45 protein-coding genes (2 of these 45 cut by a window edge) are annotated in these 57,671 nt (G+C 67.7%); 27 read left to right on the top strand and 18 right to left on the bottom strand.

Annotated elements, in window-relative coordinates; genetic code table 11:
* The 10 genes from uvrA to PGB34_RS15400 all read left to right on the top strand — a co-directional run.
* Window positions 1-4,857, top strand: the 3' portion of a protein-coding gene (gene uvrA / locus PGB34_RS15355) for an excinuclease ABC subunit UvrA (RefSeq protein WP_271428977.1). It extends 915 nt beyond the left edge of the window; only the last 4,857 of its 5,772 coding nucleotides appear in the window; its start codon lies off the left edge, out of view; it ends in the stop codon at window positions 4,855-4,857.
* 47 nt (window positions 4,858-4,904) lie between these two features.
* A complete protein-coding gene (locus PGB34_RS15360; RefSeq protein WP_271428978.1) occupies window positions 4,905-6,464 on the top strand; it encodes a type I restriction-modification system subunit M in 1,560 nt (519 codons plus the stop codon).
* The gene (locus PGB34_RS15365; RefSeq protein WP_271428979.1) at window positions 6,454-7,722 is read left to right on the top strand and encodes a restriction endonuclease subunit S; all 1,269 of its coding nucleotides are present in this window, start codon (window positions 6,454-6,456) and stop codon (window positions 7,720-7,722) included. The genes PGB34_RS15360 and PGB34_RS15365 overlap by 11 nt, the downstream gene beginning before the upstream one ends.
* Before the next feature lie 22 nt (window positions 7,723-7,744).
* A complete protein-coding gene (locus PGB34_RS15370; RefSeq protein ID WP_271428980.1) occupies window positions 7,745-8,680 on the top strand; it encodes a GIY-YIG nuclease family protein in 936 nt (311 codons plus the stop codon).
* The gene (locus tag PGB34_RS15375; RefSeq protein WP_271428981.1) at window positions 8,677-9,810 is read left to right on the top strand and encodes a Fic family protein; all 1,134 of its coding nucleotides are present in this window, start codon (window positions 8,677-8,679) and stop codon (window positions 9,808-9,810) included. Before PGB34_RS15370 ends, PGB34_RS15375 begins: the two co-directional genes overlap by 4 nt.
* A 176-nt stretch (window positions 9,811-9,986) precedes the next feature.
* Complete coding sequence (locus tag PGB34_RS15380) at window positions 9,987-13,196, top strand: type I restriction endonuclease subunit R (protein ID WP_271428982.1); 3,210 nt, start codon at window positions 9,987-9,989, stop codon at window positions 13,194-13,196.
* A 188-nt stretch (window positions 13,197-13,384) separates the two neighbouring features.
* Window positions 13,385-15,313, top strand: coding sequence for a choice-of-anchor I family protein (locus PGB34_RS15385; RefSeq protein WP_271428983.1), 1,929 nt, complete (start codon window positions 13,385-13,387; stop codon window positions 15,311-15,313).
* A 174-nt stretch (window positions 15,314-15,487) separates the two neighbouring features.
* Window positions 15,488-16,462 carry a Bug family tripartite tricarboxylate transporter substrate binding protein gene (locus PGB34_RS15390; protein ID WP_271428984.1) on the top strand — a complete coding sequence of 325 codons (975 nt, stop codon included), beginning with the start codon at window positions 15,488-15,490 and terminating at the stop codon, window positions 16,460-16,462.
* Window positions 16,463-16,565: 103 nt separating this feature from the next.
* Window positions 16,566-17,351, top strand: a complete 786-nt coding sequence (locus PGB34_RS15395; RefSeq protein ID WP_271428985.1) for a TetR/AcrR family transcriptional regulator — start codon at window positions 16,566-16,568, stop codon at window positions 17,349-17,351.
* A 56-nt stretch (window positions 17,352-17,407) separates the two neighbouring features.
* Entirely contained in the window at window positions 17,408-18,370 is a 963-nt protein-coding gene (locus PGB34_RS15400; protein WP_271428986.1) for a GSU2403 family nucleotidyltransferase fold protein, read from the top strand.
* 57 nt (window positions 18,371-18,427) lie between these two features.
* On the opposite strand, the gene PGB34_RS15405 is transcribed toward PGB34_RS15400, so the two are convergent.
* The 9 genes from PGB34_RS15405 to PGB34_RS15445 form a co-directional block, all read right to left on the bottom strand.
* The gene (locus PGB34_RS15405) at window positions 18,428-19,501 is read right to left on the bottom strand and encodes a sugar phosphate isomerase/epimerase family protein (protein WP_271428987.1); all 1,074 of its coding nucleotides are present in this window, start codon (window positions 19,499-19,501) and stop codon (window positions 18,428-18,430) included.
* Complete coding sequence (locus PGB34_RS15410; protein WP_271428988.1) at window positions 19,498-20,706, bottom strand: ABC transporter substrate-binding protein; 1,209 nt, start codon at window positions 20,704-20,706, stop codon at window positions 19,498-19,500. The genes PGB34_RS15405 and PGB34_RS15410 overlap by 4 nt, the downstream gene beginning before the upstream one ends.
* 48 nt (window positions 20,707-20,754) lie before the next feature.
* Window positions 20,755-21,783, bottom strand: coding sequence for an aromatic ring-hydroxylating dioxygenase subunit alpha (locus PGB34_RS15415; RefSeq protein ID WP_271428989.1), 1,029 nt, complete (start codon window positions 21,781-21,783; stop codon window positions 20,755-20,757).
* Window positions 21,784-22,001: 218 nt separating this feature from the next.
* Entirely contained in the window at window positions 22,002-23,216 is a 1,215-nt protein-coding gene (locus PGB34_RS15420; RefSeq protein ID WP_271428990.1) for an MFS transporter, read from the bottom strand.
* A complete protein-coding gene (locus PGB34_RS15425; protein ID WP_271428991.1) occupies window positions 23,203-23,721 on the bottom strand; it encodes a Chromate resistance protein ChrB in 519 nt (172 codons plus the stop codon). Before PGB34_RS15425 ends, PGB34_RS15420 begins: the two co-directional genes overlap by 14 nt.
* 189 nt (window positions 23,722-23,910) lie before the next feature.
* Complete coding sequence (locus PGB34_RS15430; protein WP_271428992.1) at window positions 23,911-25,353, bottom strand: NAD-dependent succinate-semialdehyde dehydrogenase; 1,443 nt, start codon at window positions 25,351-25,353, stop codon at window positions 23,911-23,913.
* 156 nt (window positions 25,354-25,509) lie between these two features.
* The gene (locus tag PGB34_RS15435; protein WP_271428993.1) at window positions 25,510-26,298 is read right to left on the bottom strand and encodes an HAD-IIB family hydrolase; all 789 of its coding nucleotides are present in this window, start codon (window positions 26,296-26,298) and stop codon (window positions 25,510-25,512) included.
* A 6-nt stretch (window positions 26,299-26,304) separates the two neighbouring features.
* The gene (locus PGB34_RS15440; RefSeq protein WP_271428994.1) at window positions 26,305-27,939 is read right to left on the bottom strand and encodes a peptide chain release factor 3; all 1,635 of its coding nucleotides are present in this window, start codon (window positions 27,937-27,939) and stop codon (window positions 26,305-26,307) included.
* Between the two features lie 68 nt (window positions 27,940-28,007).
* Window positions 28,008-28,991, bottom strand: coding sequence for a LysR substrate-binding domain-containing protein (locus PGB34_RS15445; RefSeq protein WP_271428995.1), 984 nt, complete (start codon window positions 28,989-28,991; stop codon window positions 28,008-28,010).
* A gap of 165 nt (window positions 28,992-29,156) precedes the next feature.
* Between PGB34_RS15445 and PGB34_RS15450 the strand changes: the two genes are divergently transcribed.
* Window positions 29,157-29,489 carry a DUF2917 domain-containing protein gene (locus PGB34_RS15450; RefSeq protein ID WP_271428996.1) on the top strand — a complete coding sequence of 111 codons (333 nt, stop codon included), beginning with the start codon at window positions 29,157-29,159 and terminating at the stop codon, window positions 29,487-29,489.
* Window positions 29,490-29,615: 126 nt separating this feature from the next.
* Window positions 29,616-30,401, top strand: a complete 786-nt coding sequence (locus PGB34_RS15455; protein ID WP_271428997.1) for a Crp/Fnr family transcriptional regulator — start codon at window positions 29,616-29,618, stop codon at window positions 30,399-30,401.
* Between the two features lie 16 nt (window positions 30,402-30,417).
* On the opposite strand, the gene PGB34_RS15460 is transcribed toward PGB34_RS15455, so the two are convergent.
* The gene (locus PGB34_RS15460; RefSeq protein ID WP_271428998.1) at window positions 30,418-31,275 is read right to left on the bottom strand and encodes a DUF6279 family lipoprotein; all 858 of its coding nucleotides are present in this window, start codon (window positions 31,273-31,275) and stop codon (window positions 30,418-30,420) included.
* Window positions 31,276-31,403: 128 nt separating this feature from the next.
* Here PGB34_RS15460 and glmU point away from each other — a divergent pair, with 128 nt between their 5' ends.
* On the top strand, window positions 31,404-32,834 hold the full coding sequence (gene glmU, locus PGB34_RS15465) for a bifunctional UDP-N-acetylglucosamine diphosphorylase/glucosamine-1-phosphate N-acetyltransferase GlmU (protein WP_271428999.1): 1,431 nt from the start codon (window positions 31,404-31,406) through the stop codon (window positions 32,832-32,834).
* Between the two features lie 27 nt (window positions 32,835-32,861).
* Here the strand turns inward: glmU and PGB34_RS15470 are convergent, their stop codons facing one another.
* Window positions 32,862-33,776 carry an EamA family transporter gene (locus tag PGB34_RS15470; RefSeq protein WP_271429000.1) on the bottom strand — a complete coding sequence of 305 codons (915 nt, stop codon included), beginning with the start codon at window positions 33,774-33,776 and terminating at the stop codon, window positions 32,862-32,864.
* Window positions 33,777-33,849: 73 nt separating this feature from the next.
* Window positions 33,850-34,338: an Lrp/AsnC family transcriptional regulator gene (locus PGB34_RS15475; protein ID WP_271429001.1), complete on the bottom strand. Its 489-nt coding sequence runs from the start codon at window positions 34,336-34,338 to the stop codon at window positions 33,850-33,852.
* A gap of 143 nt (window positions 34,339-34,481) precedes the next feature.
* Here PGB34_RS15475 and glmS point away from each other — a divergent pair, with 143 nt between their 5' ends.
* Window positions 34,482-36,368, top strand: a complete 1,887-nt coding sequence (gene glmS, locus PGB34_RS15480) for a glutamine--fructose-6-phosphate transaminase (isomerizing) (RefSeq protein WP_271429002.1) — start codon at window positions 34,482-34,484, stop codon at window positions 36,366-36,368.
* Window positions 36,369-36,426: 58 nt separating this feature from the next.
* On the opposite strand, the gene PGB34_RS15485 is transcribed toward glmS, so the two are convergent.
* The 3 genes from PGB34_RS15485 to PGB34_RS15495 all read right to left on the bottom strand — a co-directional run bounded on the left by PGB34_RS15485 (window position 36,427) and on the right by PGB34_RS15495 (window position 38,339).
* On the bottom strand, window positions 36,427-36,690 hold the full coding sequence (locus PGB34_RS15485) for an acyl-CoA-binding protein (protein WP_271429003.1): 264 nt from the start codon (window positions 36,688-36,690) through the stop codon (window positions 36,427-36,429).
* 85 nt (window positions 36,691-36,775) lie between these two features.
* On the bottom strand, window positions 36,776-37,618 hold the full coding sequence (locus PGB34_RS15490) for a tetratricopeptide repeat protein (RefSeq protein ID WP_271429004.1): 843 nt from the start codon (window positions 37,616-37,618) through the stop codon (window positions 36,776-36,778).
* Window positions 37,619-37,664: 46 nt separating this feature from the next.
* Window positions 37,665-38,339, bottom strand: a complete 675-nt coding sequence (locus tag PGB34_RS15495; protein WP_271429005.1) for a TetR/AcrR family transcriptional regulator — start codon at window positions 38,337-38,339, stop codon at window positions 37,665-37,667.
* Window positions 38,340-38,561: 222 nt separating this feature from the next.
* Here PGB34_RS15495 and rfbB point away from each other — a divergent pair, with 222 nt between their 5' ends.
* The 10 genes from rfbB to PGB34_RS15545 all read left to right on the top strand — a co-directional run bounded on the left by rfbB (window position 38,562) and on the right by PGB34_RS15545 (window position 50,238).
* A complete protein-coding gene (gene rfbB / locus PGB34_RS15500; protein ID WP_271429006.1) occupies window positions 38,562-39,638 on the top strand; it encodes a dTDP-glucose 4,6-dehydratase in 1,077 nt (358 codons plus the stop codon).
* Window positions 39,635-40,525, top strand: coding sequence for a dTDP-4-dehydrorhamnose reductase (rfbD, locus tag PGB34_RS15505; protein ID WP_271429007.1), 891 nt, complete (start codon window positions 39,635-39,637; stop codon window positions 40,523-40,525). Before rfbB ends, rfbD begins: the two co-directional genes overlap by 4 nt.
* Window positions 40,526-40,587: 62 nt before the next feature.
* Complete coding sequence (gene rfbA / locus PGB34_RS15510; protein WP_271429008.1) at window positions 40,588-41,475, top strand: glucose-1-phosphate thymidylyltransferase RfbA; 888 nt, start codon at window positions 40,588-40,590, stop codon at window positions 41,473-41,475.
* Window positions 41,472-42,020: a dTDP-4-dehydrorhamnose 3,5-epimerase gene (gene rfbC / locus PGB34_RS15515; protein WP_271429009.1), complete on the top strand. Its 549-nt coding sequence runs from the start codon at window positions 41,472-41,474 to the stop codon at window positions 42,018-42,020. Before rfbA ends, rfbC begins: the two co-directional genes overlap by 4 nt.
* Window positions 42,021-42,073: 53 nt before the next feature.
* Window positions 42,074-45,289: a methyltransferase domain-containing protein gene (locus tag PGB34_RS15520; RefSeq protein WP_271429010.1), complete on the top strand. Its 3,216-nt coding sequence runs from the start codon at window positions 42,074-42,076 to the stop codon at window positions 45,287-45,289.
* 1 nt (window position 45,290) lies between these two features.
* Window positions 45,291-46,343, top strand: a complete 1,053-nt coding sequence (locus PGB34_RS15525) for a GHMP family kinase ATP-binding protein (protein WP_271429011.1) — start codon at window positions 45,291-45,293, stop codon at window positions 46,341-46,343.
* A gap of 8 nt (window positions 46,344-46,351) precedes the next feature.
* Window positions 46,352-46,924, top strand: coding sequence for a D-sedoheptulose-7-phosphate isomerase (locus PGB34_RS15530; RefSeq protein WP_408647909.1), 573 nt, complete (start codon window positions 46,352-46,354; stop codon window positions 46,922-46,924).
* Complete coding sequence (locus tag PGB34_RS15535; RefSeq protein WP_271429012.1) at window positions 46,921-47,634, top strand: nucleotidyltransferase family protein; 714 nt, start codon at window positions 46,921-46,923, stop codon at window positions 47,632-47,634. The genes PGB34_RS15530 and PGB34_RS15535 overlap by 4 nt, the downstream gene beginning before the upstream one ends.
* Entirely contained in the window at window positions 47,631-48,176 is a 546-nt protein-coding gene (gene gmhB / locus PGB34_RS15540; protein WP_271429013.1) for a D-glycero-beta-D-manno-heptose 1,7-bisphosphate 7-phosphatase, read from the top strand. The genes PGB34_RS15535 and gmhB overlap by 4 nt, the downstream gene beginning before the upstream one ends.
* A gap of 205 nt (window positions 48,177-48,381) precedes the next feature.
* Window positions 48,382-50,238 (top strand): hypothetical protein, encoded by a 1,857-nt coding sequence (locus PGB34_RS15545; protein WP_271429014.1) that lies wholly within the window; start codon window positions 48,382-48,384, stop codon window positions 50,236-50,238.
* Window positions 50,239-50,386: 148 nt separating this feature from the next.
* Here the strand turns inward: PGB34_RS15545 and PGB34_RS15550 are convergent, their stop codons facing one another.
* Window positions 50,387-51,115 (bottom strand): ABC transporter ATP-binding protein, encoded by a 729-nt coding sequence (locus PGB34_RS15550; RefSeq protein WP_271429015.1) that lies wholly within the window; start codon window positions 51,113-51,115, stop codon window positions 50,387-50,389.
* Between the two features lie 15 nt (window positions 51,116-51,130).
* Window positions 51,131-51,937: an ABC transporter permease gene (locus tag PGB34_RS15555; protein WP_271429016.1), complete on the bottom strand. Its 807-nt coding sequence runs from the start codon at window positions 51,935-51,937 to the stop codon at window positions 51,131-51,133.
* 155 nt (window positions 51,938-52,092) lie between these two features.
* Here PGB34_RS15555 and PGB34_RS15560 point away from each other — a divergent pair, with 155 nt between their 5' ends.
* Genes PGB34_RS15560 through PGB34_RS15570 form a run of 3 tightly spaced genes read left to right on the top strand, consistent with a single transcriptional unit; the run spans window position 52,093 to window position 57,006 of the window.
* Window positions 52,093-54,132: an acyltransferase family protein gene (locus PGB34_RS15560; RefSeq protein WP_271429017.1), complete on the top strand. Its 2,040-nt coding sequence runs from the start codon at window positions 52,093-52,095 to the stop codon at window positions 54,130-54,132.
* Window positions 54,133-54,157: 25 nt separating this feature from the next.
* On the top strand, window positions 54,158-56,002 hold the full coding sequence (locus PGB34_RS15565) for a glycosyltransferase family 2 protein (protein WP_271429018.1): 1,845 nt from the start codon (window positions 54,158-54,160) through the stop codon (window positions 56,000-56,002).
* Window positions 55,999-57,006: a glycosyltransferase family 2 protein gene (locus PGB34_RS15570; protein ID WP_271429019.1), complete on the top strand. Its 1,008-nt coding sequence runs from the start codon at window positions 55,999-56,001 to the stop codon at window positions 57,004-57,006. The genes PGB34_RS15565 and PGB34_RS15570 overlap by 4 nt, the downstream gene beginning before the upstream one ends.
* Window positions 57,007-57,010: 4 nt before the next feature.
* Here the strand turns inward: PGB34_RS15570 and PGB34_RS15575 are convergent, their stop codons facing one another.
* Window positions 57,011-57,671 carry the 3' portion of a glycosyltransferase family 2 protein gene (locus PGB34_RS15575; protein WP_271429020.1) on the bottom strand. Its footprint extends 107 nt past the window's final position, so only the last 661 of its 768 coding nucleotides appear in the window; its start codon lies beyond the right edge, outside the window — the gene reads right to left on this strand; the stop codon is at window positions 57,011-57,013.

The raw sequence follows: 57,671 nt of genomic DNA on the forward strand, positions 1-57,671 counted from the left end.
GGCGCGATCAAGCCGATCCAGACGCCGGCGTGGAAGGAGATCCAGGACGATCTGATGCGCCATGCCGAAACGGCCGGCATCCCGCGCGACACACCCTGGGCCAAGCTCACTGAGGCGCAGAAGCAATGGGTGATCGAAGGCACGCCCAACTACAAGGAAGGCAACTGGAACAAGCAGTGGTACGGCATCCGCCGCTACTTCGCCTACCTGGAAAGCAAGGCCTACAAGATGCACATCCGCGTGCTCTTGTCCAAGTACCGCAGCTACACGCCGTGCCCCGCCTGCGGCGGCGCGCGCCTGAAGCTCGAAAGCCTGCTGTGGCGCCTGGGCAGCAAGGCCGATGCGGATGCGGTGATCGCGCCCGGGAAGCGCTTCATGCCGGTGGGCGTGCCCTGGTCGCGCGCGCAGCTCGAAGCCCTGCCGGGCCTGAGCCTGCACGACCTGATGCTGCTGCCCATCGAGCGGCTGCGTCAGTTGTTCGACCGTCTCTCCGCTCCCTCCCCTGCTGCCGACGCCGCGAGCCCCCATCCCCACCTTCCCCCAGAGGCGGAAGGGGCGAAGAGCGGCGAAGCCCAGGCGCTCAAGCTGCTCTTCGAGGAAATCACCACCCGCCTGCGCTACCTGCATGACGTGGGCATCGGCTACCTCACGCTGGACCGGCAGAGCCGCACCCTGTCGGGCGGCGAGGTGCAGCGCATCAACCTGACCACCGCCTTGGGCACCTCGCTGGTCAACACGCTGTTCGTGCTCGACGAGCCCAGCATCGGCCTGCACCCGCGCGACATGGACCGCATCACCGAAGCCATGCAGCGCCTGCGCGACGCCGGCAACACGCTGGTGGTGGTGGAGCACGACCCGGCCGTGATGGTGGCGGCCGACCGCGTGATCGACATGGGCCCGGGCCCCGGCGCACGCGGCGGCCAGATCGTGTTCGACGGCACAGTCGATGCGCTGCGCGGCGCCGCCACGCTCACGGGCGACTACCTGGGCGGGCGCAAGCAGATCGGCATGGGCTTCAAGCGGCCGGTGGGCGAGGGCACGCCGCGCCTGATCCTCGAAGGCGCGCGCGAGCACAACCTCAAGGACGTGAGCGTCGAGATCCCGCTGCAGCGGCTGGTGGCCGTCACCGGCGTCAGCGGCTCGGGCAAGTCCACGCTGATCCAGGACGTGCTGGCGCCGGCCCTGATGCGCCACTTCGGCAAGCCCACCGACAGCGCGGGCGCGCACGACCGCCTGCTGGGCGCCGATCACCTGAGCGACGTGGTCTATGTGGACCAGTCGCCCATCGGCAAGACCGCGCGCTCCAACCCGGCCAGCTATGTGGGCGCCTGGGACGCCGTGCGCGAGATTTTTGCCACCGCGCCGCTGGCCAGGCAGCGCGGCTACACGGCCGCCAAGTTCAGCTTCAACTCGGGCGATGGCCGCTGCCCCACCTGCGGCGGCTCGGGCTTCGAGCATGTGGAGATGCAGTTCCTGTCGGACGTGTACCTGCGCTGCCCCGACTGCGACGGCAAGCGCTACCGGCCCGAGATTCTGGAAGTCACCATCGAGCGCAAGGGCCGCGTGCTGAACGTGTCGGACGTGCTGGAGCTGACGGTGGCCGAGGCCGTCGAGGCCTTCGTGCACGACCGCGAGGTGCAGCGCGTGCTGCAGCCCATCGTGGACGTGGGGCTGGACTACGTGAAGCTGGGCCAGCCCGTGCCCACCTTGTCGGGCGGTGAGGCGCAGCGCCTGAAGCTCGCAGGCTTTCTGGCCGAAGCGGCCAATGGCGCGAGCAAATCGCGCCAGCCACTGGCCAGGAAGGGCCAGCTCTTCCTCTTCGACGAGCCCACCACGGGCCTGCACTTCGACGACATTGCGCGCCTGATGCGCGCGCTGCGCAAGCTGCTCGATGCCGGCCATTCGCTGGTGGTCATCGAACACAACCTCGACGTGATCCGCGCCAGCGACTGGGTGATCGACCTGGGTCCGGAGGGTGGCGAGGGCGGCGGCCAGATCGTGGCCGTGGGCACGCCCGAGCAGGTGCGCGCGATGAAGGGCACGCACACGGGTGCGGCGCTGGCCGCGTATGAATCCACGCTCGGCCCTGCGGCCCTGGCCGTGCGCGAGAAGGCGCCTCGGTATGAAGTGGCAGCCGCGCCTGGGCGCGACGCCATTGAGATCGTGAATGCGCGCGAGCACAACCTCAAGCACCTGTCGGTGAACATTCCGCGCGGCAAGTTCAGCGTGGTCACGGGCGTTAGCGGCTCGGGCAAGTCCACCCTGGCCTTCGACATCCTCTTCAACGAAGGCCAGCGCCGTTATCTCGAATCGCTCAACGCCTATGCGCGCAGCATCGTGCAACCCGCGGGCCGGCCCGAGGTCGATGCGGTGTACGGCATTCCGCCCACGGTGGCCATCGAGCAGCGGCTGTCGCGCGGCGGCCGCAAGTCCACGGTGGGCACCACCACCGAGGTCTGGCACTTCCTGCGCCTGCTGTACGTGAAGCTGGGGGTGCAGCACTGCACGCGCGACGGCGCGGCCGTGCAGCCGCAAACGCCCGACAGCATCGCGGCCCAGCTGTTGCGCCACTACAAGGGCCAGCACATCGGCCTGCTGGCGCCGCTGGTGGTCAACCGCAAGGGCGTCTACACCGAGCTGGCCGACTGGGCGCGCCCGCGCGGCTACACGCACCTGCGCGTCGACGGCGAGTTCCTGCCCACCACGGGCTTCCCGCGCATCGACCGCTTCAAGGAACACACGCTCGAGCTGCCCGTGGCCAGCCTCGATGTGACCCCTGCGAACGAAGCCGAGCTGCGCCAGGCGCTGGCCAGGGCGCTGGAACATGGCAAGGGCGTGGTGCACGTGCTGACCGACATCGGCGCGCTCAAGGGCGCGATGGAATCGGGCAGCTCCACCGCGGGCATCGGCCGCGTGCAGGTCTTTTCCACCCTGCGCGCCTGCCCGGTGTGCGCCACCTCCTATGCCGAACTGGACCCGCGCCTGTTCAGCTACAACAGCAAGCACGGCTGGTGCCCCGACTGCGTGGGCACCGGCGTGAAGCTGACCAAGGAGCAGCGCAAGGCGCTGGACGACTCCACCATGGCCGAGGACAACCGCGGCCGCGAGCAGACCTTTGCCGAGCCCGAGGTGGAAGACGTGGCCGACGTGGTCTGCCCCTGCTGCGATGGCACGCGATTGAATGCGACGGCGCGCGCGGTGCAGTTCGCGGGCGTGGGCATCGCCGAGATCGCGCGGCTGTCGGTGACCGACATCCGCCAGTGGGTCCAGGCCCTGGCCATGAGCGGGCGCGAGGCCGAGATTGCGCGCGACCTGATTCCCGAGATCAGGAGCCGCCTCGAGTTTCTTGAAGAAGTGGGCCTGGGCTACCTCACGCTGGACCGCGGCGCGCCCACGCTCTCGGGCGGCGAGGCGCAGCGCATCCGGCTGGCGGCGCAGCTGGGCAGCAACCTGCAGGGCGTGTGCTACGTGCTGGACGAGCCCACCATCGGCCTGCATGCGCGCGACAACCAGATCCTGCTCGATGCGCTGCACAAGCTGGGCGACAAGGGCAACACGCTGGTGGTGGTGGAGCATGACGAAGACACCATCCGCCGCGCCGACCATGTGATCGACATCGGCCCCAGTGCCGGCAAGCGCGGCGGCCGCGTGGTGGCGCAGGGCACGGTGGCGCAGCTGCAGCAGTCCGAAGAGTCGCTGACCGGCCGCTACCTGCGCGATGCGATCCGGCATCCGCTGCATCCGCGCCGCCCGGTGCTGCCCGATGCCGAGGAGGGCGCAGGCGCGGTGGACTGGCTGTCGGTGGCGGGCGCGAAGCTGCACAACCTGCAGGCCGTCAACGTCTCGGTGCCGCTCAACCGGCTGGTGGTGGTTACGGGTGTCAGCGGCTCGGGCAAGTCCACCCTGGCGCGCGATGTGCTGCTGGCCAATGTGCAGGCCATCGTGCAGCAGCGAACGACCAAGGCCGGCCGCGAGGCCGACGCCGCAGGCAAGCGCCCCGCCTGGGCCGGCTGCACGGGCGTGGCCGGCTACGAGGGCATCGACCGCGTGCTCGAGGTGGACCAGACGCCCATCGGCAAGACGCCGCGCAGCTGCCCGGCCACCTACATCGGCTTTTGGGACACCATCCGCAAGCTCTTTGCCGACACGCTGGAAGCCAAGGCCCGCGGCTATGCGCCGGGGCGCTTTTCCTTCAACACCGGTGAAGGCCGCTGCCCCACCTGCGAAGGCGCGGGCGTGCGCACCATCGAGATGAGCTTCCTGCCCGATGTGAAGGTGCCCTGCGAAAGCTGCCACGGCGCGCGCTTCAACCCCGAGACCCTGGCCGTCACCTGGCGCGGCAAGAGCATCGGCGACGTGCTGCAGATGGAGGTGGACGAGGCCGTCGAGTTCTTCGCCAGCATGCCGGTCATCAGCCACCCGCTGCAGCTGCTCAAGGACGTGGGCCTGGGCTACCTCACGCTGGGCCAGCCTTCACCCACCCTGAGTGGCGGCGAGGCACAGCGCATCAAGCTGGTGACCGAGCTGAGCAAGGTGCGCGACGACGTCACGCGCCGCGGCAACAAGGCGCCGCACACCCTCTACGTGCTGGACGAACCCACGGTGGGCCTGCACATGGCCGACGTCGAAAAGCTGATCCATGTGCTGCACCGCCTGGTCAACGGCGGCCACAGCGTGGTAGTGATCGAGCACGACCTGGACCTGATCGCCGAGGCCGACTGGATCGTGGACCTGGGCCCCGAAGGCGGCAAGAACGGCGGCCGCGTGGTGGCCAGCGCGCCGCCTGAAGAGGTGGTGCGGCTGGGTACGCACACGGGGGTGGCGCTGGGGCCGGTGCTGGCGCGGGGGGCTGCGTAAACAGCGCGGGAGCGGGGCCTCGCAAGCGCGCGAGAATCCGCCCCCAAATGATCGAGTCCTTCAAGAAAACCCTCTGGGCGACCGCAGACAAACTGCGCGCCAACATGGATGCGGCCGAGTACAAGCACCTCGTGCTCGGCCTCATCTTCGTCAAGTACATCTCCGACACCTTTGCCGCGCACCAGGCTGAACTGGTGAGACGCTTCACCGACGAGGCTGATGAGTACCACTTCGCGGACGCGACGCCCGAGGATCTGGACGCCGAACTGGAGGACCGCGACTACTACCGCGCCGCCAACGTCTTCTGGGTGCCCGAAGCCGCGCGCTGGGAAGCGTTGCGCGCCGCCGCCAAGCAGCCAGACATCGGCAAGCGCATCGACGACGCGCTCACGCTCATCGAGGCCGAGAACCCGAGACTCAAAAACATCCTCGACAAGCGCTACGCCCGCGCCCAGTTGCCCGACGGCAAGCTCGGCGAGCTGATCGACTTGGTTTCCACCATCGGCTTCGGCGTCGATGCCGCGCAGGCGCGCGATGTGCTCGGGCAGGTCTACGAATACTTCCTGGGCATGTTCGCCAACGCCGAAGGCAAGCGCGGCGGCCAGTTCTACACGCCGCGCAGCATCGTCAAGACGCTGGTCGCCGTGCTCGCGCCGCACCATGGCAAGGTGTACGACCCGTGCTGCGGCAGTGGCGGCATGTTTGTGCAGAGCGAGGAATTCATCGAGGCGCACGGAGGCAAGCGCGGCGACGTGTCCATCTACGGGCAAGAGGCCAACCCCACCACCTGGCGCCTGGCCGCGATGAACCTGGCCATCCGCGGCCTGGACTTCGACCTGGGCAAGGAGCCGGCCGACAGCTTCGTGCGCGACCAGCACAAGGACCTGCGCGCCGACTTCGTGTTGGCCAACCCGCCCTTCAACATCAGCGACTGGTGGCACGGCAGCCTGGAAGGCGACGCACGCTGGGTGTACGGAGACCCGCCTCAAGGCAACGCCAACTACGCCTGGCTGCAGCACATGCTGCACCACCTGAAACCCGGCACCGGCCGCGCCGGCATCGTGCTGGCCAACGGCAGCATGAGCAGCAGCCAGAACGGCGAGGCGCAGATTCGCGCAGCGATGGTGGAAGACGACGTGGTCGAAGTCATGGTCGCGCTGCCTGGCCAGTTGTTCTTCAACACGCAGATTCCGGCATGCCTGTGGTTCCTGACGAAGAAGAAAGCACCTGCGCGCAAGGGCGAAGTGCTGTTCATCGACGCCCGCAAACTCGCCACCATGATCAGCCGCGTGCAGGCCGAGCTAACCGACCCGGTAATCGACCACATCGCGAACACCGTCGCCGCCTGGCGTGGCGATGCATCAGCGCCCGCGTATGAAGACGTGGCCGGCTTTTGCCGCAGCGTGAAGCTGGCAGAGATTGCGCAGCACGGCCATGTGCTGACCCCCGGCCGCTACGTCGGCGCTGAAGAGGTCGAGGACGACGACGAAGCCTTCGCCGAGAAGATGCAGAAGCTCACCGAGACGCTGGGCGAGCAGATGGCGAAGGGCGCGGAACTGGATGCGCTGATCCGGAAGAAGCTGGGGGGGCTGGGGTATGAGTTTTGAGTGGATGTTCCCTACTGCGCAACTTGCTGAAGCCGCAACGTTCATAAATGGAGATCGCAGTTCGAACTACCCGAGCCAAGACGACTACATCCCGGGCGGGGTGCCCTTTATTAGTGCGGCTGACTTGAGGGACGGGCGACTGCAATTGGAGTCTGTGAGGCGGATCACGCCGGCGGCGTTTGCGCGCCTTCGCGCGGGCAAGATTGAACACAACGACATTCTTTTTTGCCTTCGCGGGTCGATTGGGAAGATGGCACTTGTCTATCCTGGCGAAAGCGGCGCTATCGCTTCGTCGCTGGTTGTGATTAGGGCGCGCCCAACGGTTGACCCGAGGTACCTCTACTTCTTCCTTTGCAGCGCTGCCGGACAACAGAGTGCAGTGAGCCTCAACAATGGGTCTGCTCAGCCAAACCTTTCGGTCGGTCAACTGCAACGCATTTCCCTTCCATTGCCGTCGCTACAAGTTCAGCGTGAAGTTGCAGCGCTACTCGGCTCCCTCGACGACCGCATCACCCTCCTGCGCGAAACCAACGCCACGCTCGAAGCCATCGCCCAGGCGCTGTTCAAGTCGTGGTTTGTCGATTTCGACCCCGTGCGCGCCAAGATGGAAGGCCGCGCCCCCGAAGGCATGGACGAGGCAACGGCGGCGCTGTTTCCGGATCGATTCGAGGAATCGGAGTTGGGGTTGGTGCCGAAGGGGTGGTCGGTTGGTACTCTGCAAGACTTGCTCGTACTGCAACGAGGTTTCGATCTCCCGAGTCATGATCGCGTGGCTGGCGCATTTCCGATCATTGCGGCAAGCGGCCCCAGTGGAACGCACAAGGTAGCGATGGCGAAGGGGCCTGGCGTCGTGACTGGCCGGTCAGGCGTGCTTGGGCGAGTCTTTATAGAACTTGGCGACTATTGGCCATTGAACACCACGCTATGGGTCAAGGAGTTCAAGGCAGCCAGCCCCTGCTATGCCTATGAGTTGCTGCGCGGCTTGGACTTCGGTTCTTTCAATGCCGGTTCGGCTGTTCCTACTCTCAACCGAAACCACCTCCATGGGCTGAATTACCTGATCCCATCCCGGCTGTGCGTGGACGCATACGAGGCAACTGCGATACGCGTGCATGAGCGCGTGAAGTCAAATGCTTTGCAATCCCAAACCCTCGCCACCCTCCGCGACACCCTGCTCCCGCGCCTGATCTCCGGACACTTGCGCCTGCCCGAAGCGATGGAGATGGTGGACGATGCTGCTCGCAACGTCACCTCGTAGTTGATATAGCCACGCGCCCGTCATGAACGCACGTCCCCGAACCATCCAGATATTTCTGCCCACCGGCGATCCGCGCGGCATTCAGGTCGCCGCCCTGACCACGAGCATCGTTCAGGTCATCGAAGTGCCGCGGCCGCTGCTGCCAGCGTTCATGCAGATGCCCGAGTCGCGACAGGTGGGCGTTTACTACCTGATCGGGGATGATGAGGAAAGGGACCGGCCGGCCGTGTACATCGGGCAGACCGGCACTTTGGGCAAGCGCCTGGGCGAGCACGATGTCGACCCCAAACGCAAGTTCTGGAACCGGGCCTTGGTGGCCATTTCGCTGACGCACAGCCTCACGCAAACCCATGCGATGTACCTGGAGTGGCGTAGCATTCAGCAGGCCAACGCCGCGCAGCGCTACACGGTGGAAAACGGCACGGCAGGCAGCAAGCCGCACACGCCGGCCTGGCTGGAAGCCGATTGCCAGGACATCTTCGACACCATTCGAACGCTGGTGTCGACCTTGGGTCAGCAATTTCTTGAACCGCTTCTCCCGCGCGCCGAGCCTCGCCTGGGCGATGCACCTGCGTTGCCCGGCGAACTGATTGGCGCTGCCGCAGCCGCTGAGGTGTTCCGTTGCAGCGGCCCGCAGGGCGCTGAGGCGACGGGCCAGTACACCGAAGAAGGCATGGTGGTGCTCAAGGGGTCGCGTGCCCGCCCGGAGATCGTGGCCAGCATGGTCAGCATGTCTGCGGGCAAGCACCGCCAGCGTCTGATCGATGCCGGGGACCTGGTGCTGGACAACGGCACCTATCTTTTCCAGCGCGATGTGCTGTTCCGCTCGCCCAGCGGCGCGTCGGACGTGGTGCTGGGTCGCAGCTCTAACGGCTGGCTGGAATGGCGCGATTCGGCGGGCCGCACCCTGGACGAGTTGAAGCGCAAGAAGGCAGAGGAGGCGGCAGGCAGCTCATGAAGTTCGAAGGCTTTTCCCCCGGCGTCTGGCGCCAGCAGTACCAGTACAAGAGCTTTGCGCCGGTGCTGGTCAACCAGCCCTGGGTATGGGAGGACCCGCGCATCAACACCTTGCTGGAGCAAGCCACGCGCGCGCTGGGAGAGTTGAACGCCTTTTCGCTGATCGTGCCTGATGTGGACCTGTTCATCGAGATGCACATCGCCAAGGAGGCGAACCAGTCCAGCCGAATTGAAGGCACGCAGACGGCGATGGACGAGGCAGTGATGAGCGAAGAGCTGATCGCGCCCGAGAAGCGCGATGACTGGCATGAAGTGCGCAACTACATCGACTCGATCAACACGGCCGTGGCGGAGCTGCAGAATCTACCGCTGTCCAATCGCTTGCTGCGCGACACGCATGCCATCCTGATGCGCGGTGTGCGCGGTGAACACAAGATGCCTGGCGAGTTCCGCACCTCGCAGAACTGGATTGGCGGCTCCGGTCTGAAGGATGCAGCCTTTGTCCCGCCTCATCCGTCCGAGGTGCCGGAGTTGATGAGCGATCTGGAGAAGTTCTGGCACAACGAGGCTGTCGAGGTGCCTGATCTGGTACGCATCGCGATCAGCCACTACCAGTTTGAGACCATCCATCCGTTCTGTGATGGCAACGGGCGGATCGGCCGCCTGCTGATCACGCTGTACCTCGTCAGCAAGGGGCTTCTGTACAAACCGGCGCTGTACCTGTCGGATTTCTTCGAGCGCAACCGGGCCAGTTACTACGATGCATTGATGGCAGTGCGCACGTCGGGCGACATGAACCATTGGGTGCGCTTCTTCCTGACCGGTGTGGCTGAAACGGCGACCAACGGCAGAAACACCTTCCAGAAGGTCTTGGGCCTTCGCACGGAGTCGGAGGCGCGGATGCACGAGCTGGGACGCCGCGGCAAGAAGGGGCTTGAACTGCTGCGGCTGTTGTATCGCCGCCCCGTTGTGACGGTGGCGGACGTCGTGGCCGCCCTGAGCATCAGCGCGCCTTCTGCCAATGCCTTGGTGGCTGAGTTTGTGCGCTTTGGCTTGTTGCGGGAGCAGACCGGCTATGCGCGCAACCGCGTGTTCGCCTTCGAATCTTACTTAAAGCTCTTTCTTGTTTAAGTTTTTTCAATGAAACTTAAACAAGAAATCTTCAATTAAAGGTTGCTTTCACCGATGGTGCCCAAGACTGCTCTTAAAAACATAGCTTCTGAGCCCGTCTTCATTGGGGCCCAGGCTTGCTTTCAAGAGGAGCCCTGGCGCGGTATGCTGGATGGAATGACAGTGGTGGGCGGGCAATGACCGAAGACCAGCTAGAACAGGAAGCTCTCGCGTGGTTGGTCGACGTTGGCTACACGTCCCGGCACGGCCCCGACATTGCGCATGACGGCGCGTCGCCGGAGCGGGCCAGCTATCGGCAGGTGGTGCTCGAAGGCCGCTTACGTGATGCCATCGAACGACTGAACCCAGGCGTGCCGGCCGCAGCGCGCAGTGACGCGCTCAAGCAGGTGCTGGAGCTTGGCACGCCGGTGCTCCTGGCGGCCAACCGGCAGTTCCACCGGATGCTGGTGGCGGGTGTGCCGGTGCAGTACCAGAAGGAGGGCGACACGCGCGGCGACTTTGTACGGCTGATCGATTGGGCGCAGGCGTCGAAGAACGAATGGTGGGCGGTCAACCAGTTCACCGTGCGCGGGCCGCACCACACGCGGCGTGCCGACATCGTTCTGTTCGTCAACGGCCTGCCGTTGGCGCTGCTGGAGATCAAGAACCCGGCTGACCTGAACGCCAACATCTGGAAAGCGTACGACCAATTGCAGACGTACAAGGCTCAGATCGCCGACGTCTTTCAATACAACGAGCTGCTGGTCATTTCTGACGGCACCGAGGCCCTCATGGGATCGCTTTCGGCAGATGCCGAGCGCTACATGGCCTGGCGCACCATCGACGGCGTCGCGCTCGACCCTTTGGGCAAGTTCAACGAGCTTCAGACCCTGGTGCGCGGCGTACTGGCACCTGCCTATCTGCTCGACTACCTGCGCTATTTCGTGTTGTTCGAGGATGATGGCGCGCTGGTCAAGAAGATCGCGGGCTACCACCAGTTTCACGCGGTGCGTGCGGCGATCGGTCAGGTGATCAGCGCATCGCGGCCCGGCGCGGCGAGCGGCGCGCAGGGCAAGGGCGGCGTGGTGTGGCACACGCAGGGCAGCGGCAAGAGCATCACCATGACTTGCTTTGCGGCGCGTGTGATGCAGGAGCCCGTCATGGCGAATCCGACCATCGTGGTGATCACCGACCGCAACGACCTCGACGGGCAGTTGTTTGGCGTGTTCAGTCTGGCGCAGGACCTCTTGCGAGAGCAGCCGGTGCAGGCGCGCACGCGGCAGGAACTGCGCGCGCTGCTGGCCAACCGGCCTTCGGGCGGCATTGTGTTTGCCACCATCCAGAAGTTCATGCCAGGCGAGGACGAAGACAGTTTTCCGATGCTGTCTGACCGGCAGAACATCGTGGTGATCGCGGATGAAGCGCACCGAACGCAATACGGGTTCGAGGCGAAGCTGAGGGTTCGCAAGGCGCCGAGCGCGGTGGTGCTCGCCACAGGCGATGGCGTGGTCACGCCACATTACGTTGCTTTTGATCCACCGGCTCATGGCGCGGGTGACGCAAGCACCGTCGCGCGCTACCAGGTCGGGTATGCGCAGCATCTGCGTGACGCGCTGCCGAACGCCACTTTCGTCGCCTTCACCGGCACGCCGGTGAGCAGCGAAGACCGCGACACGCGCGCGGTGTTTGGCGATTACATCCACATCTACGACATGCAGCAGGCGCGCGAAGACGGCGCCACGGTGGCCATCTTCTACGAGTCTCGCTTGGCCAAGCTGAGACTGAATGAGACCGATCTGGGCGTGCTTGACGCCGAAGTCGATGAGCTCGCCGAAGACGAGGAAGAAAGCGATCAAAGCCGGCTGAAAACCAAATGGGCTGCGCTCGAAAAGGTGGTGGGCGCTCAGCCACGCGTGGCCAGTGTGGCGGCCGACTTGGTTGCGCATCTCGAGGAGCGCAACAAGGCGCAGAGCGGCAAAGCCATGGTCGTCGCGATGAGCCGGGAGATCTGCGTGCACCTTTACGACGAGATCGTGCGGCTGCGCCCAGAGTGGCATCACATTGACCCCGAGAAGGGTGCGATCAAGATCGTGATGACCGGTTCGGCCAGCGACAAGGCGCTGCTGCGGCCGCACATTCACAACGGGCAAGTGAAAAAGCGGCTCGAAAAGCGCTTCAAGGATCCCGCTGACCCTCTTCGTCTGGTGATCGTGCGGGACATGTGGCTCACCGGCTTCGACGCGCCCTGCGTGCACACGCTTTACGTCGACAAGCCCATGAAGGGGCACAACCTCATGCAGGCAATTGCGCGCGTGAACCGCGTGTTTCGCGACAAGCAGGGCGGCCTGGTGGTGGACTACATCGGCATCGGCAACGAGTTGAAGGCCGCGATGAAGGAGTACACGGCGAGCCACGGCCGAGGCAGGCCGACGGTGGACGCGCATGAGGCGTACAGCTTGCTGGCCGAGAAAATCGACGTGCTGCGCGCGATGCTGCATGGCTATGACTACAGCGGCTTTCTGACGGGTGGCCACAAAACGCTGGCCGGTGCGGCCAACCATATCTTGGGTCTGCACAACGGCAAGGAGAAAGACGGCAAGAAGCGCTTTGCCGACGCCGCACTGGCCATGAGCAAGGCGTTCACGCTGTGCTGCACGCTGGACGAAGCGAAGGCGGTGCGCGAAGAGGTGGCTTTCTTCCAGGGCGTGAAGGTGATTCGGACGAAGAAGGAGATCACGGCGAAAAAGCGCACCGATGAGCAACGCGAGCTGGCGATCCGGCAGATCATTGGCTCGGCCGTCGTGTCCGAGAGCGTGGTCGACATCTTCAGCGCCGTGGGGCTCGACAAGCCCAATATCGGCCTGTTGGACGATGAGTTTCTGGCACAGGTGCAGACGCTGCCTGAACGCAATCTGGCGGTGGAGCTGCTGGAGCGCCTGCTCGAAGGAGAGATCAAGAGCCGCTTCGCGACCAACGTGGTGCAGGACCGCAAGTTCTCTGAGCTATTGGCCGATGTGATCAAGCGCTACCAGAACCGCTCGATCGAGACCGCGCAGGTCATGGAAGAACTGGTGGCGATGGCGAAGAAGTTTCGTGAGGCGGCGTCGCGTGGCGACTCATTGGGCCTGAGTGACGATGAGGTGCGCTTCTATGACGCACTGGTCAACAACGAGTCGGCTGTGCGCGAGCTGAGCGACGAGACACTCAAGATCATTGCGCATGAACTGACCGAAAGTCTGCGCCAGAACCTGAGCGTGGATTGGTCCAGGCGCGAGAGTGTGAGAGCCAAGCTGCGGTTGCTGGTCAAGCGAATCCTGCGCAAGTACAAGTACCCACCGGATCAACAGGACGTCGCGGTCGAGTTGGTTTTGAAGCAGGCCGAAGCATTGGCTGACGAGGTGTTTTGAACGGGGTGCGTGCGAGCACCGCACGCACGTGCGCCAGTCTTGTCACACGTCCGTCAAATTGCATGGCGACCATGCGCGGCGCGCCGGGTGACATTTTGTCACTTGGTCATGCCTGCACCGGTCGTGCCCTTGCGCGGGGCCGGACTCCCTTCTGATCCGCTTGCGGCGTCCTGCGCGCCCCTCCATCCATGCATCAACTTCGCGCCCTGCGTGCGGCTTTTTCTGGCCGCTGGACCTCTCATGCCCTGAGCGCCGTGGCGCTGGCCACGCTGGCGGCTTGCGGCGGTGGCGGCAACAACAACAGCATTCCCTTCATTCCGGCACCTGCCCCGGCGCCCGCCCCTGCGCCCGCCCCGGCACCGGCACCCGCTCCGGCCCCCGCGCCCGAACCCACGCCCACCACCATTTCGCTGAGCCTGCTGGGCCGCCACGAGACGGGCATCTTCGAGCAGAGCGCCGCCGAGATCCCGGCCTATGACCCCGAGAGCAAGCGCGCCTTCGTGGTCAATGCACAGAAGGGCATGCTCGACGTGATCGACCTGAGCAACCCGGCCGCGCCGCGCCATGTGGGCGAGATCCGCACGCAGGACCTGCGCGCCAGCGCCGAGGCCAACAGCGTGGCCGTGGCCAACGGCATCGTGGCCGTGGCCGTTCAGGACGCCGTGAAGACCAACCTGGGCTTCGTGGCGCTGTACCGCGCCTCCGACATGGGCCTGCTGGGCCAGGTCCCCGTGGGCGCGCTGCCCGATATGCTGACCTTCACGCCCGACGGCAAGACCCTGCTGGTGGCCAACGAAGCCGAGCCCAGCGACGACTATTCGATCGACCCCGAAGGCTCGATCAGCATCATCGACGTGACCGACCCCAAGGCGCCGACCGTGCGCACGGCCGACTTCAAGGCCTGGAACGGCAAGGAAGCCGAGCTGCGCGCCCAGGGCGTGCGCGTGTTCGGCCCCCGTGCCACGGCGGCGCAGGACTTCGAGCCCGAGTACATCACCGTCTCGGCCGACGGCAAGACCGCCTGGGCGGCGCTGCAGGAAAACAATGCGCTGGCGAAGATCGACATCGCCAGCGCCAAGGTCACGGCCATCACGCCGCTGGGTTTCAAGGACCACGGCCTGGCAGGCAATGGCCTGGACGTGACGGACACCGACGGCAAGGCCGAGATCAAGACCTGGGCCGGCCTGCGCGGCGTGTACATGCCCGACGCCATCGCCTCGTACAGCGCGGGCGGCAAGACCTACATCGTGTCGGCCAACGAGGGCGATTCGCGCGCCTGGGGCGAAGGCAATGACGCCTACTGGGCCGGCGACGCCAGCAAGGGCTTCGTCGAGGAGTTCCGCGTCAAGCACTTGGTGCACAACAGCGGCTTCGACCGCCGCCTGACCGAAGGCGACCTGCCGCCGCAACTGCGCGCGCTGGCCGCCGGCGCGGTGCTCAACCCCGACGTGTTCGGCTACTGCGGCGCGACCTGGGACCTGACGGCCGGCACGGCCTCGTCGGGTGCCTGCCGCGACGACAACAACCTGGGCCGCCTGACCGTGACCTGGACGCTGGGCTATCAGCAGAACGCCGACGGAACGCCCAAGCTCAAGCGCCTCAATGGCCGCGACGTGCTGGTCTACGACGCGCTCTATGCCTTTGGTGGCCGCTCCTTCTCGATCTGGGACGAAGAGGGCAAGCTGGTGTGGGACTCGGGTGACCAGCTGGAGAAGAAGCTGGCCGAACTGCTGCCCGACTTCTTCAACTCGGACCACGCCGAAACCGCGTTTGACAACCGCAGCGACAACAAGGGTCCCGAGCCCGAGGGCGTCGCGCTGGGCAGGATGGGCGACAAGACCTTCGCCTTCATCGGCCTGGAGCGCATCGGTGGCGTGATGGTCTACGACATCACCAACCCCGCCGCGCCGGTGTACGTCACCTACGTCAACAGCCGCGACTTCACCGTCACCGAGCCCGGCGCGAGCGCCGAGGCGCTGAAGAAGGCCGGCGACCTCGGCCCCGAAGGCCTGGCCTTCGTGCCGGCCGCCAAGTCGCCCAACGGCAAGCCGCTGCTGATCGTGGGCAATGAAGTCAGCGGCACCACGGCTGTCTACCAGATCGACGCAACGTACTGATCTCAGGCCGGGCCAAGGCTTCGGTGCCTTGGCCCGTCGCCTGCGCGACAGCGCGAATGCGGCGCCCCCAGTGCACGGCACTGCGGGCGTCGTTGTGCATGGGGACAGCCCCGATTGCCGGTCAAGGAGGCTGGCGGCCCAATGGCCCTTTACTCCACGATTCGGAAGCTGTTCATGATTCGTCGTTCCTTGCTGGGTGTGGCCGCGCTCTCGCTGGCTGCCACGATGGTGTCTCCGGTCCAGGCGCAGGCCTGGAGAACCTTCCCCGAAAAGCCCATCAAGCTGATCATTGCCTTCCCGGCAGGCGGGCCCACCGACATCACCATGCGCGCGCTGGCCGACAACGCCTCCAAGGTGCTGGGCCGGCCGGTGATCGTGGAGAACAAGCCCGGCGCCGGCGGCACCCTGCCGGCCCAGGCGCTGCAGGGCGCGCCGGCCGACGGCTACACCGTCGCGCAGATCCCGCTGGGTGTGTTCCGCCTGGGCTACACCACCAAGATCAACTGGGACCCGGTGCAGGACATCAGCTACGTGATCAACGTCACGGGCTACGCCTTCGGCATCGTGGTGCCCACCGACAGCCCGATCAAGAACTGGGCCGACTTCGTCGCCTATGCCAAGGACAACCCGGGCAAGCTCACCTACGGCTCCACGGGCACCTTGACCAGCCCGCACCTGACCACCGAGCTGGTGGCGCAGCAGGCCGGCATCACGCTGCAGCATGTGCCCTACAAGGGCAACGCCGACCTGATGCAGGCCATCATGGGCGGGCATGTGATGGCCGCGGCCGACAGCACGGGCTGGGCGCCTTTCGTCGAAGCCGGCAAGCTGCGCGTGCTCAACACCTGGGGCGCCAAGCGGCTGGGCAAGTTCCCCGATGCGCCCACGCTCAAGGAACTGGGCTACGACGTCGTGCAGAACTCGCCCTTCGGCATCGGCGCGCCCAAGGGCACGCCGCCCGAGGTGGTGCAGCGCCTGCACGATGCCTTCAAGAAGGCCATGGAAGACCCGAGCTACCTGCTGGCACTGGCCAAGTACGACATGCTGCCCGACTACAAGAGTTCGGCCGACTACACGCAGTTCGCCAAAGACACCGTCTCGCGCGAGAAGGTGCTGATCGAGAAGCTGGGGCTGGCCAAGGCCCCCTGAGAAGGTGCGCACGGCCGGGGCGAGTGCGCGCGGGGCCGCATCGCGGACAATGCCGCCTTCCCTCCCATCCTCCGGACCGGCTTGCCCCGCAGGCTGCGCAACAGTGGCAGAACGACCGACCGCGGGCACGCGCCGAGCCCTTTCCCAGAGCGCCCCGGCCGCTGCGGCCGCAGACCCGAGCGGCCCCACGCGCCGGCGCAGCGCGCGAGCGCGCGGCGAGCCCGGCCTGGAGTCGCGCATCCTCGAGGCGGCGCTGGAAGAGTTCGCCGAGCATGGCTTTGCCGGCGCGCGCATCGAGCGCATCAGCGCCGGCGCCGGCACGGTCGACCGCATGCTGTACTACTACTACGGCAACAAGGAGCGGCTGTACCAGGCGGTGCTCGAACAGGCCTACGCGCAGATGATCAGTGCGCAGCGCAGCTTCGTGACGCCCGAGGACCCGGTGGCCGCCATGCGCCAGCTGGTCGAGCATTCATGGGACCACTACGCCAGCCACCCGCACCTGGTGCGCCTGCTGATGAACGAGAACCTGCTGCGCGGGCGCCATGTGCAGCAGTCCGAGCAGGTGGGGCCCACGTCCTTCCCGCTCGTCGAGACCGTCAAGACGGTGCTTGAAGCCGGCCAGGCGCGCGGCGTGTTCCGCGCCGACGCGCAGGCCACGCAGGTGCTCATGACCATCATGTCGCTGGGCTTCTTCTACCTGTCGAACCAGCACACCTGCTCGAGCTGGATCGGCGTCGACCTGATGACCCGCACGCGCCGCAACGGCTGGCGCGCCCACATCTGCACGGTGGTGCTGGACTACCTGAGTGCGCCGGCGGAACCGGGGCCCATTGCGGCGGCAGCACCGGCCATTGTCAAGAAAACGGTGCGAAAGTCAGGGGCTTGAGCCTTGTCGCATAAAGAATTTCACTGTATTTTTCGATTTTCGAGAATAGCAGTGAAATGACCGCCATCATCGAGAACAGCGAGAGTCAGAAGCGGCAGTACGTCGATGCTGAAAGCGTCTTCGATGAACTGCGCCGGGTAAGACAGGCGGCGACCCAGACCCGCGGCGGCATGATCTGGCGTGAGATTTCCGGTGGCAGATACCTGATCCGCACCTCGCCCAAGGGGGCCCACAAATCGCTGGGTCCCGACAGCGCCGAGACCCGCAAGATCTTCGAGCAATTCACCGCGCGCAAGGGCGAGGTCGCGCAGCGCCTGTCCATCATCGAGAAGGCGGCCGAAGAGCAGCGGCGCCTGAACCGTGCCTTGCGTGTCGGGCGGGTTCCGAGCATCGTGGTCCGGGTTCTGAACGCGCTCGACGCAGCCGGTCTCTCGGCGCATTTCACCGTGGTTGGAACCCGTGCGCTGTACGCCTATGAGAGCGCCTGCGGTGTGCGCTTCATGCCCCAGGCCATGGCCACGCGCGACATCGACCTGCCCCTGGACACCCGCAAGCATCTGGCCTTCCTGTCACGGATGAAGGAGGCCGACGCATCTTTTCTCGGACTGCTCAGGAAGGTCGACAACACGTTTGTGCGTCTTGAAGAGCGCAAGGAAACAGCACGCAATGCCGAGGGTTTCGAAGTCGACGTGATTCGCCGCGTGGCCAGGGATGGCGACCCGCATCCCCTGCGCCTGAGCGATCAGGAAGACGACATCTGGGCCGTGCAGGCCACCACGGGGGCTCGCATCCTCGCCGCGCCCGCCTTTGACCAGATGGTGGTCGGCACCAATGGCGAGATGGCGATGATGCACACGATGCATCCGCTGCATTTCGTCGAGACCAAGCGCATGCTCGCGAGCCTGCCTGCGCGCGATCCGTTGAAGAGTTCGAAGGATCGACTGCAAGCTGACCTGGTGGAGGCACTCGTTCGCTCGCACATGCCGCAGTACGCGACCGAGCTGCCCGACCGGCGATGAGCGCCGATGCCGCCTGGCTCCACGCGCGCGGCCTGCAGATCAAGACAAGCGTTGCCCTCAACCAGGAGGGCGGCCAAGCGCCTCCCAACTCTCGCGCACAAAGCGCGCAATCGCCGCGTTCTGTTCGATCAGCGAGAAGCGCGCGTTGTGCGCGTAGTCGGGCAGGTTGATCATTTCGGTGGTGATCCAGCGCAGCGGTGAATCCGCATGCGTGTGGTGATGCGTGAGCACCTTGCGCACCACCTCGCGCGTCATGGCTGTGGCGCCGGCCTGCCAGGGGGAATGCCATTGGCCGGGCGCGGGCTCGGTGAAGGGGTAGAGGATGCCGCGGCCCGGCTGGCCTGCGCGATACGGGAAGATCGAATGCTCGGGCACGGCGGCCACGGCGTTCGTCGGGTCCTGCACCGACCAGATGTTGCGCGGCCCGTTGGGCGCCACGCTGCGCACCTGCAGCCAGCGCACGATGCCCATCTGGAGCCACTGGTCGACGAAGTTGCCGGGCGCGAAGGGGTCGAGCACCGCGCCCGCATCGCCGAGCAGGCCGCAGATGGCCAGCTCCTGCGCGTTGCCGATCTTGAAGATGGCATGGCTGTAGTCGAGCGTGAGCCAGAAGGGAATGCCGCGCTTGCGCACCGCCTCGGCCACGGGCGCGATGCGGCGCGGGTCTTCGCTCCACATGTTCACGTGGTATTCCAGCGCGGGCTCCACGCCATGAGCCAGCCCCAGGTCCCAGGCGCGCAGGTAGAAGTCGACCACCTGCGCGTTGCTGATCGGCCGGCCTTCGCTGTCGTGCCAGTACAGCATGATGTTGTGCGTCTTCGCGCCCACTTCGGCTGCGAGCTTGAGCTTCTGCGGCAGCAGCGCGTCGTCGCGCCCCAGCGCATAGAACCAGCTGGCCGTGCGCACGGGCAGCCCGGTTTCTGCCATGCAGCGCTGGTAGGCAGGCAGCTCGGCGGCGCCGGGAAGCCGGTCGAAATAGTCGAAGGCGCCGGCCTCGCGCACCAGGCGGAACTGCGCTTCGATGGGCGCTTCGGTCAGCGAGACCGGCTGCGAAAGGGAAGAGGCCTGCGCGCCGCGGCCATTGCAGCCAATGGGTGGCAAGCTGCGCGCGGCAGCGTGATATGCGCTCATGCCGGGTTGCGCAGCTTGCGGATCAGTGCCTCGTCGGGCTGCAGCTTGCTGCCGTCGATGTAGGTGCCCGCGGGCATCACGCCCTTGCCGTCCTTGCGCGCGGTGCGGCCCACGTAGATGCCCAGGGTGGACTGGTTGTCCTGCGGGCGGAACCGGGCCGGGCCGAAGGGCGTGCTGAACTCCAGGCCCTTGAAGGCTTCGATCATCTTCTCGGTGTCGGTGGAGCCAGCCTTCTGGATGCCCGCGGCCAGCGCCTTGACCGTCGCATAGCCCACCACCGAGTTCAGCCGCGGATAGTCGTTGTACTTCTTGCGGTAGGCCTCGATGAAGGCCTTGTGCTCCGGCGTGTGGATGCTGGCGTAGGGGTAGCCGGTCACGATCCAGCCTTCGGGCGCGTCGTCCTTGAGCGGGTCCAGGTACTCGGGCTCGCCGGTCAGCAGGCTCACCACCTCGCGGCCCTTGAACAGGCCGCGCGTGTTGCCTTCGCGCGCGAGCTTGGTCAGGTCGCTGCCGAACATCACGTTGAAGATCGCGTCGGGTTTGGCGTCGCCGATGGCCTGCACCACCGAGCCGGCGTCGATCTTGCCCAGCGGCGGCGCCTGCTCGGCGACGAATTCCACATCGGGCTGCAGCTTCCGGAGCCTTTCCTTGAAGGCCGCCACGGCCGCCTGGCCGTATTCGTAGTTGGGGTAGATCAGCGCCCAGCGCTTCTTCCCGAGCCTGGCCGCCTCTTCCACCACCGATGCCGACAGCGCGTAGGTGCCCGAGCGCAGCCGGTAGGTGTAGCGGTTGCCGCTGTCCCACACCACCTTGTCAGACAGCGGGCCCGAAGCCAGGAAGAAGGTCTTGCGCTGCTTGGCGAAGTCGGTCAGCGCCAGGCCCACATGCGACAGCGTCACGCCGGTCAGCACCTCCACCTTCTCGCGCGTGAGCAGCTCTTCGGCGATGCGCACGGCTTCGCCCGGGTTGGCGTTGTCGTCCCGGAAGATGGTCTCGAGCTTGCGTCCGCCCAGCACGCCGCCCGCGGCGTTGACCTCTTCCTGGGCCAGCAGCCAGCCCTGGCGGTAGGGAATGAGGTTCTGCGGCAGCGCCTTGTAGCTGTTGATCTCGCCGATCTTCAGGGGCTGCTGCGCCTGCGCAGGCACGGCGGCCCAGCCCAGGCATCCGGCCAGCAGCGCGGCAGCAGTGAAGCGAAATGGGGTCATGGCAAGCTCCTCGTCGTGGGGTGAGGTGGGGGTGTGAAGGGGGGCGCTTCAGTGCGCGTTGCCGGCGGCCATTTCGTCGACGATGCGGCGCATCTTGATCGACGAGGCATCCAGGCTCAGGTGGATGCGCTTCCAGTCGCGCGGCTTGTCCTCGTTGCGCTGGATGGCTTCGAGCACGGTCTTGTCTTCGTTGAAGGCCAGGCGCAGGTTGGCTCGCAGGCGCTCGTCCACGGCCGCGTCGGCCGGCGAGTTCTTCAGGCACAGCCAGTGCTGCACGCAGCTGCGCTGGTCCACCGGCGTGATGAAGTGGCAGGCGTACATCTGAATGCAGTCCTCGCGATTGCCCTCGGGCGCGCCCGTGCCCGTGCGGGCGGAGCCGAAGTCGATCACCGCGATGCTGGGCGCGTGGTAGTGGTAGTAGTGCCAGCGGTCCACGTTGGCGCCGCCGAAGTCCTTCAGGCCCTGGAAGACCGGAATCAGCGGGCCGTCGATGACCCAGCGCCAGGTCACGACCTTGTTGCCCTGGCGCTCGTGCATGACGCGCGTTTCCTCGCGGCCCGTGCTGGCCAGCGTGGTCTTGTGCACGTAGACCACGTGCGTGGGGTCGCACAGGTTGTCGGCCAGGTTCAGGTAGTTGGCCTGCACCGGCAGCGCATCGCCCTCGACCACGCTGTAGTCGGGGTCGTCGTAGGCGGGCAGATGAAAGACCTCGTTGCGATCGGCCTTGGCCGCATCGCCCATCCAGACCCAGACCATGCCCATGCTTTCGGCCGTGGGGTAGCTGCGCACGGCCGCGCCCGTGGGCGCGCGCGCCATGCCGGGGGCGGCCACGCACTGGCCTTCGCAGTCGAAGCGCAGGCCGTGGTAGCCGCATTCGACCGTGTCGTCCTTGAGCGTGCCCAGCGACAGCGGCGCCAGGCGGTGCGGGCACACGTCTTCGAGCGCGGCCACCTGGCCCTGCTGCGTGCGGTAGACCACCAGGTCCTGTTCCAGCACGCGGCGTTGGGCCAGGTTGCGGCCGATGTCGCGGGACCATGCCAGGGGGTACCAGGCATCGTAGGCATAGAGGGCTGTCATCGTGAGGGGCTCCTTCGGCGGCACAGGCCGCAGCACCGGTTCGGGCTCGATCTGCATCAAGCACATCCTGTGCCGGATGTTAGGTAAGTACTTTCTCCATTTTTATGGAGAAAACACTTACTTGTGGTGCATCGAAGGGGGCTGGCGCGGGTGGCCGACGCCGGCCTGGTGCATGGGCCGCCCGCGGCCGGGGCGGCCCGTTTTCACCGGCAGCGCGCTCAGGCCCGTCGGCCGATCAGCAGCAGGCCCAGCAGCGTGGCCCCTGCAAAGGCTGCCCCGGCGACGAAGGTGGCCTGGTAGCCCAGCCAGTCCCACAGCGCGCCAGCCAGCACGCTGGCCAGCAGCAGGGCCACGCCGGTCATCAGGTTGAACATGCCGAAGGCCGTGCCGCGCAGCGCGGCCGGTGCGCTGTCGGCGATGAGGGCGCCGAACACGCCCTGCGTGAAGCCCATGTGCAGCCCCCACAGCACCACGCCCACGCCGAGCCCGGCCCAGCCCGGCGCCCAGGCCAGCACCAGGTCGGCCATGATCAGCAGCACCAGCCCCGCCATCAGCATGGCGCGCCGCCCCAGCCGGTCCGACAGCAGGCCCGCCGGATAGGCCGAGAGCGAGAAGGCCAGCGCCATGAGCACCAGCACGCCGGGCGCCCACAGCGGCGGCAGGCCCAGGGCCTGCGCGCGCAGGATCAAAAAAGCTTCCGAAAAACGCGCCAGCGTGAAGACCACGGCCACGCCCACCACGGCCCAGTAGGGGCGCTGGAGCTGCGCGAGGGCCGCGCGGCTCAGTGGTGCGCGCACGGGCTTCACGTCGGCCGGGCGCTCGGGTTCGCGCACGCCCAGCACCAGCACGGCGATGGCCAGGAAGGCCGGGATCACCGCCACCCAGAACACCGTCTGGAAATTGCTGGCCGTCAGCCACATCAGCACGATGGCCAGCAGCGGGCCGAGGAAGGCGCCGAAGGTGTCCAGGGTCTGGCGCAGGCCGTAGGCGGCGCCGCGCAGCTCGGGCGGCGTCACGTCGGCCACCAGCGCGTCGCGCGGCGCGCCGCGGATGCCCTTGCCGATGCGGTCGATGAAGCGCGCGCCGATCAGCCATTCCAGGCCGGCGGCCATCGGGAACACGGGCTTGGTCAGCGCGCCCAGGCCGTAGCCCACCACGGCCAGCAGCTTGCGCTTGCCCAGCCTGTCGCTCAGCGCGCCGGAGAAGACCTTGGTGACGGAGGCCGTGGCCTCGGCGATGCCTTCGATCAGCCCCACGGCCAGCACCGAGGTGCCCAGCACGGCCACCATGTAGATGGGCAGCAGCGCGTGGATCATCTCGGAGGAGATGTCCATGAACATGGACACGAAGCCCAGCGCCCACACGGTGCGCGGCACGGCACGGGGGCCGGTGGCGGGCGCTGCCGCCTGCTGGCGGGCGTCAGCGGTTTTCATCGTTGGCCTCGAAGACCTGGCGGGCATAGGCATCCAGCACGGCTTCGCAGTCGCGCAGCCGGCGGGCGGCTTCCTCGGCGCGGGCGGCGCCGTAGAAGTCGAGCTTGTGGATCTTTTCGAACCAGCTCTGCAGCTTCTTGAGGTCGGTGTCCTCTTCCTCCAGCTCGGCATAGGTGAACTTCTTCTTGGCCACTTCCTTCGCGATCTCGGCCTCGAAGTCGGCACAGCGGCCGATGAACTCGCCGTACTGCTCGTCGCGGTCGGCCTTGAAGCGCTCCAGCACCTTGGCCTGCTGGCCAGCGTCCAGCGCCGCGGTTTCCAGGATCACGCAGTCGCCGCCCATTTCGCTGACGTCATTCGCCAGCATCTTGAGCCGGCGCATGTGGTCGTCGGTCTTGGGCAGCAGGCACACGCCGCTTTGCAGGTACACGGCGCCCATGCCCTTGAGCTTGCGCCACAGCGCGATGCGCCGCGTGGTGGGTTCGGCCGGGACTTTGTAGGTCATCAGCAGCCAGTTCAACGAATCCATTCCTGCCTTTCGGATGAAACCATGGTTGCATCAAGTTTAGGTGGGGTCGTTGGCTGCGAATGTGTCAGTCCGTCATGGAAGGTGGGCGCGCGAAAAAAAACCGGCCAGTGGCCGGTTCCTTGCGCGGGCGGCTTGTGCGCCCGCTTTCCTGTTCTTCTTTCTCTTTCAGATGCCGACCACCGACACCGCCTTGGTGTTCAGGTAGGCCTCCATGGCCTCGGGGCCGCCTTCGGTGCCGTAGCCCGAATCCTTGATGCCGCCGAAGGGCAGCTCGGCCGAAGGCGTGGCGGGCTGGTTGATCCACAGCATGCCGGCTTCCACCTTGCTCGAGAGCAACTGCACGTTCTTGAAGGACTTCGTGAACGCATAGGCGGCCAGGCCGTAGGGCAGGCGGTTGGCTTCGGCAATGGCTTCTTCCAGTCGGTCGAAGGCGCGGATGCCGGCGATGGGGCCGAAGGGTTCGTTGTTGAACAGGTCCGAGTCGGTGCCCAGGTTGCTGATGATGGTGGGCGCGAAGAAGTTGCCGGCTTCGCCCACTTGCGCGCCGCCGGTCAGGACTTCTGCGCCGCGCTGGCGCGCGTCTTCCACCACCTTGGCCATGGCCGTCACGCGGCGCGGGTTGGCCAGCGGGCCCAGCGTGGTGCCTTCGGCCAGCCCATCGCCGAGCTTGAGCGCCTGGGCGTGCTGCGTGAAGGCCTTGCTGAACTCGTTGACCAGGCTGCTGTGCACCAGGAAACGGGTGGGCGAGATGCAGACCTGGCCGGCGTTGCGGAACTTGGCCGCACCGGCAGCCTTCACGGCCAGCGCCACGTCGGCGTCCTCGGCCACGATCACGGGGGCGTGGCCGCCCAGTTCCATGGTCACGCGCTTCATGTGCTGGCCGGCCAGCGCGGCCAGCTGCTTGCCCACGGGCGTGGAGCCCGTGAAGGTGACCTTGCGGATCACCGGATGCGGGATCAGGTATTCGGAGATCTCGGCCGGATTGCCGAAGACCAGGCCCACCACGCCCGGCGGAATGCCCGCATCGACGAAGCAGCGCAGCAGGGCGGCCGGCGCAGCGGGCGTTTCTTCGGGCGCCTTGCACAGGAAGGAGCAGCCCGTGGCCAGCGCGGCGCCGATCTTGCGCACGATCTGGTTGACCGGGAAGTTCCAGGGCGTGAAGGCGGCCACCGGGCCCACGGGCTCCTTGATCACCAGTTGCTGCGCGGCCACGTTGCGGCCCGGCACGATGCGGCCGTACACGCGGCGGCCTTCGTCGGCGAACCATTCGATGATCTCGGCGCCGGCGTTGACTTCACCGCGGGCCTCGACCAGCGGCTTGCCCTGTTCCTGCGTCAGCAGGCGGGCGATGCTGTCGGCGCGCTCGCGCAGCAGGCCGGCGGCGCGGCGCATGACGGCCACGCGCTCATAGACCGACATGTCGCGCCAGACTTCGAAGCCCTTCTGCGCCGCGGCCAGCGCGCGGTCCAGGTCGGGGATGCCCGCATGGGCCACGGTGCCGATCACCTGGCCGGTGGCCGGGTTGCGCACGTCGATGGTCTTGCCGCTGGCGGCATCGACCCATTCATTGGCGATCAGCAGCTGGACGTTGGGGTAGGAGGCGGTCATATCGGTCGTGTCTTCCAGGAAGTGAGGCGGGACGTCGATAGCGGCGCGCGGCGCAAGAAGGAGGTGCAGGCGCCCGCGTGCCAGAGAAAGCCCTGCATCCTACCCACAAGCATGCGCGGCTGCAGCGTGCGCGCCGCACCCCCGCGCCGGGCGGGGTCAACGCGCGGCCAGGATGGCGCGGGCCACTTCGATGAAGCCGGCGCCGCGCTCGCCGGCCGTGACGTAGCGCGGCAGGTGCGACAGCTGCGGCACGAAGCGCGCGATGTTGGCCACGCCGATGCTGTGGGCAAAGGCCTGGAACATGAGCTGGTCGTTGGTGGAGTCGCCCACATAGGCCCAGCGGTCCATCTCGGCGTGCAGGTCGCGGCCCCACAGCTCGCGCACGATCCAGCTGGCGCCTTCGCGCTTGTTGTGCGCGCCGAACCAGCCGTTCACGTGGATGCTGCTCACCGTCGCATGCATGCCTGCGCCGCGCATCGCCTGCACCACCGTATCGATCTGCGCCTGCGACAGCTGCACGAACTCACTGTGGTCGATTGCGATGTCGCATTCGCGACCGGCCGAATCGGTGGCGCGGCGCGCGCCGGGAATGTCGCGCTCGATCTGCGCCAGCACCTGCTGCATGCGCGCGTGGTTGGCCGCGCGCGTGGCCGCGTCCTGCTGGTAGCGCCGGTCCAGCGAGCCATCGGCCTGCGGCACCAGCGCCATCGCGCCGTTCTCGGGCACGATCGCATCGACCGGCCAGGCGGCCGCGAAGGGCTCGCTCCAGCCCACGGGCCGGCCCGTGATCGGAATGACGTGCAGGCCCGCCGCCTTCAGCGCGCCCAGCGCCTGCACCACCGCGGGCGGCACGGCGCCTTCGGTGGTGAGGGTGTCGTCGATGTCGGTGAACAGGCCGATGAGGCCGCGCCGCTCATCGAGCGGCCAGTCATGCAGGGGGCGCACGCCGGCTCACCCCGCCGTCTGCAGCGCCAGCCCCGCATGCTCGCGCAGCGGGTGGAAGTGGATCTTCGGAAAGCGCTCCTGCGCCAGCCGCACGTCATACGGCGAGGTGCACAGGTAGGCCAGCGTGTCGGCCGCGTCGCGCGCCATGCGCAGCGGGTAGGCGTTCTCGAACTCGCGCAACTCGGCCGGCGTGTCGGCCGTGATCCAGCGCGCCGCGGTGTACTGGCAGCCTTCCAGGCGGATGTCGCAGTCGTACTCGGTGTTCAGGCGGTGCTGCACCACTTCGAACTGCAGCTGGCCCACGGCGCCCAGCAGCATGTTGCCGCCGGCCTCGGGCTTGAAGACCTGGATCGCGCCTTCCTCGCCCAGCTGCATCAGGCCCTGCTGCAGCTGCTTGGTGCGCAGCGGGTTCTTGAGCACCACGGTCATGAACATCTCGGGCGCGAAGAAGGGCAGGCCGGTGAACTGCAGGCTGGGGCCGTCGGTGATCGAGTCGCCCAGCTGCACGCCGCCGTGCGTGGTGAAGCCGATGATGTCGCCCGCATAGGCCTCTTCCACCGCCTCGCGGCGCTGGCTCATGAAGGTCACGACGCTGGTGGGCCGCAGCTCCTTGCCGGTGCGCTGCACCTTCATCTTCATGCCAGGCTGGTACTTGCCCGAGGCCACGCGCACGAAGGCGATGCGGTCGCGGTGGTTGCTGTCCATGTTGGCCTGCACCTTGAAGACCACGCCGGCGAAGTTCGCGTCGTCGGGCCTGACGGTGCGCTCCTCGCGGTTGCGGTTCACCTCGGCAAAGGCCAGGCGCGGGCCGGGCGGGGGCGACATGTCGACCACCGCGTCCAGCACTTCCATCACGCCGAAGTTGTTCACACCCGAGCCGAAGAACACGGGCGTGAGCTTGCCCGCGAGGAAGGCCGCATGGTCCCATTCGGCCGAGGCGCCCTGGGCCAGCTCCATGCTTTCCAGCGCATCGTCGAAGGCCTGGCCGAAGCGCGCGCGCAGCTTGTCCGCGTCGGCCAGCGGGATGGTCTCGAAGTCCTGCGGGCGCTTTTCGCTGCCGGCGGTGAACACCGTCATGCTCTGCGTCTGCAGGTTGATGATGCCGCCGAAGTTCTTGCCCTGGCCCACGGGCCAGGTGATGGGGCAGCAGGGCATGCCCAGCTCGCGCTCCACTTCGTCCATGATGTCCAGCGGGTCACGCACCTCGCGGTCCATCTTGTTGACGAAGGTGATGATGGGCGTGTCGCGCTGGCGGCAGACCTCGATCAGACGCCGCGTCTGCGATTCCACGCCGTTGGCCGCGTCGATCACCATCAGCGCCGAATCGACGGCCGTGAGCACGCGGTAGGTGTCTTCCGAGAAGTCCTTGTGGCCGGGCGTGTCGAGCAGGTTGATCACATGGTCGCGGTAGACCATCTGCATCACCGACGAGGCCACCGAGATCCCGCGCTGCTTCTCGATCTCCATCCAGTCCGAGGTGGCGTGGCGGCTGGCCTTGCGGCCCTTCACCGCGCCGGCGATCTGGATCGCGCCCGAGAACAGCAGCAGCTTTTCCGTCAACGTCGTCTTGCCGGCGTCGGGGTGGGAAATGATGGCGAAGGTGCGGCGGCGGCGGGTTTCGGCGGCGTAGGGGGATGACACGGCGGGGTTCCTGGCGGACGGGGCGCGCGAAAAAGCAAAGCCCGCGATTATCGGCGCCCCGTGCTTTTTCAGTCGAAGTGGTCGACCGTGTCCGGGTCCGGCACGTCACCGATGGCTTCGCGCGTGGCCTGGGCCTGGGTGTGCAGCCAGGCGCAGAAGTCGCGGATCTCGGGCCGCTGCGCGCTGCGCGGCGCCACGATCAGCCAGTAGGTCATGGGCGAATCCAGCCGGTGCTGCGGCAGCACTTCCACCAGGTCGCCGTTGGCCAGGCTTTCCGACACCAGCGTGCTGCGCGCCAGCACCACGCCCTGGCCTGTGAGCGCGGCCTGCGCCATCTGGTAGGCGTAGTTGAAGTACAGCCAGCGCCGGGGCTGGGCCTTGGGCAGGCCGTGGGTGTCGAACCAGCGGCGCCAGGTCAGCCACTGCAGGTGGCTGCGGTGCGCGTCGCCGGCCTCGATCAGCGTGAAACCCACCACGTCCTTGGGCTCGCGGATGGGCGGGCTGCTCTTGATCAGCCAGGGGCTGGCCACGGGCGTGAGGCTCTCGCCGAACAGCCGGAAGGCGCCCTGCGGCATGTTCTCGGGCGGGCCGTAGCGCAGCGCGATGTCGATGTCGGTCACCTCCAGGTCCACCGCCGTGTCGGTGGCGTCGATGCGTATGTCGATGTCGGGATGCTCGCGCTGGAAGGCCTCCAGCCGCGGGATCAGCCACATCGAGGCGAAGGAGGCGAAGGTGGTCAGCGACACGCTGCGCCGCCCTGCGCTCTGGCGGATCTGCCGCACTGCGCCGTCGATGCGCGGCAGCGACTGCTGCACCGCCAGCAGCAGCTGCGCGCCGGCCGTGGTCAGCTCCACCGCGCGCGTGTGGCGCAGGAACAGGGGCACGCCCACCTCGTCCTCCAGCGACTGGATCTGGCGGCTCACGGCCGACTGGGTGAGCGCCATTTCCTCGGCCGCGGCGCGGAAGTTCAGGTGCCGGGCGACGGCCTCGAAGGCGCGCAAGTAGCCCGCGCCGACGGGGCGGCTGCGCAGATGGGTCTGGGAGTGCTGCATGGCGTGGACGCGGGGCGCCAGGGGCGCATTGATGCGTAAAGCGAATTATTGGCGCATTTGCTTTTCATTGGACCGCGCGGGCAGCGATCGCGATCATCTGACCCGTGCCGTGCGATATCCGTTCCTTGAGAAGCGCGGCCATTGATGACCAATCTGGAGTTCACCATGACCGCCCTCAACGCCTGCAGCACCGTTTCGGCCTCTTCCCTGGCACTGCCCGGCCGCGTGCCCGCGGTCCCCGCTGTGCCGCCCGCGGTGCGCAGCGGCGCCTGGCAGCTGCAGGCGGGGCAGGCCACCACCTTGCAGGCCCGCCACGCCCATGTGCTGCATGTGCGCCAGGGCCGGCTCTGGGTGACGATGGACGCCACCGCCACCTGGGGCAGCGAAGACCTGGTGCTGGGCCCGGGCGAGCGCCTGACGGTGCCCGCCGGCCAGCGGCTGGTGATGGAGCCCTGGGACGGCTTCGGCGCCACCTGGAGCTGGGACCGCGTCGCCTGAGGGGGTGTCGGCGCGCGCCTGACAGCGCTGTGAGCGCCGTCTGCAGCGCCGACGCGACCTGCGCCCACAACGCCAGCCCCGGGCCACCGGCAGCCTGGGGCCGCTGGCGGGGCGAGCATGGTTGTCATGTCTCGCCCCAATGACCGCCCCTCCCTGTCGCTGCTGGCCCAGAGTGTCGAGCCGCCCGCCCAGTGCGGCACCTGCCTGCTGCATGAGCTGCACGATGTCTTCCTGCCGGCCTCCGACGAGGAACGGCAGGCGATCGCCGCCTTTCGCTCCGGCACGCGCAACGTGCGCGCGGGCGGCCTGATCATCGAAGAGCGCGAGCGCAGCTCGCACCTGTACACGCTCTACAGCGGCTGGGCCTTCCGCTTCAAGACGCTCAGCGACGGCCGGCGCCAGATCCTGCACTTCCTGCTGCCGGGCGACCTGATGGGCCTGCAGGACGAATTCGCAGAAGGCCGCACGCATGGCGTGCAGGCGGCCACCGACGTGCGCCTGTGCGCCTTCCCGCGCGAGCGGCTGTGGAGCTTCTTCCACACGCAGCCCAAGATGGGCTACGCCATCACCTGGCTGGCCGCCCGGGAGGAAAAGATGCTGGACGACGCGCTGGTCAGCAACGGCCGCCGCGCCGCCAGCGAGCGCGTGGCCATGCTGCTGATGCACCTGTTCCGCCGGGCCGAGCATCTGGGCATGACCGAGGGCCAGCGCCTGGCCTTTCCGTTCAACCAGCAGCACATCGCCGATGCGCTGGGCCTGTCGCTGGTCCACACCAACAAGACCCTGCGCAAGCTCAGCCGCGCCGGTCTGCACCGGCTGGAAGGCGGCGTGCTGGAGATCCTGGACCCGCACGCGCTGGCGCAGCTGGGCGACTACTTCGAGCGGCCGATACGGCCGGTGCCGGTGCTTTGACCAGCCAACGGGCCGCTCAGCCGGGATCGGCGGCCACCGCGGGTGCTGCGCGCAGGGCCTGCACGTCGCGTGTGTAGTCCTGCAGCCGCTGCACGGCCCGCGCGCGCTGCTCGGGGCTGGTGCCGGCGTGCAGGGCCGCGAAGTCGGCGCACCCTTCGTTCCACAGCGCCTGCTGCTGCTCGCGCCAGGGGCCTGGGGGCGGCAGGGCCAGGCGGTCCAGGTAATCCGCCAGCGCGCGGCGCGCGGCGGCCTCGCTCACGGGGGCCGCTTGCCAGCCGCGCAGCAGCGCCAGCAGTTCGGCCTGCCGGCGGCGGCGCTCGGCGTCGAGCAGGGCCGCATCGAAGCGCGAACGCGCCAGCGCCGCGCGCAGCTGGCTGCGCTGGGCCTCGCTGAGCCGGCCGTAGAAATCCTCATAGCGCTTGCGCTGCTCGTCATAGCGGCGCGCCTGCTGCTGCGCGGGGCTGCGCGCCAGCCAGTCGCTGTGGAACTCCTCGTTGCTGCGGGCCTGGCGCTCGGCCAGGGCCTCGGTCTGGGCCGGCCCCAGCCGCAGGGCGATGCGGGCGGCCGGCGCCTCGGCCATGGCGCCGGCGGCGCGCAGCCGCGCACGCACGGCTTCGCCGAAGCGGCAGGCCTGCTCGGGCGTGATCTCGCCCGCGGCCAGCGTCTGGGCCTCCTCGAGCAGCGCGGCCAGGCGCGGCAGTTCCTCCTGGCGGTGCCGCGCCTGCCATTGCGCCAGCGCCTCGCGCACCTGCGGCGACTGGGTGCTGTCGAAGTCCAGATGGCGGTCCAGCCACCAGTAGGCCAGCGTGGGCAACTGCTCGTAACCCAGGCGCACCGTGCTGCAACTGGCCAGTACGGCCGCGACACACAGCACATTGATAATCCGCGCCAACCTGCGCGCCCCTGCGCGCCCCTGATGGGCCCGGCCGTTCGAGCGAGCGGTGGCCCGCGTTTTCAGATGAGGCATTTGCTGTGATTCCTGCCAGCCATTCCCCCGAAGCCATGCACGAAGCAGGCCCTGTCGACGTCGTCATCATGGCGGCCGGCAAGGGCACGCGCATGAAAAGTCGTCTGCCCAAGGTGCTGCACCGTCTGGCCGGCAAGCCGCTGCTGGCGCATGTGGTGGACACCGCGCGCCGCCTGGGCGCCCGGCGCGTGGTGCTCATCACCGGCCATGGCGCGCAGGAAGTGGAGTCTGCCGTGCGTGGCTGGGAGCCACAAGCCCAGGGCCTGGCCTTCGCGCGCCAGTCGCCGCAGCTGGGCACGGGGCACGCGGTGCAGCAGGCGCTGCCGCACCTGGGGAATGACGACGGCACTGCGGACGACGGCACCGTGCTGGTGCTCTCGGGCGACGTGCCGCTGATCGCCGAAGACACGCTGCGCGCGCTGCTGCAGGCCAGCGGCGGAGAGCGGCTGGCGCTGTTGACCGTGGAGCTGGACGACCCCACGGGCTATGGCCGCGTGGTCACGGCGCCTTCGGGCGGCGTGCGCGCCATCGTCGAACACAAGGACGCGAACGAGGCCCAGCGCGCGATCCGCGAGATCTACAGCGGCGTGATGGCCGCACCCGCCGCGCGGCTGCGCCACTGGCTGGGCCAGCTGCGCAACGACAACGCGCAGGGCGAGTACTACCTGACCGACGTGGTGCGCATGGCGGTGGACGAGGGCATGGCCGTGGTCGCGCAGCGCACCACCGACGAGCTGCAGGTGACCGGCGTGAACAGCCCCGTGCAGCTGGCCGCGCTGGAGCGCGCCTGGCAGCTGCGCGAGGCCCGGCGCCTGATGGATGCCGGCGTGCGCCTGGCCGACCCGGCGCGCTTCGACCTGCGCGGCGAGCTGCACTGCGGCCAGGACGTGGAGATCGACGTCAACTGCGTGTTCGAAGGCCAGGTGCAGCTGGGCGAGGGCGTGCGCATCGGCGCGCACTGCGTGATCGCCAATGCCCGCATCGAGGCCGGCGCGGTGATCCACCCCTTCACGCACATCGACGGCGGCAAGCCCGAAGGTGTGAAGGTGGGCCCGGGCGCGCTGGTGGGGCCGTATGCGCGCCTGCGCCCCGGCGCGCAGCTGGGCGCCGAAGTCCACATCGGCAACTTCGTCGAGGTCAAGAACAGCCGGCTGGCCGACGGCGCCAAGGCCAACCACCTGGCCTACCTGGGCGACGCGAACGTGGGCGAGCGCGTGAACTACGGCGCCGGCAGCATCACGGCCAACTACGACGGCGCCAACAAGCACCTCACCGTGATCGAGGCCGACGTGCACGTGGGCAGCAACTGCGTGCTGGTGGCGCCGGTCACCATCGGCGCGGGCGGCACCATCGGCGGGGGCTCCACCATCAGCAAGAACACCGAGCCCGGCGCGCTCACGGTGGCGCGCGCGCGGGCCGTGAGCTTTGCCAACTGGCAGCGACCCAAGAAGGCGCCCAAGGCCTGACGAGGCCGCGGCGAAGCGCTGCCGCGCCTACTTCAGGCGCGACAGCAGCACGATGCCGCTGAGCACCACCAGCCCGCCAGCCATCTGCAGCGGGCTGATCCACTGCCCCAGCACCAGCCAGCCGAACAGCAGGGTGGCCACGGGCTCCATGTTCATCACGGGTGCGTTGCGCGCCATGTCCAGCCGCGGCACCAGGATGAACAGCACGATGAACGCCGTGCAGTAAAGCGCCATCAGGCAGGCCAGGCCGGTCCAGCCCGTGGCGTCCTGCGGCCAGGCCAGGCCGCCGGGCACCAGCCCCGCCAGGCCCGCGAGCGCCATCGAGATGCAGACCGTGCCCATGGTGTAGAGGCTGCGCACGGCGCCCGGCAATGCGCGCAGGTGCTTGTCGGTGACCCAGATGCTCAGCGCAAAAGCCACTGCCGCGCCCAGCGCAAAGCCGATGCCTTCACCCCAGGCCGTGCCGTCGCCGGCGGCGCCCCGGGCTTCAGCCAGGCGCGCCGGCACGTCCAGGGCCAGCAGCAGGCCCACAAGGATGATGCCCATCACGCCCCAGGCCGCCCGCGTGGGCCGCGCGCCGCCGCTGGCCCAGGTCAGCAGCGCCAGCAGGATCGGAAAGCTGTTGGAGACCAGCAGCGCCAGCGCCACCGGGATGCGCGCCACGGCGGAGTACAGGCACAGGCTCTGCACGGCGATGAGCAGGCCCAGCACCAGTTGCCAGCGCCGCGCAGGCGGCGGCAGCCCGAGTGCATCGCGCCGCCAGGCCACCAGCAGCGCCAGCACGAGCAGGGTGAGTCCCGCCCGGCAGAGGATGGCCGTGAGCAGCCCGGTGCCGTTGTCGAAAGCCAGCCGCGCCGCCACATGGTTGGCCGCGAAGCCGCAGGCGACGGCGGCCAGCACGAGCATGGCGGTGGGGCGGGGCAGGGGGGTGGATGCGGTCATGGCGAAGCCGGCCGGGCCGGCGCTTCCTTCTTGTTCTGGCGTGCGGAGATGGGCGCTCGAAGGCGAGGCCGTATCAGTGCGCTTCGGTGCGCGGCAACGGTAGCAGCGTCTGGAACTTGGCGCGTTTGACGCTGAAGAAGGCCTTCACGTTGCGCACGTTGGCGTCGGCCGTGAACAGGCGCTGCACCAGTGCGTGGTAGGCCGGCATGTCGCGCACCGTCACCACCAGCATGAAGTCCGGCCCTGGCGAAACCCGGTAGCACTGCTGCACGGCCGCATCGGCGCAGGCGCGGTCCTCGAAGCCCTGCAGCGATTCGGCATCCTGGCGGTCGAGCACCACCTCGACCAGCGCCGTCAGCACTGCGCTGCCCAGCCGGTCGGCGGCGAGCAGCGCCACCTGGCGCTCGATCAGACCCAGTGCGCGCAGCCGCTGCACGCGGCGCAGGCAGGTGGGCGGCGACAGGTGGCAGTCGGCCGCCAGCTGCTGGTTGGTGCGCGAGGCGTCCTGCTGCAGGGCGTCGAGCAGGCGCAGGTCGATCTCGTCCAGTGATGAAAATTCCATAAATAGTTATTTGATGGAATAAAAATCCATCACAGGGGTTCGATGCAATTATTGGTCAAAGAGAAGCCAAATTCGGATACTTTTGTCATGCGGCTCGTCCTAGCATCCGCCCCATCGTTTTTTCCCCCAACCAGGAAACCACCATGTGCGGCATCGTCGGCGCCACTTCGCATCGGGACATCGTGCCCATCCTCGTCCAGGGCCTGTCGCGCCTGGAATACCGCGGCTATGACTCCTGCGGCGTCGCCGTGCAGGCCGAGGGGCTGCAGCGTGCGCGCACCACGGCCCGCGTGGCCGACCTGATGACCCAGGTCGAGCAGGACCGCGTCCAGGGCCTGACGGGCATCGCCCACACGCGCTGGGCCACCCACGGCGCGCCCGAGGTGCACAACGCCCACCCGCACTTCAGCCACGGCATTGGCCAGGCGCCCGACGTGGCCACCCGGCCCGCGCGCATCGGCCTGGTGCACAACGGCATCATCGAGAACCACGAGAGCCTGCGCGCCGCCCTGCAGGCCAAGGGCTATGTGTTCGCCAGCCAGACCGACACCGAGGTGATCGCGCACCTGATCGACAGCCTCTACGACGGTGACCTCTTCGAGGCCGTGCGCGCGGCCGTGGCGCAGCTGACGGGTGCCTACGCGATCGCCGTGATCTGCCGCGACGAGCCGCAGCGCGTGGTGGGTGCGCGTGCCGGCTCGCCGCTGGTGCTGGGCGTGGGCCAGGGCGAAGGCGGCGAGAACTTCCTGGCCAGCGATGCCATGGCGCTGGCCGGCGTGACCGACCAGATCGTGTACCTGGAAGAGGGCGACCTCGCCGACCTGCAGCCGGGCAAGTACTGGATCGCGGGCCGCGACGGCCGCCCCGTGCAGCGCAAGGTGCGCACGGTGCATGCCCACAGCGGCGCGGCCGAGCTGGGCCCGTACCGGCACTACATGCAAAAGGAAATCTTCGAGCAGCCGCGCGCCATCGGCGACACCCTCGAAGGCGTGCTGGGCGTGGCGCCCGAGCTGTTCGACGGCGCACCGCATGACGGCCAGAGCGGCGCCAGCGCACACCGCGTGTTCCAGGAAATCGACAAGGTGCTGATCCTGGCCTGCGGCACCAGCTACTACAGCGGCTGCGCGGCCAAGTACTGGCTCGAGAGCATCGCGAAGGTGCCCACGCAGGTGGAGATCGCCAGTGAATACCGTTATCGCGAATCGGTGCCCGACCCCAAAACGCTGGTGGTCACCATCACCCAGAGCGGCGAAACCGCCGACACCCTGGCCGCGCTTCGCCACGCGCAGAGCCTGGGCATGGAACACACGCTGACCATCTGCAACGTGGCCACCAGCGCCATGGTGCGCGAATGCAAGCTGGCCTACGTCACGCGGGCTGGCGTGGAGATCGGCGTGGCCTCGACCAAGGCCTTCACCACGCAGCTGGCCGGCCTGTTCCTGCTGACGCTGGCGCTGGCCCAGGCCAAGGGCCGGCTCAGCGAAGCCGAGGAGGACGAGTACCTGCACCAGATGCGCCACCTGCCCGTGGCCCTGCAGTCCGTGCTGGCGCTGGAGCCGCAGATCATCAGCTGGGCCGAGGATTTCGCGCGCAAGGAAAACGCGCTCTTCCTGGGCCGCGGCCTGCACTACCCCATCGCGATGGAAGGCGCACTCAAGCTCAAGGAAGTGACCTACATCCACGCCGAGGCCTATGCCGCCGGCGAGCTCAAGCACGGCCCGCTCGCGCTGGTCACCAGCGACATGCCCGTGGTCACCGTTGCGCCCAACGATGCGCTGCTCGAAAAGCTCAAGAGCAACCTGCAGGAAGTGCGCGCGCGCGGCGGCGTGCTCTACGTACTGGCCGATGCCGACACCCACATCGACAGCAGCGAAGGCCTGCACGTGATCCGCATGCCCGAGCACTACGGCCAGCTGTCGCCGCTGCTGCACGTCGTGCCGCTGCAGCTGCTGGCCTATCACACGGCCTGCGCGCGCGGCACCGACGTGGACAAGCCGCGCAACCTGGCCAAGAGCGTGACGGTGGAGTGAGAAGGGCGCGCGGTGCCGCCATGCTGCCAGCGCGGCAGCGGGCGGGCACTGCCTGGACTCAGCCCGCGCGCAGGCTGTCGATCAGCTCGATGTACTGCTGCTTGGCGGCCTCGGCCGACAGACCCTTGTTCTTGGTCCAGGCGTCCCACTTGGCGCGGGCCACGATGTCGCTGAAGCTGGGCTTCTTCTCAGCGTTGTCGCCGGCCGTGGCCTGCTTGAACAGGCCGTAGATCTTCAGCAGGGTGGGGTTGTCGGGCTTGGCCGGCAGTTGCAGGGCATGGGCCTGGGCGGCTTCGAAGCGGGCGTTCAGATCGTCGGACATGCTCAGAGCGTTGAAGAAGGAAAAAGAAGGCGTGATTGTGGGGCCGTGCCTGCGTGCGGCCTGTCAGCGCCCCGCCCGCCCCGGCTCAGTCCTGCAGGCTCTGCCGCGCGAGTTCCTGGTCCAGCCGGGTGCGCATGTCCAGCGGCTCGATGGCGGCAGCGGCTTCATAGAGCCGGGTGGCTTCGTCCAGCCGCTCCTGGCCGTGCAGTGCCAGCAAGGCCCGCGCGTATTCGATGCGGCCCATGATGGAGCGGGGGTTGAGCGTCAGGCCGCGCTCGAACAGGGCCTGCGCTGCGTCCGCATGCACGCCGTAGGTCATGCGCCCCACCAGCGCGCCGACCTTGTCGATCACTTCGGCGTGGAAGGTGCCCAGCGCGAAATGCGCGTCGGCATGGCCCGGCTGCACGGCCAGCAACTGCTCCAGCGTGGTCTTGATCTGGTTGCCCAGCCCCTTGGCGAGCGCGCGGGCCACGCTGACGGCCTGCGCATGGCGGCCCAGCGCGAAGGCCAGCCAGTAGAGCGCGCCGGGGTCCTCGGGCTGCGCCTGGAGCTGTTCCTGGGCCCGCGTGGCGACCTGGCGCAGCAGGGCCAGGCGCGTGGCATCGCGGGGCTCCACATAGCAGGCATAGGTGGCGGTGCTCTGGTTGAGCAGGGCCTGCCCGGCCGGGCCTTGCGCCTGCGCCAGTGCTGCGGCCTGGGCGAAGTCGCCGTTGTGGAAGGCGGCCCAGCCGGGCAGCAGTGCGGTGTCGGGCGGCGTGGTTTCGCTCGGGTGCAGCTCGGGCCAGAGGGCGCGCACCTGCTCGGGGCCGAAGCGCCGCGGCGGCGTGAGCGTGCTGCGCAGCCAGGCTTCGGGGCGCAGCCGTTGGGCTTCGCTGGGGGTCAGCAGCGGCAGCGCCGAGGCGGGGCTGGAGCGGGCCAGGGTGCTCATGGGGCGCTTTCCTCGGTCGGGCTGTAAGGGGGTTGGAGGGGCAAGGTCAATGAGACAGGGCTGCGGCGTCCAGCGCCACGGCGGCCCCGGGCTGCTGCTGCCAGTCGCCGCGTTCGGCCGGCACGTAGGGGGCCAGCAACTGCAGGATGTGGGCGGCGCCGCGGGCCAGGGTCAGTGGCGCATGTGCGGGCTCCAGGGCTTCTCGCGGATCGCTTGCATATTCATAGTTGAGCCAGAAGCTCAGCAGCACCACCATGTTGCGCGCCAGCATGCCGGCTTCTTCTTCGCCCAGCACCAGTTGGCCGCTGGCGGCCAGCCGGCGCAGCAGCACGCGCAGCGCGGCTTCCTGCGTGCGCAGCATGGTCTGCAGGCGGGCTTCGAAATGCCGGCTCTTGCTCAGCAGGTCGTTCAGGTCGCGGTACATGAATCGATAGCGCCAGACCAGCGCCATGAGCGCACGCACCAGCTCGGCCGCACCCTCCAGGTCGCCGGCCACATCGGCCCGGCCCAGCGCCTGCTGAAGCTCCGCTTCGCAGTCCTGCTGCAGGCGGTTGATCAGCGCGTCTTTGGCCGGGTAGTGGTAATAAAGGTTACCGGGGCTAATTCCCAGCTCCGCTGCAATGCGTGTGGTGGAGACGTTGGGCTCGCCAAAGCGATTGAACAGCTCCAGCGTGCTTTCGAGGATGCGTTGTGCCGTGCGTCTGGGCGCCTTCTTCGTCATGGGTCCCCCGTGTTGTCTCTTTGGGCCACTCTACCCCATCACTCCTGCGCCGACTTGCTGCGCTGCGGCATCCGCAAGGCCTTTGCCAGAGGACTTTGTTGCAAGCCGCGCGCTACATCTTGATGCGGCTCCTACAGGGGGCTTGCCGGCGCCCCATTCATAATCCGGTCGGGGCTCTTCCGGGGGAGGGCCACGGTTAATTCTTTAGTCAACAGGAAAACCATGATCCTGGTTACCGGCGGTGCCGGCTTCATCGGCGCGAACTTCGTGCTCGACTGGCTGGCCAATCACGACGAATCCGTCATCAATCTAGACAAGCTCACCTACGCGGGCAACCTGCAGACGCTGGCATCGGTGGCCGATGACCCGCGCCACATCTTCGTTCGTGGCGACATCGGCGACAGCGCCCTGGTCGACCGCCTGCTGGCCGAGCACCGCCCGCGCGCGGTGCTCAACTTTGCGGCCGAGTCGCATGTGGACCGCTCCATCCACGGGCCCGAGGATTTCGTGCAGACCAACGTGCTGGGCACCTTCCGCCTGCTGGAGAGTGTGCGCGGCTACTGGAGCAAGCTGCCAGAGGCCGACAAGAGCGCCTTCCGCTTCCTGCATGTCTCCACCGACGAGGTCTACGGCACCTTGTCGGCCAGCGACCCGGCCTTCACCGAGACCAACCGCTACGAGCCCAACAGCCCCTATTCGGCCAGCAAGGCCGCCAGCGACCATCTGGTGCGTGCCTGGCACCACACCTATGGCCTGCCGGTGCTGACCACCAACTGCTCGAACAACTACGGCCCCTATCACTTCCCCGAGAAGCTGATCCCGCTGATGATCGTCAACGCGCTGGCCGGCAAGCCGCTGCCGGTGTATGGCGACGGCATGCAGGTGCGCGACTGGCTGTACGTGCGCGACCATTGCAGCGCCATCCGGCGTGTGCTGGAGGCCGGCACCCTGGGCGAGACCTACAACGTGGGCGGCTGGAACGAGAAGCCCAACATCGAGATCGTCAAGACCGTGTGCGCGCTGCTCGACGAACTGCAGCCGCGCGCAGACGGCAAGCCCTACGCCGAGCAGATCAGCCATGTGACCGACCGCCCGGGCCACGACCGGCGCTATGCCATCGACGCGCGCAAGCTCGAGCGCGAGTTGGGCTGGAAGCCGGCCGAAACCTTCGACACCGGCATCCGCAAGACCGTGCAGTGGTACCTGGCCAATCAGGAATGGGTGGCCAACGTGCAAAGCGGCGGCTACCGTGACTGGGTGGCCAGGCAGTACGGTGACCGGGCAGGCGCGGGCGCATGAAGATCCTGTTGTTCGGCAAGGGCGGGCAGGTGGGCTGGGAGTTGCAGCGCAGCCTGGCGCCGCTGGGCGAGCTGGTGGCGCTGTCTTCCGGCAGCGCAGATCTGCACGCCGACTTCAGCCGCCCCGAGGCCCTGGCCGCCACCGTGGAAGCGGTGCGCCCCGACGTGATCGTCAATGCCGCGGCCCACACCGGGGTGGACAAGGCCGAGAGCGAACCCGAACTGGCCCGCGCCCTGAACGCCACGGCGCCCGGCGTGGTGGCCGCGGCCGCCCAGCGCGTGGGCGCGCTGATGGTCCATTACTCCACCGACTACGTATTCGACGGCAGCGGCGAGCGCCCCTGGCAGGAAAGCGACGCCACCGGCCCGCTGAGCGTGTACGGCCGCACCAAGCTCGAGGGCGAGCAACTGGTGGCCGAGCACTGCGCGCGGCACCTGATCTTTCGCACCAGCTGGGTCTATGCGGCCCGCGGCGGCAACTTCGCCAAGACCATGGTGCGCCTGGCCAAGGAGCGCGAGCGCCTGACGGTCATCGACGACCAGTTCGGCGCGCCCACTGGCGCAGAGCTGCTGGCCGATGTGACGGCACACGCCGTGCGCGACACGCTGCGCGACGCCTCCAAGGCGGGCCTGTACCACCTGGCCGCTGGCGGCGTGACGAGCTGGCACGGCTATGCGCAGTTCGTGCTCGAGCGCGCGCAGGCGGCCGGTGTGGCACTCAAGGCCGGCCCGCAGCAGGTGGATGCCGTGCCCACCTCGGCCTTCCCCACGCCGGCGCGGCGCCCCGCCAATTCGCGGTTGAACACCGACAAGCTCAGCCAGGCCTTTGGCCTGCAACTGCCACCGTGGCAGTCGGGCGTGGCCCGCATGCTGACCGAAACTTTTTGAGCCATCCGGCAAGTGGCGGCACACGCTGCCGTGAATGAACGCACAGAACAAGGAAGCCAACGATGACTCAGCGAAAAGGCATCATCCTGGCAGGCGGCTCCGGCACCCGCCTGCACCCAGCCACCTTGGCCATCAGCAAGCAGCTGCTGCCGGTCTACGACAAGCCGATGATCTACTACCCGCTGGGCACGCTGATGCTCGGCGGCATGCGTGACATCCTGATCATCAGCACGCCGCAGGACACCCCGCGCTTCCAGCAACTGCTGGGCGACGGCAGCCAGTGGGGCATCAACCTGCAGTACGCCGTGCAGCCCAGCCCCGACGGGCTGGCGCAGGCCTTCATCATTGGCGATGAATTCATCGGCAACGCACCCAGCGCGCTGGTGCTGGGCGACAACATCTTCTACGGCCATGACCTGGCCGCGCTGCTGGCGGGCGCCGACCAGCAAACCAGCGGCGCCACCGTCTTCGCCTACCACGTGCACGACCCCGAGCGCTATGGCGTGGTGGCCTTCGACGCCCAGGGCAAGGCCGTGAGCATCGAGGAAAAGCCCGCCAAGCCCAAGAGCAGCTACGCCGTCACCGGCCTGTACTTCTACGACAACCAGGTCGTGGACATCGCCAAGGCCGTCAAGCCCAGCGCGCGCGGCGAGCTGGAGATCACGGCCGTCAACGAGGCCTACCTGAACCAGGGCGCGCTCAATGTGCAGATCATGCAGCGCGGCTATGCCTGGCTGGACACGGGCACGCACGAGAGCCTGCTCGATGCCGGCCAGTTCATCGCCACGCTGGAAAACCGCCAGGGCCTGAAGATCGCCTGCCCCGAAGAGATCGCCTGGCGTGCGGGCTGGATCGACAGCGCGGCGCTCGAGAAGCTCGCGGACCCGCTGAAGAAGAACGGCTATGGCCAGTACCTGCTGCGCCTGCTGCGTGAGGAGTACCGCGGATGAAGATCACCCCGACCCAACTCGAGGGCGTGCTGATCCTGGAGCCGAAGGTCTTCGGCGACGATCGCGGCTTCTTCATGGAAAGCTTCAACCAGCGCGTGTTCGACGAGGCGGTGGGCCGCCACGTCGAGTTCGTGCAGGACAACCATTCGCGCTCGAGCAAGGGCGTGCTCCGGGGCCTGCACTACCAGGTGCAGCAGGCCCAGGGCAAGCTCGTGCGCGTCACCCGCGGCTCGGTCTTCGATGTGGCCGTGGACATCCGCAGGGGCTCGCCCACCTTCGGCCAGTGGGTGGGTGTGGAACTGAGCGAAGGCAACCACCGCCAGCTGTGGATCCCGGCCGGCTTCGCGCATGGCTTTGTGGTGACCAGCGACAGCGCGGACTTCCTCTACAAGGCGAGCGACTACTACGCGCCGGCCCATGAGCGCAGCATCGCCTGGAACGATCGGGATATCGGCATCGCATGGCCGGACCTGGGCGTGCCGCCGACGTTGTCGGGCAAGGATGCGGGTGCAGCCTCCCTGGCGACGGCCGAGCTGCCCGCCTGAAGCCGCGCGAGCACACCTGTTGCCACAAGGGGGTGCGTGCTGCGAAACACTCGATGAAAGAGAAAAGAAAAATGGAATTCACAGGCGAGCGCTACATGCCCACAGAAGATGGGGAGTTGCGCTACGAGCACATGCATCGCTACGTGTGGGCAGCCCAGTTCGTACAAGGCAAGGCCGTTCTGGACATCGCCAGCGGTGAGGGCTATGGCAGTGCCGTGCTTGCCGATTCGGCTGCCAGCGTCGTGGGTGTGGACATCTCCGAAACGGCCGTGGCGCATGCCAGGGCGGCCTATACGGCCAAGGGCAACCTGCGCTACCTTCAAGGCAGTGCCGACGCGATTCCGTGCGAGAGCGCCAGCTTCGACGTGGTCGTCTCCTTCGAAACCATCGAGCATCTGGCCACGCAGCAAGAGATGATCTCGGAGATCCGGCGCGTCCTCAAGCCCGAGGGCATGCTCATCATCTCGTCCCCCAACAAAAAGACCTATTCGGACGACCGGGCCTACTCGAACGAGTTCCACGTCAAGGAACTGTACTTCGATGAATTCGATGCACTGTTGAAGCAGCAGTTCAGGCGGGTTTCCTATCTGGGGCAGCGCTTCGTCACGCTGTCCACCTTGCTGCCTGCGTCTTCCTCGCAAGCGACTTACGAGGCGCTGGGGCTGCGCGATGGCCAGGCCCAGCCAGGCACCCCGGCAGGGCTGGAGCCGCTTTACTTCGTCGCGGTGTGCGACCAGGGCGAGGGGCCGGAGCTGCCCTTGACGCCCTCGGCCTTTTTCGACGCATCCTTCGACATCTACGCCCGCCAGCAGGCCGTGCTGCAATGGGCCTCGGGCGTCGACGACGAGCGGGCCGCCCACGCACAGAGGGCCGACCAGGCCCAGGCGCGGCGGGCCGACGAGGCCGCAGCGCATGCCCAGGCATTGGCCGAGCAACTGTCGGTCATCGAAGGGCTGAAGCTGCAGGCGGACAAGCTGCAACTGGAGAACGCGACACTGCGGGTGCAGGCCCAGGCGGCTGCCAACGAAGTGCAGGCCTTGCGCGCATCGAGTTCCTGGCGCGCGACTGCGCCGCTGCGTTTTGTGGCCGATCTGGTGGGTGGCCGAGGCACGCCGCGCATGCAGGACTTGAAGCTGCGGCTGCGGCGCGCTGCCTATCTGGCCTATGAGGCGGCACCGCTGCCCGTGGCCGCGAAGGACATGCTGGCTTCGAGCGCCTTTCGCGTCGGCGGGGCGCGCTTCTTTGCGGGCGCGCCGCGCTATGAGGCCTGGCAGCGCAAGCGGCGGATGCCGCAACTGCTGGCCAACGTGCGCTTCGAGCCGCAGGATCGCCCCCTGGTGTCGGTGATCATTCCCGCCTACGGCAACCTGGAGATGACCCTGGCCTGCGTCGCCTCCATCTACGAGCACCTGCCCGATGCGCCGATCGAGGTGATCGTGGTCGAGGATGCCTCGGGCGACAAGCAGATCATGAAGCTGGCGCAGGTCCCGGGCCTGATCTTTCACGTTCATCCGCAGAACCTGGGCTTCCTGCGCTCCTGCAATGCCGCGGCCAAGATGGCACGGGGTGAGTACATCTGCTTCCTGAACAACGACACGGAGGTGGAAGCTGGCTGGATCGACACCATGCTCGAGCTTTTCGAGCGTGATGCCCAGTGCGGCATGGTGGGCTCCAAGCTGCTCTACCCCGACGGTCGTTTGCAGGAGGCGGGCGGCGTGATGTGGAGCGATGGCAGCGCGTGGAATCTGGGGCGCCTGGATGACCCGGCGTCCAGCCGCTACAACTACGTCAAGGAAGTCGACTACTGCTCGGGCGCCTCGATTCTGATCAGGCGGGCCCTGTTCGATGAGCTGGGTGGATTCGACGAGTACTACCTGCCGGCCTACTGCGAGGACTCCGACCTCGCGTTCCGTGTCCGGGCCGGCGGCCTCAAGGTGCTCTATCAGCCCGCTTCTCAGGTGGTTCACCATGAGGGTTTGTCGCACGGCACGGACACCGGTTCGGGCGTAAAGGCCTATCAGGTCGCCAACCAGCAGAAATTTCTCGAGCGCTGGGGCGAGGTGTTGGCGCGCGAGCATTTCCCCAATGGCGCGCATGCCTTGCTGGCGCAGGATCGCGCCAACCTGCGCAAGACCATCCTCGTCATCGATCACTACATTCCGCAGCCCGACCGGGATGCCGGTTCGCGATCGATGGTGGCCTTCATCGACGTGTTGCTGTCCATGGGGCTGGCCGTCAAGTTCTGGCCGCACAACCTGCAGCCGGATCCCGTGTATGGCCCTCAGTTGCAGCAAAAGGGGGTCGAGGTTTTCTATGGGCCCCGCTACCACGACGGATTCGAGAGCTGGATTCGCGAGATGGGGCGTGATCTCGACTACGTGCTGTTGAGCCGGCCGGACGTGGCCGCGAACTTCCTGCCTGCGCTGTCTGCCCACAGCCCGGCCAAGCGGCTCTACTATGGCCACGATCTGCATCATGAGCGCGAGCTGGCGAGCGCGCGCCTGAGCGGCGATCCCGCGGCCGTGGAGGCTGCCGAGCGCACGCGCAACCTTGAGCTTGGTATCTGGCGGATGGTGAGTGCGGTGTATTACCCGTCGCCGGTCGAGACCGCCGTGGTGCAGGCGCAGCCCGGTGCCGGTGTTGCGCGCACCTTGCCGCCGTACTGTTTTGCGCCGCGGCAACCCGCGCCCCTGGCCGGTCGCCAACGGCGCACGCTTCTGTTTGTGGCCGGATTTGCGCATCGCCCCAATGTGGATGCGGCGCTGTGGTTCATGGCCAACGTGTTTGCCCTGCTGCAGGAGGCCGAGCCCGAGCTGAGGTTGATGCTGGTGGGCTCGAACCCATCGCCGGAAGTGAAGGCATTGGCTTCGCCGCAGGTCGAAGTCACGGGCTATGTGACCGATGCCGAACTTGAGGACATCTATGCCAGAGTCGGCCTGGCCGTGGTGCCGCTGCGCTTTGGTGCCGGCATCAAGGGCAAGGTGGTCGAGGCCATGCACCATGGCGTGCCCCTGGTCACCACGACAGTCGGCGTTCAGGGCCTGGACGGCACTGCAGAAGCGGCGCGGGTCACCGACGACCCGCAAACGATGGCGCAGGAGATCCTGGCGCTGATGCGGGACGACGCAGCCTGGCAGCGAGCGGCCCTGGCTGGGCCTGCCTATGTTGCGGCGCATTTCTCAGCGGCTGCGATGGAGGCGGTGCTGGCACACGATATTGATGCACGACCGTACAGCGACAGCTCTCGCTCGGCGGTCCGGGAGCTTTGAGATGAACACTGTGATTCCGCCCGCGTCGGTGATCGCCCGCGCCCGCGCGCCCCTGCGGCTGGGGCTGGGAGGAGGGGGCACCGACGTCTCTCCCTACTGCGACCAGTATGGTGGCGAGGTGCTGAACGTCACGATCGACAAGTACGCCCATGCCACCGTCAGCGCGGCGCCGGCCGGGAGCGTCCGGCTTCTTGCTGCGGACAGCGGACGCAGCTGGCAGGGCACGGCCGATGCGGTACTGGCGCGCCAGCCGGGCCTGGACCTGCATGTGGGCGTCTACAACCGGATCGTGCGGGACTTCATGGGCGGACAGCCTTTGAGCGTGGATGTCGTCACCCACTCCGAAGCGCCGCCGGGTTCAGGCCTGGGCTCCTCATCCACCATGGTGGTGGCACTCCTGCAGGCCTTCTGTGAGTACCTTTCCCTGCCCCTGGGCGAGTACGACATCGCCAGCTTGGCCCATGACATCGAGCGGGTGGACCTGGGGATGGCGGGTGGCAAGCAGGACCAGTACGCCGCCACCTTCGGTGGCATGAACTTCATGGAGTTCTACGCAGACCGCGTCATCGTCAATCCTCTGCGCATGAAGGCAGACATCAAGGCCGAGCTTGAGTCCTCGGTTGTCCTGTTCTACACCGGTGTGTCGCGCGAATCCGCCGCCATCATCGCCGAGCAGACGAGCCACATTCGCCGGGGCGACAGCGCGCCCCTGGAGGCCATGCATCGCGTCAAGGCGGAAGCTCGCGCGATGAAGGAGGCGGTGCTGACGGGAAATCTGGAGGCTTTTGCCCAGTCCATGCGCACGGGCTGGGAAGAGAAGAAGAAGCTCGCCAAGAGCATCAGCAACGCGGCCATCGACCAGGTGTATGAATCCGCGCTGGCCGCGGGAGCACTGGCAGGCAAGGTTTCGGGCGCAGGTGGCGGCGGGTTCATGATGTTCGTGACGGAGCTGTCGCGGCGTCCGGAAGTGATGCGCTGCCTGCAAGGCCTCAACGGGCAGGTGTTCACCTGCAACTTCACCGAACGAGGCGCACATTCGTGGAGGAAAAATTGAAAGCACTCATCGAACAACAGATCGACGCCACGCTGGCTTGCCTGCAAGACGTGCGTCAGAACGAGCGCCTGCTGGCGCAGGTGGCCGACGCAGTCGAGGTCATCGTGCGCTGCCTGCAGGCAGGCAACAAGGTGCTGCTGGCCGGCAACGGCGGAAGCGCTGCCGACGCGCAGCACATCGCGGGCGAGTTCGTCAGCCGCTTCATGTACGACCGCCCGGGCCTGCCGGCCTTCGCGCTCACCACCGACACCTCTGTCCTGACGGCTATCGGCAACGACTACGGCTTCGAGAAGGTCTTCGAGCGCCAGGTCCAGGCCGTGGGCATCAAGGGCGATGTGCTCTGGGTGTATTCCACCTCCGGCAAATCGGCGAACATCCTGCGCGCCATGCGGCAGGCCAAACAAAGCGGGCTGACCGTGATCGGATTCACAGGTGAGCGCGGCTGGGCAGAAGCCGATCTGTGCGACATTGAGATCGCCGTGCCTTCGCCCGAGACGCCGCGCATCCAGGAAGGCCACGGCATGCTGGGCCACATCATCTGCTGCTTGGTGGAAGCCCGGATCTTCCCGCGCAATCCATGATGCCGCCTGCCATCGTCTTGGCCGGCGGCTTTGGCACGCGCTTGCGCAGCGTGGTGTCCGACGTGCCAAAACCCTTGGCGCCGGTGGCCGGCAAGCCCTTTCTCTGGTGGCTGCTGCGTGGCCTTGAAGTGCAGGGCGTGCGCGAAGTGCATCTGTGCACCGGCTACATGGCGGAGAAGGTGGCGCAGGCCTTTGGCGAACGCTATGGCGCCATGCAATTGCACTACAGCGTGGAAACACAGCCTCTGGGCACCGGCGGCGCGGTCGTGCAGGCGCTCAGTGGCCTGGCCTCCGAGCGCTTCTTCGTGCTCAACGGCGACACCCTTGCCAATGTCGACCTGCGTGCCATGCAGGAGGCGGCGCAGCGCACGCCGCAAGCCGATGCCTGGCTGTGTGGGGCTCAGGTGGAGGATGCCGCGCGCTATGGCACGCTGCAACTGGATGCGCAGCAGCGCATCGTTGCCTTTGAGGCCAAAGGGCGTGAAGGGCCGGGCGTCATCAGCGCCGGCATCTATCTGATGCGCCGCCAGGCCCTGCTGGACGCGGGTCTGCCCGGGCAGTTCTCCATCGAGCAGGACTTCTTCGAAGCGCGCCTTTCGCAACTGCATCTGCAGGTGGCGGCCTTTGCCACGGACTTCATCGACATCGGCGTGCCCGAGGACTACACACTCGCGCAGACCAAGATTCCCGCACTGGCTGCCAGCGCATGAGGCCGGCCCTGTTCCTGGACCGCGACGGGGTGATCAACGTCGATCACGGCTATGTGCACACGCCTGAGAAGACGGAATTCGTGCCCGGCATCTTCGAGCTGGTGGCGACGGCCAACCGCCACGGCTGGCTGGTCGTGGTGGTCACCAATCAGGCGGGCATTGCGCGCGGCTACTACGACGAGGCGCAGTTTGGCCACTACATGGACTGGATGCGCCAGCAGTTCGAGCAGCGAGGGGCGCGCATCGATGCGGTGTACTTCTGCCCGCATCACCCGGAGCATGGCCAGGGCGCCTACCTGCAGCAGTGCGACTGCAGGAAGCCGGCGCCGGGAATGCTGCTGGAAGCGATCGAGTCCCACGACATCGACCGCGCTGCTTCGGTCATGGTCGGCGATACCCTGACCGACATGCAAGCCGCACGGGCGGCGGGGGTGGGCACGCTGTTGTGGTTGACCGAGGCGCCGGGCGGTGCGCAAGGTCTGCCGCTGACGGTCATTCGCGATCTGCGCGAGGTCATCCCGCGGATCCTGGCCTCTGCCTGAGCGGGCTGCAGGGCACTTCCCCTGCCGCTCCTTCCATCCTCGCTCCGACTCTGTTGATGAACGTATGAACGCGCGTGCTCCTGCTCGTGCCACAGCCGCCAGGCACCCGTTTCTGGCAAAGCGCGCACACTGGGCTGTACTGATCCTGGTCATCGCAGCATTTGCCGCGGGTGTAGCGTGGAACATCGGCCTGCCCGGTCTTTACATGGACGCGGTCAACCCCGATTACCTGGCCGTTCGCATGCTCAGCGAGAACCCCGGGCGCCTGCCCGCCTGGATGTTGCCGGGCAACATGCTGGCGGACCGCTGGCCCGTGCTGACCTCGCTCTATCACGGTTCCCTGCATGCGTGGACGCTGGCGCCCCTGGTCGCCCTGTTCGGGCCCAGCCTGGAGCTGTTGCGGGTTTCTCACGCGCTCTGGGGCGCGGGAATCCTGTTGCTGCTGTTCATCTGCCTGCGGCGCGGCGGCGCGGGCACGGCGCTGGCCATGGTCCTGGTGGGGCTGCTGGCGCTGGACCCTGCCTTCATCTTTGCCTTCAGATCGCAGCTCTACATCACGCTGGCGCCGATGGTCTTCGTGCTGTTGGCCCTGCTGTGCGCGGCGCGCGCGCAGGCCGCAGCATCGCTCGGGGCCCGCTTCGGCGCTGCCCTGCTCGCCGGCCTGTTCTGCGGCCTGGCGCTGTACGGCTACTTCATCTACGCCTTCTTCGTTCCTGGCGTCGTCGCCTGGTTGTGCTGGTGCCAGTTCGCCAGCCACCGGCACCCCGCCGTGCGTACCCTTCTCGTGCTGGCGCTCGGCTTCGGGGTGGGCCTGGCCCTGGGCGCGGCAGGCTATCTGCTGGGCTATGGCCTGATCTGGAATGAAGAAGGCGGAGTCGAGGGGCTGCTGGCCTATCTGCGCGGCCGCACCAGCGAGCTGAAGGCCTTCGAGGCCACGCCTTCGATGCCTGAGGTCCTCGCCACGTTCGCCGCCATGGTGCGGGCTGTTCTCAACGGGCAGTGGCAGGCCAGGCTGATGCTGGGCGGCGACGCGCCCTACGCCGCCCAGAACCTCAAGCTGGGCCTGATGGTGGGCGTGACAGGACTGGGCAGCGTCTGGCTGCTCTGGCGGCGCCAGGCCACGGCCTGGCTGGGCGCTGCCTGGCTGCTCATGCTGAGCTTTGCTGCAGGCGCCATGTACTTCGGCGACCGGCTGAGCGGCCACCACTTTTCGCCGGTCATTGTGCTGGCCTACCTCGCCACGGGGCTGGTGCTCTCGGCCGTGCTGCGCACCTTCCCTGCAGCGCGCCGGGCGCTGCTGATCCTGGCCTTGATCACGGCCGCCGTTTCAGTGTCGGGCCAGGCGGCGATCCAGCAGCGCCTCGTCGCCACCGGCGGCAAGGCCCTGTACTCCGACGCCGTCGATCGCTTTGCGCAGGAGGCGCAACACAAGCGCCCGAACGCCCTCCATGTCTTCCCCGATTGGGGCCTGTTCATGCCTTTCCAGTACCTGAGCGCCGGCAAGGTGGACCACGTTGTGGTGCTCGATGACAGGGTGCTGCGCGCGGTCTGTGCCAACCGCGAGGTGGTGCTGGTACTGATGGGGGCCGATGGCCTGCAGCGGATGCCGCAGCTCCTTGCGCCCCTGGGCCTGCGTGCGAAGGCCATCGAGACCTATGCGGACCGCGAGGGCCAGCGTGTCGTCACGGCGGGCGTGCTGGCGCCGGATGACGAGGCGCGCTGCGCGGCCCAGCGCGCGGCGCAGCAGGCTGCGCGACAGGCCAATGAGCAGGCGCGCGCCCTGGGCATTCACTGGGAGCCGGCGCAGGCGCATCGCTGCCGCCTGTCATCGGCTTCGCTGCGGTGGCGGCTTGAATCGCATGTATCGCCGTCAGCCAACGTACAGGTGCGCGCGCGGCAGCCGGGCGAGTCCGAGTTCAAGCTGTTCGCGGTCGGCGGGCCCACCGATTCCGCCATGATCCCGGATTGGGTGACCGAGGGCACGCAGTTTCAGTTTTCCGACTCGGTGTCGGCAAGGGTGCTGGCGACGATCACCCTGCTGTCGGACGCGCAGGGCTGCTGATCCCGGGCGCCCATAGGCGCCTTGCGAAGTGCGCCTGGCGTCTCATACGGTTTCGCCTTCAAACGCATAGCTTCGTTGGGGTGCCTCGCCGTGCGTCAGCACTGTCTTCGGCACCCCGCCTCGCTCTGCGCTTGAATGCAAAACCGTCTCAGGCGCTGACCGGGACCACGGGTGGCTCGGTGCTCACCAGCCGTCCATGCTCCAGCCGAATGAATCGGTTGCACTCCTTGAGCAGCAACTCCGGCGAATGCGATGCCAGCACCAGAATGCCCGACTTGGCCACGATGTCGCGCATGCGTGCTTCCGCCTTGGCGCTGAAGTCCGCATCGCCGACCGAAAGCCATTCGTCCATCAGCAGGATGTCGGCCGGCACGCTGGTGCAGATCGCAAACGCAAGCCGCATCACCATGCCGGTGGAATAGGTGCGCACCGGCATGTGGACGTAGTCGCCCAGCCCGCTGAATTCGCACACCTCGGGCGTGATGGCCTCGATCTGCTTGCGGTTCAGGCCCATGGTCAGGCCGCGCAGCATCACGTTCTCGACGCCGGTGGCGTCCTTTTCGATGCCCATGGACGGATCGATCAGGCTGGCCACCGTGCCGCTGCGCTGGTACTCGCCGGAGGTGGGGTCGTACACCCCCGCCAGCAGCCGCAGCAGCGTGGACTTGCCGGCGCCGTTGTGGCCCAGAATGCCCAGGCGGTCGCCCGCGCGCAGCTCGAGGTTGATGTCCGACAGGGCCTGCACGACCGTGACGCCGGTCTCCTTGCCGACCAGGCCGCCGGTCATCGACGAGGCGAGCGTCCTCTTGAAGGAGGTCGCGCTGGCGCCGTAGATGGGAAAGCCCAGGCTGACGTTCTTGAGAGAGATGGATGCCATGAGATGTCTGCCCGCTCAGAGCCAGAAGACCACGCGCCGGCGGTAGCGCTTGAACAGAAGGGACGCGAGCACCACGTTGGCCGCCGTCCAGCCCAGCATGCCCAGCCAGCTGTGCGCGTGGGCCACGCCGCCCATCAGCGGCGTGCGCAGCAGGTCCAGCATCTGCGCCAGCGGGTTCCAGAGCATGTAGCTGGCCCGGCCCGGCAGGCTTTCGGGCATCCAGAACACGGGTGTCAGGAACATCAGCATCTGCATGACGCTGGTGACGATCTGCGCGATGTCGCGAAAGCGCGTGCACAGGATGCCCAGCGCGATGCCCGCGCAATGGGCGTTGATGATCAGCAGCACGAAGGCCGGGATGACCAGCAGCGCCTGCCAGCCCAGCGAGATGCCCGTGTACCAGGCCACCGGCACGAAGATGATGATGTGGTGGCACCACTGCATGAAGGTGCGCGCCAGCGTGCGCCAGACGAAGAGGCTGATCGGGAAGTAGCCCTGCTTGAGGTACTGCGCCGCGTTGTTGAAGGCCTCGTTCGAGTCGATCACCGTGACCGAGAAGAAGGTCCAGAAGATGATGCCCAGCGCCAGATGGGGGAAGAACTTGCTCAGCTCGGTGCCGAAGAGCGAGGCGTACAGCGGCCCCATGCCGCCGATCATCGCGCCCATGCTCAGCGTGAGCCACAGCGGCCCGAGCGTGGAGCGCCGATAGCGCAGCACGATGTCGAACCAGGCCATGGTCCACCAGATGTCGATGCGGCGGGTGCCCTCCCACCAGTCCTTCCAAGCGTTGCGCTGCAGGTTGGATTGGATGGCTTGGGTCATGGGGCGGGGGCTGGGGCGAAACACGAAATTCTATCGCCCGGGTTTTTCACCCCATGTATCGGCCCGGGCGCACGGGCCGGGCCCCGCGCAGGCCCATGGATAATCCGTGCGCCCCGAGTCCCCTGAACGCCGCTTGCGGCTTCCCTCTCGCCTGCATGCCCGTTTCCCCCGCGACCCCCGCCCCGCTGGCGCACCCCGTCTACCGGCCCGACATCGACGGCCTGCGCGCGATTGCCGTCCTGGCCGTGGTGCTGTATCACGCATCGCCGCGCTGGCTGCAGGGCGGCTTCGCAGGGGTGGACATCTTCTTTGTCATCTCGGGCTACCTGATCTCCACCATCATCTTCGGCAGCCTGGCGGGCAAGGGCTTCGGCTACGGCGAGTTCTATGCGCGGCGCATCCGGCGGCTCTTTCCGTCGCTGCTGGCGGTGCTGGCCTGCACGCTGGCCTTCGGCTGGTTCGTGCTGCTGACCGACGAGTTCCGCCAGCTCGGCCGCCATGTGCTGGCCAGTGCGGCCTTCGTGCAGAACCTGGCGCTGTGGGCCGAGTCGGGCTACTTCGACACCGTGGCCGAGAGTAAGCCGCTGCTGCACCTGTGGTCGCTGGCGGTGGAAGAGCAGTTCTACATCGTCTGGCCCGTGCTGCTGGGCCTGGTGTGGTGGGCGCGTCGACGCATGCTGCCCTGGATGCTGGGCGCGGCGCTGCTGTCCTTCGCGCTGAGCCTGGTGCTGGTGTTCCGCGCGGCCGATGCCGCCTTCTACATGCCGCTGGCGCGCCTGTGGGAGCTGGCCGCGGGCGGCGTGCTGGCCTGGCTGGGCCTGCGCCGGCAGGCGCACCACACCACGCGCAGCGGCCAGTGGATGAGCGTGACGGGGCTGCTGCTGATCGTGGCGGGCCTGGCCTTCATCGACCGCCACAAGTACTTCCCGGGCTTCTGGGCGCTGCTGCCCGTGCTGGGCACCTGCCTGTGCATCGCGGCCGGGCCCAGCGCCTGGCTCAACCGGCATCTGCTGGGCGCGCGCCCCATGGTGTGGGTGGGGCTGATCAGCTACCCGCTGTACCTGTGGCACTGGCCGCTGCTGGCCTATGCGCGCGTGCTGGAAGAGGGCGTGGACCCGCCGCGCGCCGTGCGCTTCGGGGCCGTGGGCGTGTCGGTGCTGCTGGCCTGGCTGAGCTACCGCTTTCTTGAAAAGCCGCTGCGCCACCGCCGCGGCTGGCCCGTGGTGGCCGGCCTGGCCGGCGCCATGGGCGTGCTGGCACTGCTGGGCGCGCTGATCTGGGCCCAGAAGCTGCCCTCGCGCATCGACGACGCAGGCGTGCAGCGCCTGGTGGCGGCGGGCAGCGACTGGACCTTCCCCGACGGCATGCGCCCGCTGGAATTCAACGGCCAGGTCTTCCAGACCGTGGGCGAGGGCGCGCAGACGGTGCTGCTGATGGGCGACAGCCATGTGGAGCAGCAAGCACCACGCGCGACCGAACTGGCGCGCGTGCAGGGCGATCGGCTGAACCGGCTGGTGTTTGCCACGCGCGGCGCCTGCCCGCCCATCCCCAACCTGAACGAAGACCGCGACCCGGCCTGCGGCGAACGCATGAACGTCGCGCTGCGCTTTGCGCTCACGCCCGAGGTGAACACGGTGGTGGTGGGCGGCTGCTGGTCCTGTTACTTCGACATCGGCGATGTGGCCAACGTGCCCGGCGTCAATTCGTCGCCGGCCCCCGACCGCTACTACTACCTCGAGAACGGCCAGCGCCACTACCTGCGCGGCGGCGATGGCGTGCAGAAGTCGCTCGATGCGCTGGCCGTGCTGCTGCGCACCCTGAAGGCCGCGGGCAAGACGACCTACCTGCTGCTGAACATGCCGGTGGGCGACCCCTTCGCGCCGCGCACCCGCCTGGTGGGCGAGCGCTGGGGCCAGATGAGCGCGCAGCCGGTCTCCACCCACGCGCCGCTGCCGGCCTCGCAAGAGGCCCTGCATGCGCGCCTCGCGCGCATCGCGCAGGACAGTGGCGCGCAGATCATCGACCCGCTGCCTGCGCTGTGCACGCCCGAAGGTCAGTGCCTGCGCGCAGGCGCCGATGGCACGCCGATCTACAAGGACACCAGCCATCTGCGCGCCAGCTACGTGCGCGAGGCCGCCGTCTACATGGACGCCGTGCTGCTGAGCCCGCCGGCCGGCGCTACGGCTCCCAGATAAGAGAAAGAAAAAGACAAGCACCACCATGTCGGTCCTCCGCAAACTCCTGACCCATGGCCCCGGCCTCATCAAGCGACTGCCGCAGGCCTGGCGCGTCTACCGGCGTGCCGGCTGGCGCGGCGTGGACTGGGAGATGCGCCGCCGCACGCGGCCGCAGAACGACTACGGCCGCTGGGTGCAGACCTACGACATGCTGGATGACGCGGCCTGCCAGCGCATCCGGGCGCAGGTCGATGCGATGGTGGCGCCGCCGCGCATCTCGGTGCTCATGCCCTGCTACAACCCCGATCCGCGCTGGCTGCGCGCGGCCGTGGCCTCGGTGCAGGCGCAGCTCTATCCGCACTGGGAGCTGTGCATCGCCGACGACGCATCGCCCGATCCGGCCGTGCGCGAAGCCCTGCAGCAGATGGCGGCGGCCGATGCGCGCATCCGCCTGGTGCTGCGCGAGCGCAACGGCCATATCTCCGAGGCCTCCAACAGCGCGCTCGATGCCGTCACCGCGCCCTGGATCGCGCTGATGGACCATGACGACCTTCTGCCGGCCGATGCGCTGTTCGAGGTTGCGCGCTGCATCGAGGCCCATCCGCAGGCGCGGCTGATCTATTCAGACGAGGACAAGGTCGACGACGCGGGTGTGCGCTCCGACCCCTACTTCAAGCCCGACTGGAACCCCGACCTCTTTCGCTCGCACAACATGTTCAGCCACCTCGGGGTGTTGCACACGGGCCTGGTGCGCGAGGTGGGCGGCTTTCGCAAGGGCCTCGAAGGCTCGCAGGACTGGGACCTGGTGCTGCGCTGTGTCGAGCGCGTCGAGCCGGCGCAGATCGTGCACATCCCGCGCGTGCTCTATCACTGGCGCATCCACGCGCAAAGCACGGCCAGCTCGATGGATGCCAAGCCCTATGCCGTGGTCGCGGGTGAGCGTGCGTTGAACGAACACCTGGCGCGCACCGGCGTGCGTGGCCAGGCCGAGCACGTGGGCATCGGCTACCGCGTGCGCTATGCGCTGCCCGATGTGCCGCCCAAGGTCTCGATCATCATTCCCACGCGCAATGCGCAGGCGCTGGTGCGCCAGTGCATCCATTCCATCGAGCGCCGCAGCAGCTACCCCGACTGGGAGATCCTGCTGGTGGACAACGGCTCCGACGATCCGGCCGCCGTGGCCAGCTTCGCGCAGCTGGCGCAGAACAACCCGCGCATCCGCGTGCTGCGCGACGACCGGCCCTTCAACTACTCGGCACTCAACAACGCCGCCGCGGCCCAGGCTCAAGGCCAGGTGCTGGCATTGGTCAACAACGACATCGAGGTGCTCTCCAGCGACTGGCTCGAGGAGATGGTCAGCCTGGCGCTGCAGCCGGGCGTGGGCGCCGTGGGCGCGCGGCTGTGGTTCCCCAATCGGACGCTGCAGCATGCCGGCGTGCTGCTGGGGCCGGGCGGGCTGGCGGCCCATGCCAACAGGGGCCTGCCGCGCGGCCTCAACGGCTACGCGGGGCGTGCGGCGCTGCTGCAGGGCTTCTCGGCCGTCACGGCCGCCTGCCTGGTGGTGCGCAAGGCCCTCTACGACCAGGTGGGCGGCCTGGACGAGGACGTGTTCGCCGTGGCCTACAACGACGTGGATTTCTGCCTGCGCCTGCGCGAGGCCGGCTACCGCAACATCTGGACGCCCTACGCCGAGCTGATCCACCACGAATCGGCCACGCGTGGCACCGACGTGAAGGCGCAGCCCAGCGAGCGCTTCGAACGCGAGCGCACCGCCATGTTCGCGCGCTGGCAGAGCCTGATCGACCACGACCCGGCCTACAACCCCAATCTGCGGCTGGACGCCGAGGACATGGGCCTGGCCTGGCCGCCGCGGCGCCCGGCACCGTGACGCCGGCGAACCCGCAGGCCGCGCAGCCCACCGTGTCGGTGGCGCTGTGTACCCACAACGGCGCGCGCTACCTGGCCGAGCAGGTGCGCAGCATCTGCGCCCAGGCCGACTGCCTGCCCATGGAGATCGTGCTCTCGGACGATGCCTCGCGCGACGAGGGTGTGGCCGTGGTGCGCCAGACGCTGGCCGCCGCGGGCCTGGACGGGCGCATCGCGCTGACGGTGTTCGAGAACCGCCCTGCGCTGGGCGTGGTGCGCAACTTCGAGCAGGCCGTGCGCGCTTGCCGCGGCGAGCTGATCGCGCTGTGCGACCAGGACGACGTGTGGCACCCCGGCCGGCTGGCGCGCATGGCGGCCGAGTTTGCGGCCCGGCCCGACCTGCTGCTGCTGCATTCCGACGCCCGGCTGGTCGACGGCCAGCTGCAGCCGCTGGGCCAGAGCCTGTTCGAGGGGCTGGAGGCGCGGCGCGACGAAATCGAGGCCATCCAGCGCGGCGAGGCGCTGGCGGTGCTGATGCACCGCAACCTCGTGACCGGCGCCACCACCGTGTTCAGGCGGGCGCTGCTCGAAGTGGCGCTGCCCTTTCCGCGCGAATGGGTGCACGACGAATGGCTGGCCGCGCTGGCCGCCGCCACGGGCCGCGTGGACGTGATCGATGCCGCGCTGATCGACTACCGCCAGCACGGGGCCAACCAGATCGGCGCCCGCCGCATGACCCTGGCCGAGAAGGTGCGCAAGGCCCTCGCGCCGCGTGGCGACAAATATGCCCGACGCGTGGTGCGCATGCAGCTGCTGCAGCAGCGCCTGCAGGCGCTGGGCAATGCGGTGCCCGACGCGGCGCGCGCATTGGTCGCGGGCAAGCTGGTGCATCTGCGCTTTAGGGCCGGCTTGCCGGCCCCGCGCCTGCTGCGCGCCTGGCCCGTGCTGCGCCATGCCACGCAAGGCCACTACGCGCGCTACGACCGCGGCTGGCAGGCCATCGTGCAGGACCTGTTCGAGGGGTGAGCGCTCAGCGCTCGCGCCCCAGCAGCGCGCGGTAGCGCCAGAAGGCCGATGACAGCCACACGCGCGCCAGGCTGCCGATGTGCCAGCGCAGGTGTTTGGCGCTGCGGTGGCTGGCACGCTGCGCCTCGTGGCGCGCCTGCAGGTCTTCGGCGATGCGAATCTGCCAGCCGGCCAGGCGCAGGCGGGCACAGATGTCGAAGTCTTCGCCGTACATGAAGAAGCGCTCGTCGAAGCCGCCGATGGCGCCGTAGGCCTGGCTGCGGTAGAGCATGAACAGACCCGGGAGCCAGTCGGGCTTTGCAGGCGCGGCATGGCCGGGCTTGTTGCGCGTGAGGATCTCGCGCGGCGTGATCAGGCGCCGGTGCGCCTCGGGCCCGGCCTTGCCGGGCTCCAGGATGCGCGGGGCCAGCAGGCCGTCGCGCGGCTGCGCCTGGGCCAGCAGCGGCGTGAGCACGTCCGCATCGAAGCGCATGTCCGGGTTCAGCACCAGAAACCAGTCGCTCGCGCCGAGCGCGGCGTCCTGCGCGAAGGCGGCGTTGTGGTTGGCGCCAAAGCCCTTGGGCCGGGCGTTGTCCAGGCGCACCAGCGCGAAGGGCCAGTGGCGGCCGGCCAGCAGATCGGGCTCGGGGATGTTCAGCGTCAGCACCACACGCGCCAGCACGTCG

This window comes from Xenophilus arseniciresistens (assembly GCF_028023875.1).
GTDB classification, from domain to species: domain Bacteria; phylum Pseudomonadota; class Gammaproteobacteria; order Burkholderiales; family Burkholderiaceae_C; genus Xenophilus; species Xenophilus arseniciresistens.

Excerpts from the sequence above, each read along its gene's own strand:
- PGB34_RS15565 (WP_271429018.1), top strand. The coding sequence starts at position 54,158 with ATGTCGGTCCTCCGCAAACTCCTGACCCATGGCCCCGGCCTCATCAAG.
- PGB34_RS15420 (WP_271428990.1), bottom strand. The coding sequence starts at position 23,216 with ATGAAAACCGCTGACGCCCGCCAGCAGGCGGCAGCGCCCGCCACCGGC.
- PGB34_RS15415 (WP_271428989.1), bottom strand. The coding sequence starts at position 21,783 with ATGACAGCCCTCTATGCCTACGATGCCTGGTACCCCCTGGCATGGTCC.
- PGB34_RS15425 (WP_271428991.1), bottom strand. The coding sequence starts at position 23,721 with ATGACCTACAAAGTCCCGGCCGAACCCACCACGCGGCGCATCGCGCTG.
- PGB34_RS15550 (WP_271429015.1), bottom strand. The coding sequence starts at position 51,115 with ATGGCATCCATCTCTCTCAAGAACGTCAGCCTGGGCTTTCCCATCTAC.
- PGB34_RS15450 (WP_271428996.1), top strand. The coding sequence starts at position 29,157 with ATGACCGCCCTCAACGCCTGCAGCACCGTTTCGGCCTCTTCCCTGGCA.
- PGB34_RS15410 (WP_271428988.1), bottom strand. The coding sequence starts at position 20,706 with ATGACCCCATTTCGCTTCACTGCTGCCGCGCTGCTGGCCGGATGCCTG.
- PGB34_RS15490 (WP_271429004.1), bottom strand. The coding sequence starts at position 37,618 with ATGAGCACCCTGGCCCGCTCCAGCCCCGCCTCGGCGCTGCCGCTGCTG.
- rfbD (WP_271429007.1), top strand. The coding sequence starts at position 39,635 with ATGAAGATCCTGTTGTTCGGCAAGGGCGGGCAGGTGGGCTGGGAGTTG.
- PGB34_RS15455 (WP_271428997.1), top strand. The coding sequence starts at position 29,616 with ATGTCTCGCCCCAATGACCGCCCCTCCCTGTCGCTGCTGGCCCAGAGT.
- glmU (WP_271428999.1), top strand. The coding sequence starts at position 31,404 with ATGCACGAAGCAGGCCCTGTCGACGTCGTCATCATGGCGGCCGGCAAG.
- PGB34_RS15475 (WP_271429001.1), bottom strand. The coding sequence starts at position 34,338 with ATGGAATTTTCATCACTGGACGAGATCGACCTGCGCCTGCTCGACGCC.
- PGB34_RS15485 (WP_271429003.1), bottom strand. The coding sequence starts at position 36,690 with ATGTCCGACGATCTGAACGCCCGCTTCGAAGCCGCCCAGGCCCATGCC.
- gmhB (WP_271429013.1), top strand. The coding sequence starts at position 47,631 with ATGAGGCCGGCCCTGTTCCTGGACCGCGACGGGGTGATCAACGTCGAT.
- PGB34_RS15370 (WP_271428980.1), top strand. The coding sequence starts at position 7,745 with ATGAACGCACGTCCCCGAACCATCCAGATATTTCTGCCCACCGGCGAT.
- PGB34_RS15430 (WP_271428992.1), bottom strand. The coding sequence starts at position 25,353 with ATGACCGCCTCCTACCCCAACGTCCAGCTGCTGATCGCCAATGAATGG.
- PGB34_RS15555 (WP_271429016.1), bottom strand. The coding sequence starts at position 51,937 with ATGACCCAAGCCATCCAATCCAACCTGCAGCGCAACGCTTGGAAGGAC.
- PGB34_RS15445 (WP_271428995.1), bottom strand. The coding sequence starts at position 28,991 with ATGCAGCACTCCCAGACCCATCTGCGCAGCCGCCCCGTCGGCGCGGGC.
- PGB34_RS15545 (WP_271429014.1), top strand. The coding sequence starts at position 48,382 with ATGGACGCGGTCAACCCCGATTACCTGGCCGTTCGCATGCTCAGCGAG.
- glmS (WP_271429002.1), top strand. The coding sequence starts at position 34,482 with ATGTGCGGCATCGTCGGCGCCACTTCGCATCGGGACATCGTGCCCATC.
- PGB34_RS15495 (WP_271429005.1), bottom strand. The coding sequence starts at position 38,339 with ATGACGAAGAAGGCGCCCAGACGCACGGCACAACGCATCCTCGAAAGC.
- PGB34_RS15400 (WP_271428986.1), top strand. The coding sequence starts at position 17,408 with ATGACCGCCATCATCGAGAACAGCGAGAGTCAGAAGCGGCAGTACGTC.
- PGB34_RS15525 (WP_271429011.1), top strand. The coding sequence starts at position 45,291 with ATGAACACTGTGATTCCGCCCGCGTCGGTGATCGCCCGCGCCCGCGCG.
- PGB34_RS15375 (WP_271428981.1), top strand. The coding sequence starts at position 8,677 with ATGAAGTTCGAAGGCTTTTCCCCCGGCGTCTGGCGCCAGCAGTACCAG.
- rfbC (WP_271429009.1), top strand. The coding sequence starts at position 41,472 with ATGAAGATCACCCCGACCCAACTCGAGGGCGTGCTGATCCTGGAGCCG.
- PGB34_RS15470 (WP_271429000.1), bottom strand. The coding sequence starts at position 33,776 with ATGACCGCATCCACCCCCCTGCCCCGCCCCACCGCCATGCTCGTGCTG.
- PGB34_RS15560 (WP_271429017.1), top strand. The coding sequence starts at position 52,093 with ATGCCCGTTTCCCCCGCGACCCCCGCCCCGCTGGCGCACCCCGTCTAC.
- rfbA (WP_271429008.1), top strand. The coding sequence starts at position 40,588 with ATGACTCAGCGAAAAGGCATCATCCTGGCAGGCGGCTCCGGCACCCGC.
- PGB34_RS15535 (WP_271429012.1), top strand. The coding sequence starts at position 46,921 with ATGATGCCGCCTGCCATCGTCTTGGCCGGCGGCTTTGGCACGCGCTTG.
- rfbB (WP_271429006.1), top strand. The coding sequence starts at position 38,562 with ATGATCCTGGTTACCGGCGGTGCCGGCTTCATCGGCGCGAACTTCGTG.
- PGB34_RS15360 (WP_271428978.1), top strand. The coding sequence starts at position 4,905 with ATGATCGAGTCCTTCAAGAAAACCCTCTGGGCGACCGCAGACAAACTG.
- PGB34_RS15390 (WP_271428984.1), top strand. The coding sequence starts at position 15,488 with ATGATTCGTCGTTCCTTGCTGGGTGTGGCCGCGCTCTCGCTGGCTGCC.
- PGB34_RS15365 (WP_271428979.1), top strand. The coding sequence starts at position 6,454 with ATGAGTTTTGAGTGGATGTTCCCTACTGCGCAACTTGCTGAAGCCGCA.
- PGB34_RS15380 (WP_271428982.1), top strand. The coding sequence starts at position 9,987 with ATGACCGAAGACCAGCTAGAACAGGAAGCTCTCGCGTGGTTGGTCGAC.
- PGB34_RS15385 (WP_271428983.1), top strand. The coding sequence starts at position 13,385 with ATGCATCAACTTCGCGCCCTGCGTGCGGCTTTTTCTGGCCGCTGGACC.
- PGB34_RS15520 (WP_271429010.1), top strand. The coding sequence starts at position 42,074 with ATGAAAGAGAAAAGAAAAATGGAATTCACAGGCGAGCGCTACATGCCC.
- PGB34_RS15405 (WP_271428987.1), bottom strand. The coding sequence starts at position 19,501 with ATGAGCGCATATCACGCTGCCGCGCGCAGCTTGCCACCCATTGGCTGC.